The organism is Enterococcus canis NBRC 100695, from assembly GCF_001544375.1.
GTDB classification, from domain to species: domain Bacteria; phylum Bacillota; class Bacilli; order Lactobacillales; family Enterococcaceae; genus Enterococcus_H; species Enterococcus_H canis.
The window spans coordinates 1-57,120 of record NZ_BCQJ01000001.1 but is presented as its reverse complement, the minus strand read 5'-3'; the positions used below and the strand labels follow the sequence as shown (position 1 = coordinate 57,120).

General features: G+C 42.4%; 56 protein-coding genes, 11 tRNA genes, 1 other RNA gene and 1 pseudogene (1 of these 69 only partly in view). 11 read left to right on the top strand and 58 right to left on the bottom strand.

The window, feature by feature from the left end:
• From ECA01S_RS00340 to ECA01S_RS00255, 19 genes and pseudogenes are all read right to left on the bottom strand, one after another.
• Positions 1 to 462: the 5' portion of a YfbR-like 5'-deoxynucleotidase gene (locus ECA01S_RS00340; RefSeq protein ID WP_067389392.1), read on the bottom strand. The gene continues 171 nt to the left of window position 1, outside the view; 462 of the gene's 633 nt are visible here — the first part of the coding sequence; it begins with the start codon at positions 460 to 462; its stop codon lies off the left edge, out of view.
• A gap of 135 nt (positions 463 to 597) precedes the next feature.
• Positions 598 to 1,230 (bottom strand): orotate phosphoribosyltransferase, encoded by a 633-nt coding sequence (pyrE, locus tag ECA01S_RS00335; RefSeq protein ID WP_067389389.1) that lies wholly within the window; start codon positions 1,228 to 1,230, stop codon positions 598 to 600.
• Positions 1,223 to 1,942, bottom strand: coding sequence for an orotidine-5'-phosphate decarboxylase (gene pyrF / locus ECA01S_RS00330; RefSeq protein ID WP_067389386.1), 720 nt, complete (start codon positions 1,940 to 1,942; stop codon positions 1,223 to 1,225). Before pyrF ends, pyrE begins: the two co-directional genes overlap by 8 nt.
• Positions 1,939 to 2,862, bottom strand: coding sequence for a dihydroorotate dehydrogenase (locus ECA01S_RS00325; RefSeq protein WP_067389382.1), 924 nt, complete (start codon positions 2,860 to 2,862; stop codon positions 1,939 to 1,941). Before ECA01S_RS00325 ends, pyrF begins: the two co-directional genes overlap by 4 nt.
• Positions 2,862 to 3,644, bottom strand: a complete 783-nt coding sequence (locus ECA01S_RS00320) for a dihydroorotate dehydrogenase electron transfer subunit (RefSeq protein WP_067389379.1) — start codon at positions 3,642 to 3,644, stop codon at positions 2,862 to 2,864. The genes ECA01S_RS00325 and ECA01S_RS00320 overlap by 1 nt, the downstream gene beginning before the upstream one ends.
• Positions 3,645 to 3,667: 23 nt before the next feature.
• A complete protein-coding gene (gene carB / locus ECA01S_RS00315) occupies positions 3,668 to 6,850 on the bottom strand; it encodes a carbamoyl-phosphate synthase large subunit (RefSeq protein WP_067389376.1) in 3,183 nt (1,060 codons plus the stop codon).
• The gene (locus tag ECA01S_RS00310; RefSeq protein WP_067389370.1) at positions 6,829 to 7,929 is read right to left on the bottom strand and encodes a carbamoyl phosphate synthase small subunit; all 1,101 of its coding nucleotides are present in this window, start codon (positions 7,927 to 7,929) and stop codon (positions 6,829 to 6,831) included. Before ECA01S_RS00310 ends, carB begins: the two co-directional genes overlap by 22 nt.
• On the bottom strand, positions 7,929 to 9,209 hold the full coding sequence (pyrC, locus tag ECA01S_RS00305) for a dihydroorotase (protein WP_067389368.1): 1,281 nt from the start codon (positions 9,207 to 9,209) through the stop codon (positions 7,929 to 7,931). The genes ECA01S_RS00310 and pyrC overlap by 1 nt, the downstream gene beginning before the upstream one ends.
• 3 nt (positions 9,210 to 9,212) lie before the next feature.
• Positions 9,213 to 10,136, bottom strand: a complete 924-nt coding sequence (locus tag ECA01S_RS00300; protein WP_067389365.1) for an aspartate carbamoyltransferase catalytic subunit — start codon at positions 10,134 to 10,136, stop codon at positions 9,213 to 9,215.
• A 12-nt stretch (positions 10,137 to 10,148) separates the two neighbouring features.
• Positions 10,149 to 11,427: pseudogene (locus ECA01S_RS00295) on the bottom strand (solute carrier family 23 protein).
• 30 nt (positions 11,428 to 11,457) lie between these two features.
• Complete coding sequence (pyrR, locus tag ECA01S_RS00290; RefSeq protein ID WP_067391045.1) at positions 11,458 to 11,991, bottom strand: bifunctional pyr operon transcriptional regulator/uracil phosphoribosyltransferase PyrR; 534 nt, start codon at positions 11,989 to 11,991, stop codon at positions 11,458 to 11,460.
• 193 nt (positions 11,992 to 12,184) lie between these two features.
• The gene (locus ECA01S_RS00285; RefSeq protein WP_067389362.1) at positions 12,185 to 13,099 is read right to left on the bottom strand and encodes an RluA family pseudouridine synthase; all 915 of its coding nucleotides are present in this window, start codon (positions 13,097 to 13,099) and stop codon (positions 12,185 to 12,187) included.
• Positions 13,096 to 13,548 (bottom strand): signal peptidase II, encoded by a 453-nt coding sequence (lspA, locus tag ECA01S_RS00280; RefSeq protein ID WP_067389359.1) that lies wholly within the window; start codon positions 13,546 to 13,548, stop codon positions 13,096 to 13,098. The genes ECA01S_RS00285 and lspA overlap by 4 nt, the downstream gene beginning before the upstream one ends.
• A 6-nt stretch (positions 13,549 to 13,554) precedes the next feature.
• Positions 13,555 to 14,253: a CBS domain-containing protein gene (locus tag ECA01S_RS00275; RefSeq protein WP_067389356.1), complete on the bottom strand. Its 699-nt coding sequence runs from the start codon at positions 14,251 to 14,253 to the stop codon at positions 13,555 to 13,557.
• Complete coding sequence (locus ECA01S_RS00270; RefSeq protein WP_067389354.1) at positions 14,237 to 14,635, bottom strand: hypothetical protein; 399 nt, start codon at positions 14,633 to 14,635, stop codon at positions 14,237 to 14,239. Before ECA01S_RS00270 ends, ECA01S_RS00275 begins: the two co-directional genes overlap by 17 nt.
• Positions 14,636 to 14,947: 312 nt before the next feature.
• Entirely contained in the window at positions 14,948 to 15,223 is a 276-nt protein-coding gene (locus tag ECA01S_RS00265) for a DUF4368 domain-containing protein (protein ID WP_067389352.1), read from the bottom strand.
• A 401-nt stretch (positions 15,224 to 15,624) separates the two neighbouring features.
• Entirely contained in the window at positions 15,625 to 15,762 is a 138-nt protein-coding gene (locus ECA01S_RS14090) for a hypothetical protein (RefSeq protein ID WP_157490278.1), read from the bottom strand.
• Positions 15,763 to 15,867: 105 nt separating this feature from the next.
• A complete protein-coding gene (locus ECA01S_RS00260) occupies positions 15,868 to 18,000 on the bottom strand; it encodes a hypothetical protein (RefSeq protein WP_067389350.1) in 2,133 nt (710 codons plus the stop codon).
• 347 nt (positions 18,001 to 18,347) lie between these two features.
• A complete protein-coding gene (locus ECA01S_RS00255) occupies positions 18,348 to 20,018 on the bottom strand; it encodes a formate--tetrahydrofolate ligase (protein WP_067389348.1) in 1,671 nt (556 codons plus the stop codon).
• Positions 20,019 to 20,187: 169 nt separating this feature from the next.
• On the opposite strand from ECA01S_RS00255, the gene ECA01S_RS00250 reads away from it, so the two are divergent.
• Positions 20,188 to 20,391, top strand: a complete 204-nt coding sequence (locus ECA01S_RS00250; protein WP_067389346.1) for a cold-shock protein — start codon at positions 20,188 to 20,190, stop codon at positions 20,389 to 20,391.
• Between the two features lie 51 nt (positions 20,392 to 20,442).
• On the opposite strand, the gene ECA01S_RS00245 is transcribed toward ECA01S_RS00250, so the two are convergent.
• On the bottom strand, positions 20,443 to 20,853 hold the full coding sequence (locus ECA01S_RS00245) for an EbsA family protein (protein ID WP_067389344.1): 411 nt from the start codon (positions 20,851 to 20,853) through the stop codon (positions 20,443 to 20,445).
• A gap of 79 nt (positions 20,854 to 20,932) precedes the next feature.
• On the opposite strand from ECA01S_RS00245, the gene ECA01S_RS00240 reads away from it, so the two are divergent.
• The 3 genes from ECA01S_RS00240 to ECA01S_RS00230 are packed head-to-tail and all read left to right on the top strand — an operon-like array spanning position 20,933 to position 23,027.
• Complete coding sequence (locus ECA01S_RS00240) at positions 20,933 to 21,322, top strand: ribonuclease HI family protein (protein ID WP_067389331.1); 390 nt, start codon at positions 20,933 to 20,935, stop codon at positions 21,320 to 21,322.
• 55 nt (positions 21,323 to 21,377) lie between these two features.
• On the top strand, positions 21,378 to 22,343 hold the full coding sequence (locus ECA01S_RS00235) for a YeiH family protein (RefSeq protein ID WP_067389323.1): 966 nt from the start codon (positions 21,378 to 21,380) through the stop codon (positions 22,341 to 22,343).
• Positions 22,344 to 22,394: 51 nt separating this feature from the next.
• Positions 22,395 to 23,027 (top strand): DUF998 domain-containing protein, encoded by a 633-nt coding sequence (locus ECA01S_RS00230; RefSeq protein ID WP_067389320.1) that lies wholly within the window; start codon positions 22,395 to 22,397, stop codon positions 23,025 to 23,027.
• A gap of 100 nt (positions 23,028 to 23,127) precedes the next feature.
• Here ECA01S_RS00230 and ECA01S_RS00225 read toward each other — a convergent pair whose 3' ends face one another.
• From ECA01S_RS00225 to ECA01S_RS00205, 5 genes are all read right to left on the bottom strand, one after another.
• Positions 23,128 to 24,618, bottom strand: a complete 1,491-nt coding sequence (locus ECA01S_RS00225; protein WP_067389317.1) for a carboxypeptidase M32 — start codon at positions 24,616 to 24,618, stop codon at positions 23,128 to 23,130.
• 108 nt (positions 24,619 to 24,726) lie between these two features.
• Entirely contained in the window at positions 24,727 to 25,884 is a 1,158-nt protein-coding gene (locus ECA01S_RS00220) for a THUMP domain-containing class I SAM-dependent RNA methyltransferase (protein ID WP_067389314.1), read from the bottom strand.
• Positions 25,885 to 25,988: 104 nt separating this feature from the next.
• Positions 25,989 to 26,356: RNase P RNA component class B (rnpB, locus tag ECA01S_RS00215), an RNA gene on the bottom strand.
• A gap of 16 nt (positions 26,357 to 26,372) precedes the next feature.
• Positions 26,373 to 26,786: a cell division regulator GpsB gene (gene gpsB / locus ECA01S_RS00210; protein WP_067389311.1), complete on the bottom strand. Its 414-nt coding sequence runs from the start codon at positions 26,784 to 26,786 to the stop codon at positions 26,373 to 26,375.
• An 89-nt stretch (positions 26,787 to 26,875) separates the two neighbouring features.
• On the bottom strand, positions 26,876 to 27,418 hold the full coding sequence (locus ECA01S_RS00205) for an SLOG family protein (RefSeq protein ID WP_067389308.1): 543 nt from the start codon (positions 27,416 to 27,418) through the stop codon (positions 26,876 to 26,878).
• Between the two features lie 60 nt (positions 27,419 to 27,478).
• Between ECA01S_RS00205 and recU the strand changes: the two genes are divergently transcribed.
• Complete coding sequence (gene recU / locus ECA01S_RS00200) at positions 27,479 to 28,096, top strand: Holliday junction resolvase RecU (RefSeq protein ID WP_067389305.1); 618 nt, start codon at positions 27,479 to 27,481, stop codon at positions 28,094 to 28,096.
• Positions 28,086 to 30,365 (top strand): PBP1A family penicillin-binding protein, encoded by a 2,280-nt coding sequence (locus ECA01S_RS00195; RefSeq protein WP_067389302.1) that lies wholly within the window; start codon positions 28,086 to 28,088, stop codon positions 30,363 to 30,365. The genes recU and ECA01S_RS00195 overlap by 11 nt, the downstream gene beginning before the upstream one ends.
• Before the next feature lie 144 nt (positions 30,366 to 30,509).
• On the opposite strand, the gene nth is transcribed toward ECA01S_RS00195, so the two are convergent.
• The 9 genes from nth to ECA01S_RS00150 all read right to left on the bottom strand — a co-directional run bounded on the left by nth (position 30,510) and on the right by ECA01S_RS00150 (position 36,338).
• Positions 30,510 to 31,166 (bottom strand): endonuclease III, encoded by a 657-nt coding sequence (gene nth / locus ECA01S_RS00190; protein ID WP_067389299.1) that lies wholly within the window; start codon positions 31,164 to 31,166, stop codon positions 30,510 to 30,512.
• Positions 31,167 to 31,880, bottom strand: coding sequence for a DnaD domain protein (locus ECA01S_RS00185; RefSeq protein WP_067389296.1), 714 nt, complete (start codon positions 31,878 to 31,880; stop codon positions 31,167 to 31,169).
• 116 nt (positions 31,881 to 31,996) lie between these two features.
• Positions 31,997 to 32,287, bottom strand: a complete 291-nt coding sequence (locus ECA01S_RS00180; protein ID WP_067389293.1) for a DUF5960 family protein — start codon at positions 32,285 to 32,287, stop codon at positions 31,997 to 31,999.
• Positions 32,288 to 32,349: 62 nt separating this feature from the next.
• A complete protein-coding gene (locus ECA01S_RS00175) occupies positions 32,350 to 32,910 on the bottom strand; it encodes a UbiX family flavin prenyltransferase (RefSeq protein ID WP_067389290.1) in 561 nt (186 codons plus the stop codon).
• Complete coding sequence (gene lpdD / locus ECA01S_RS00170) at positions 32,889 to 33,239, bottom strand: prenylated flavin chaperone LpdD (RefSeq protein ID WP_067389288.1); 351 nt, start codon at positions 33,237 to 33,239, stop codon at positions 32,889 to 32,891. Before lpdD ends, ECA01S_RS00175 begins: the two co-directional genes overlap by 22 nt.
• Before the next feature lies 1 nt (position 33,240).
• The gene (locus tag ECA01S_RS00165) at positions 33,241 to 33,867 is read right to left on the bottom strand and encodes a YczE/YyaS/YitT family protein (RefSeq protein ID WP_067389285.1); all 627 of its coding nucleotides are present in this window, start codon (positions 33,865 to 33,867) and stop codon (positions 33,241 to 33,243) included.
• Positions 33,868 to 33,960: 93 nt separating this feature from the next.
• On the bottom strand, positions 33,961 to 35,307 hold the full coding sequence (locus ECA01S_RS00160) for an NADH oxidase (RefSeq protein ID WP_067389283.1): 1,347 nt from the start codon (positions 35,305 to 35,307) through the stop codon (positions 33,961 to 33,963).
• 207 nt (positions 35,308 to 35,514) lie between these two features.
• Positions 35,515 to 35,892, bottom strand: coding sequence for a RidA family protein (locus ECA01S_RS00155; protein ID WP_067389279.1), 378 nt, complete (start codon positions 35,890 to 35,892; stop codon positions 35,515 to 35,517).
• Positions 35,889 to 36,338, bottom strand: coding sequence for a Fur family transcriptional regulator (locus ECA01S_RS00150; RefSeq protein ID WP_067389277.1), 450 nt, complete (start codon positions 36,336 to 36,338; stop codon positions 35,889 to 35,891). The genes ECA01S_RS00155 and ECA01S_RS00150 overlap by 4 nt, the downstream gene beginning before the upstream one ends.
• 153 nt (positions 36,339 to 36,491) lie before the next feature.
• Between ECA01S_RS00150 and ECA01S_RS00145 the strand changes: the two genes are divergently transcribed.
• Together ECA01S_RS00145 and mprF are read left to right on the top strand one after the other, a co-directional pair.
• The gene (locus tag ECA01S_RS00145) at positions 36,492 to 37,223 is read left to right on the top strand and encodes an alpha/beta fold hydrolase (RefSeq protein WP_067389275.1); all 732 of its coding nucleotides are present in this window, start codon (positions 36,492 to 36,494) and stop codon (positions 37,221 to 37,223) included.
• The gene (mprF, locus tag ECA01S_RS00140) at positions 37,220 to 39,808 is read left to right on the top strand and encodes a bifunctional lysylphosphatidylglycerol flippase/synthetase MprF (protein ID WP_067389273.1); all 2,589 of its coding nucleotides are present in this window, start codon (positions 37,220 to 37,222) and stop codon (positions 39,806 to 39,808) included. The genes ECA01S_RS00145 and mprF overlap by 4 nt, the downstream gene beginning before the upstream one ends.
• Positions 39,809 to 39,936: 128 nt before the next feature.
• On the opposite strand, the gene pcp is transcribed toward mprF, so the two are convergent.
• Entirely contained in the window at positions 39,937 to 40,569 is a 633-nt protein-coding gene (gene pcp, locus ECA01S_RS00135) for a pyroglutamyl-peptidase I (RefSeq protein WP_067389246.1), read from the bottom strand.
• A 68-nt stretch (positions 40,570 to 40,637) separates the two neighbouring features.
• Positions 40,638 to 41,825: an elongation factor Tu gene (gene tuf / locus ECA01S_RS00130; RefSeq protein WP_067389244.1), complete on the bottom strand. Its 1,188-nt coding sequence runs from the start codon at positions 41,823 to 41,825 to the stop codon at positions 40,638 to 40,640.
• A 197-nt stretch (positions 41,826 to 42,022) separates the two neighbouring features.
• Between tuf and ECA01S_RS00125 the strand changes: the two genes are divergently transcribed.
• Positions 42,023 to 42,670, top strand: coding sequence for a uracil-DNA glycosylase (locus ECA01S_RS00125; protein ID WP_067391042.1), 648 nt, complete (start codon positions 42,023 to 42,025; stop codon positions 42,668 to 42,670).
• A gap of 61 nt (positions 42,671 to 42,731) precedes the next feature.
• Here the strand turns inward: ECA01S_RS00125 and ECA01S_RS00120 are convergent, their stop codons facing one another.
• Entirely contained in the window at positions 42,732 to 43,727 is a 996-nt protein-coding gene (locus ECA01S_RS00120; RefSeq protein WP_067389241.1) for a nucleoid-associated protein, read from the bottom strand.
• A 139-nt stretch (positions 43,728 to 43,866) separates the two neighbouring features.
• Here ECA01S_RS00120 and cls point away from each other — a divergent pair, with 139 nt between their 5' ends.
• The gene (gene cls, locus ECA01S_RS00115) at positions 43,867 to 45,318 is read left to right on the top strand and encodes a cardiolipin synthase (RefSeq protein ID WP_067389238.1); all 1,452 of its coding nucleotides are present in this window, start codon (positions 43,867 to 43,869) and stop codon (positions 45,316 to 45,318) included.
• A gap of 38 nt (positions 45,319 to 45,356) precedes the next feature.
• Here the strand turns inward: cls and ECA01S_RS00110 are convergent, their stop codons facing one another.
• From ECA01S_RS00110 to ECA01S_RS00095, 4 genes are all read right to left on the bottom strand, one after another.
• Entirely contained in the window at positions 45,357 to 45,866 is a 510-nt protein-coding gene (locus tag ECA01S_RS00110) for a DUF1697 domain-containing protein (RefSeq protein WP_067389235.1), read from the bottom strand.
• A gap of 107 nt (positions 45,867 to 45,973) precedes the next feature.
• The gene (rpoD, locus tag ECA01S_RS00105) at positions 45,974 to 47,080 is read right to left on the bottom strand and encodes an RNA polymerase sigma factor RpoD (RefSeq protein ID WP_067389232.1); all 1,107 of its coding nucleotides are present in this window, start codon (positions 47,078 to 47,080) and stop codon (positions 45,974 to 45,976) included.
• A gap of 18 nt (positions 47,081 to 47,098) precedes the next feature.
• On the bottom strand, positions 47,099 to 48,919 hold the full coding sequence (dnaG, locus tag ECA01S_RS00100; RefSeq protein WP_067389229.1) for a DNA primase: 1,821 nt from the start codon (positions 48,917 to 48,919) through the stop codon (positions 47,099 to 47,101).
• Between the two features lie 161 nt (positions 48,920 to 49,080).
• Positions 49,081 to 49,686: a lysozyme family protein gene (locus ECA01S_RS00095; protein WP_067389226.1), complete on the bottom strand. Its 606-nt coding sequence runs from the start codon at positions 49,684 to 49,686 to the stop codon at positions 49,081 to 49,083.
• A 227-nt stretch (positions 49,687 to 49,913) separates the two neighbouring features.
• Here ECA01S_RS00095 and ECA01S_RS00090 point away from each other — a divergent pair, with 227 nt between their 5' ends.
• On the top strand, positions 49,914 to 50,324 hold the full coding sequence (locus ECA01S_RS00090; RefSeq protein WP_067389223.1) for a hypothetical protein: 411 nt from the start codon (positions 49,914 to 49,916) through the stop codon (positions 50,322 to 50,324).
• A gap of 59 nt (positions 50,325 to 50,383) precedes the next feature.
• Here ECA01S_RS00090 and thiD read toward each other — a convergent pair whose 3' ends face one another.
• The 17 genes from thiD to ECA01S_RS00005 form a co-directional block, all read right to left on the bottom strand.
• Positions 50,384 to 51,196, bottom strand: coding sequence for a bifunctional hydroxymethylpyrimidine kinase/phosphomethylpyrimidine kinase (gene thiD, locus ECA01S_RS00085; RefSeq protein WP_067389220.1), 813 nt, complete (start codon positions 51,194 to 51,196; stop codon positions 50,384 to 50,386).
• Between the two features lie 209 nt (positions 51,197 to 51,405).
• Complete coding sequence (locus ECA01S_RS00080; RefSeq protein ID WP_067389217.1) at positions 51,406 to 51,921, bottom strand: GNAT family N-acetyltransferase; 516 nt, start codon at positions 51,919 to 51,921, stop codon at positions 51,406 to 51,408.
• A 24-nt stretch (positions 51,922 to 51,945) separates the two neighbouring features.
• Complete coding sequence (locus ECA01S_RS00075; protein WP_067389214.1) at positions 51,946 to 52,317, bottom strand: hypothetical protein; 372 nt, start codon at positions 52,315 to 52,317, stop codon at positions 51,946 to 51,948.
• Between the two features lie 685 nt (positions 52,318 to 53,002).
• The gene (locus tag ECA01S_RS00070) at positions 53,003 to 53,440 is read right to left on the bottom strand and encodes a hypothetical protein (RefSeq protein WP_067389211.1); all 438 of its coding nucleotides are present in this window, start codon (positions 53,438 to 53,440) and stop codon (positions 53,003 to 53,005) included.
• A 96-nt stretch (positions 53,441 to 53,536) separates the two neighbouring features.
• Positions 53,537 to 54,862 (bottom strand): sensor histidine kinase, encoded by a 1,326-nt coding sequence (locus ECA01S_RS00065; RefSeq protein ID WP_067389208.1) that lies wholly within the window; start codon positions 54,860 to 54,862, stop codon positions 53,537 to 53,539.
• Positions 54,850 to 55,566 carry a LytR/AlgR family response regulator transcription factor gene (locus ECA01S_RS00060; protein WP_067389205.1) on the bottom strand — a complete coding sequence of 239 codons (717 nt, stop codon included), beginning with the start codon at positions 55,564 to 55,566 and terminating at the stop codon, positions 54,850 to 54,852. Before ECA01S_RS00060 ends, ECA01S_RS00065 begins: the two co-directional genes overlap by 13 nt.
• Positions 55,567 to 56,082: 516 nt before the next feature.
• A tRNA-Leu gene (locus ECA01S_RS00055) sits at positions 56,083 to 56,167 on the bottom strand.
• A 27-nt stretch (positions 56,168 to 56,194) separates the two neighbouring features.
• Positions 56,195 to 56,265 (bottom strand) — tRNA-Cys (locus tag ECA01S_RS00050).
• Positions 56,266 to 56,307: 42 nt separating this feature from the next.
• A tRNA-Gln gene (locus tag ECA01S_RS00045) sits at positions 56,308 to 56,379 on the bottom strand.
• Positions 56,380 to 56,387: 8 nt separating this feature from the next.
• Positions 56,388 to 56,460 (bottom strand) — tRNA-His (locus ECA01S_RS00040).
• A gap of 23 nt (positions 56,461 to 56,483) precedes the next feature.
• Positions 56,484 to 56,557 (bottom strand) — tRNA-Trp (locus tag ECA01S_RS00035).
• A 6-nt stretch (positions 56,558 to 56,563) separates the two neighbouring features.
• A tRNA-Tyr gene (locus tag ECA01S_RS00030) sits at positions 56,564 to 56,644 on the bottom strand.
• 1 nt (position 56,645) lies between these two features.
• Positions 56,646 to 56,721: transfer RNA gene (locus tag ECA01S_RS00025), tRNA-Phe, on the bottom strand.
• A gap of 24 nt (positions 56,722 to 56,745) precedes the next feature.
• Positions 56,746 to 56,821, bottom strand: a tRNA-Asp gene (locus tag ECA01S_RS00020).
• An 8-nt stretch (positions 56,822 to 56,829) separates the two neighbouring features.
• Positions 56,830 to 56,902 (bottom strand) — tRNA-Val (locus ECA01S_RS00015).
• A gap of 13 nt (positions 56,903 to 56,915) precedes the next feature.
• A tRNA-Glu gene (locus tag ECA01S_RS00010) sits at positions 56,916 to 56,987 on the bottom strand.
• 13 nt (positions 56,988 to 57,000) lie between these two features.
• Positions 57,001 to 57,089, bottom strand: a tRNA-Ser gene (locus ECA01S_RS00005).
• Between the last annotated feature and the right edge of the window lie 31 nt (positions 57,090 to 57,120).

Here is a 57,120-nt window from a genome sequence, read left to right as displayed (position 1 = left end):
AGGATTATTTTTGACGATTTCCTCGTAAGACTCATACAGTAGATCAACTTTATCCGCAATCGCTAAGATTTGCCCTTCAACGGTTTGGTCTTTTCCTTCAAATAAACGCCGCCGATAAGCCGCTTGAAACTCTTCAGGAATTTCTTGATGAATAAACTCATCGGTCATTTTTTCTTCCACCGTTTGTAGCATACCGCGTAGCTCAGCATTGGCATATTTAACAGGCGTCTTGATGTCACCAATAAAACGTTCGGTATAGTCATGATTCAATGCCTTTTCATACAACAATTGCCAATCAATTGTATTTCCGGCAGCTTCCTCAATATCCCCTAAGACTTGAGCAATCGAAGTCACGCGATAAGAGTGTGCCGCAACTGTATGCTCAGTAAATTTGAAAAAGCCCGGTGCCCGGTTGATTTTTTCTAGATTTGTCAATCCTACTATATATTCATTTAAGCCCATCTCGTCCCCTCCAGTTTTCTTTTTAGCCTACCACGTTTCCTATGAAGACGCAAAAATAAACAGATACTGGATTACACAAAAGCGCCTGAGCCAAAGTCTTTTTAAAAACTCCAGCTCAAGCGCCTCACTATCGGTTTATTTACCCCAGTTTTCTGGATCTTGTTTCCAGTCTTTTAAAAGTTTCAATTCGTCTTCATTGATATAATCCATCTTCAACGCTGCTTCGATCAAAGTTGAGTAATTCGTCAATGTAACTAGTGGTACGTTTGCGGCCTCAAAATTAGCAACGCCTTTTGGTAGTTCATAGGTAAAGATTGCGGCTACCCCTAAGACATTGGCGCCTTCCCGTTCAGCGGCGGTGGCTGCTTCTAGCACGCTACCACCGGTTGAAATTAGATCTTCAATGACCACCATCTTTTGACCTTTTTCAATGCGTCCTTCAATTTGATTGCCCTTCCCATGGTCTTTTGCTTTGCTGCGGATATAGACCATCGGTAAATCCAATATTTCTGCAACCCAAGCAGCGTGGGGAATTCCTGCTGTTGCGGTTCCCGCAATGACTTCTACCTCGGGAAAATTGGCTTTGATTTTTTCTGCCAAACCTTTAGCAATTTCACGACGAACTTTCGGGTAACTCATGGTGATGCGATTATCACAATAAATTGGGCTCTTGATGCCGCTTGCCCAAGTAAAAGGTTCATTAGGACTTAAAAAAACTGCTTCGATTTCTAAAAGATCCTTTGCGATCGTTGTTTCAATATTAGACATTCACTTCACCGTTCCATTCTGCTTTAATTGCTTGATACGTTTCAAAAGGTGTTGCTGATTGAGTGATTGGCCGCCCGACTACGATAAAGGTCGAGCCAATTTTCTTCGCATCACCTGGGGTCACCACGCGTTTTTGATCGCCAATTTCACTTCCGTTTGGACGAATACCTGGAGATAGGCAAACGAAGTCTGGATTGGTTGCCGCTTTAATTTCCGCCACTTCTAAAGCAGAAGAAACCACACCATCTAAGCCAGCTTTTTCAGCACATTGTGCATAATGAATCACACTTTCCGCCAATGGTACTTCAATCAATTGATCACGATGCATTTCTGCCTCGCTGGTTGAAGTAAGCTGGGTGATAGCCAGTAGTAGTGGCCGTTCTTTCCCCATTGGTGTCCCTTCCGTTAGCCCTCTCATGGCCGCTTCCATCATGCGCACGCCACCTGCAGCATGGACACAGGTCAAATCAACTCCTAAGCGTGCCAGACCGCGCATCGCTTTTTCAACTGTATTAGGAATATCATGTAGTTTCAAATCGAGAAACACATCATGGCCGCTTTCTTTTAGCCAACGGACGATATCCGGGCCTTCTTGATAAAACAGTTCCATACCGATTTTGACAAATAACGCCTCATTCGGAAATTGTGCTAGGAACTCCTCTACTTCTTTTCTAGAAGAAAAATCTAATGCGATAATTGGTCGTGTGTTCATGAAATACGTGCCTCTCTTACTTCTTTAATTAGTTGTTCTAATGTATCAATGCCTAATTCGGACATCCGACTAGGTAGTTCTTCAATCAATTTAGGACAGATATAAGGATCGCTGAAATTTGCGGTTCCTACTGCCACAGCGCTAGCTCCGGCCATAAACATTTCCAAAACATCGTCCACTGTTTGAACCCCACCCATGCCAATAATTGGCAATTTAGAGATATTAGCGACTTCGTTGATTAGCTTGATAGCCACTGGCTTAATGGCTGGACCAGATAAGCCCCCTGTTTGATTCGCTAATATTGGACGGCGTGTTTTTAAGTCAATCCGCATGCCCAGCAGTGTGTTAATCATAGTAAAGCCATCTGCTCCACCGGCTTCAATCGCTTGGGCAATTGGTTTGATATCCGTGACATTAGGTGACAGCTTCACATAAACTGGAACCTTCGCAACCTTCATCACCTCTTGCGTCAAACGGAATGCAACATCAGGCTCTGTTCCGAAAGTGATACCCCCATGTTTGACATTAGGACAAGAGATATTCAACTCGATTGCTTTGACATTAGGCGCATCCCCGATTTTAGCGCAGACTGCGACATAATCCTCTTCACAGGCCCCGGCAACATTGGCAATGATGGGCAGGTCATATTTCTCCAAGGCTGGTAATTTTTTGTTCATTACCACATCCAGACCAGGATTTTGGAGACCGATAGCATTCAGCATGCCGCTAGGTGTTTCCGCGACCCGCGGCGTCCCGTTACCAAAACGTTCCTCTGGGGTCGTTGCTTTAATCATAATCGAACCTAACTGGCTGATATCATAATACTTCGCATACTCTTCGCCAAAGCCGAAACAGCCACTGGCTGGAATAATGGGGTTTTTTAAGTCTAAACCGGGAATTGAGATTGCTAAACGATTCATTAGAGAACCACCTTTCCAGTTGGGAATACAGGACCTTCGTCACAGACTTTGACACTCTTTGAACCAGTTTCGTCATCTTGCAAGTGTTTCACGCAAGCGTAGCAAGCCCCCATCCCGCAGGCCATCCGTGATTCTAAGGAAAGATACGCATTGGGATGATCTGGGAATAGTTGGTCGACCATTTTCAGCATGCCATTAGCACCACAGGCATAAACTGCGTCAGGCGCAATCTCCTGCACTGCGTCTAACAACAAATTGCCGACATTGCCGTGAATACCGTATGTACCGTCATCGGTAGAGAAACGACATTCCCCTTGAGCCATGAATTCTTCTTGATAGTACATCACTTCTTTAGAAGCGTAGCCTAAAAAGTGAATCACTTTAACCCCTTGGGCAGTCAATCGTTTGGATAACTCCATCATTGGCGGGATACCAATCCCGCCGCCGATGACAAATGCCACTTGATCCTTTTCTAAAAAGTCATAAGAGAATCCGTTCCCTAAAGGTCCCATTACATCCAACAGTTCCCCTGGGCTCATCTCTGAGAAGACTTTCGTACCATCGCCCTCTACTCGGTAGATAATGGTACATTCTCCCTTCTCTTGATTAATTTGGGATAAACTGATTGGACGACGCAGCAGTAGGTCTGCTCTAGGAACTTTGATATGGAGAAATTGTCCTGGTGTCTTCATTTCCTGCACCAGTTGTCCGCTTAAGACGAGCTCAAAGATACGCGGCGCTAATTGTTTTTGGGACACGATGGTCATCATTTCTTGTTTCATACGGATTCTCCTTTAATCAATTTTTAGATCGCTTCAGTTGAGAATGAACGCGATTCAAGGACTTTCAAGATAGCGTTAGCTGTATCTAATGAGGTAAATAATGGAATCCCATGTTCTACTGACTCACGACGGATCAAGAAGCCGTCTTCTGTGGTAGCTGTGCGGTTTTTATCCATTGTATTGACTACCACTTGCGCTTCACCGGAGCGAATCAGATCCAGAACGGTTTCTTCTTGTTCATTCTGAATTTTGCTGACGGTTTTAACAGTCAAGCCACGCTCCTGCAAGTAACGAGCAGTGCCTTCTGTGGCAATTAAGCTGTAACCAATATTTGCGAAGCGGCGAGCCAAGTCCACAGCCTCTTCTTTGCCTTCGTCGGCAATCGTGAACAGGACTGCGCCGTAACTTGGCAAATGTAAGCCTGAAGCTTCAAATGCTTTGTAAAGTGCTTTTTCTAAGTTCGTATCAGAGCCCATGACTTCACCAGTTGATTTCATTTCAGGGCCTAAATAAGTATCCACCTTTTGCAGTTTGGTGAAGGAGAATACCGGCGCTTTTACATGCACTTGCTGGCTCTCTGGGTAAAGTCCATCTTGGTAACCTAGCTCTGCTAAAGTTTTGCCAAGAATCACTTGTGTCGCAACTTGCGCCATTGGGATACCGGTGATTTTGCTTAAGAATGGGACAGTTCGGCTAGCCCGTGGGTTAACTTCGATTACATAGACTTTTTCTTCATGGATGACGAACTGAATATTCATCATGCCGATACAGTTCAAACCTAACGCCAGTTTCCGTGTATAGTCTTCAATGGTTGCTTTGATTTCATCCGAAAGTGTTTGTGGCGGATAAACGGCCATGGAGTCCCCTGAGTGGACGCCGGCGCGTTCAATATGCTCCATGATTCCTGGAATCAAGACATCTTTTCCGTCGCAGATTGCATCAACTTCACACTCACGTCCCACCAAGTAGCTATCGACTAAAACTGGATGTTCAGGCGAGGCTTTGACGGCATTCGCCATATAGTCCTCTAAGTCTGTTTGGTTTTCCACGATTTCCATCGCCCGGCCGCCTAACACATAGCTAGGGCGAACTAAGACAGGATACCCAATACGGTTGGCAATCGCTACGGCTTCACTAGCACTGGTTGCGGTGTCGCCTGGCGGTTGGGGAATGGCCAGTTCATTTAGTGCTGCCTCGAATAGGTCACGACTTTCTGCGCGATCCAAATCTTCAATGCTAGTCCCTAGAATTTTCACGCCGCTCTTCGATAAAGGTTCCGCCAAGTTGATGGCTGTTTGACCACCAAACTGTACGATTACGCCGATTGGTTGTTCTAGTTCGACAACATTCATGACATCTTCATACGTTAATGGTTCAAAGTATAATTTGTCAGAAATCGAGAAGTCTGTTGAGACTGTTTCAGGATTACTGTTCATAATGATTGCTTCATAGCCAGCTGCTTGTATGGCTTTCACCGAATGGACAGTCGCGTAGTCAAATTCTACCCCTTGACCAATGCGGATGGGACCAGAGCCTAAAACTAATACAGAAGGTTTTTCTGAACGCAGACTCTCATTTTCTTCTTCATAGGTGCTGTAGAAGTATGGCGTTTGTGATTCAAACTCAGCCGCACAGGTATCCACCATTTTATAAACTGGTAGAATATTGGCCTCTTGACGTAGATTTTTCACTTCTGCTGCTGTTTGATTCCAACAGTCCGCAATTTTGCGATCGGCAAAGCCGTTTTGCTTCGCTTCTTTTAATAGCTCTACGTCACCATTATTTGCGGCTAAAGCTTGCTCTAGCTCAATGATGTGCAGCAGTTTATCCAGAAAGAATAAATCGATTTTCGTTAGTTCTGCGATTTCTTCAATGGTATAACCGCGGCGTAGCGCCTCAGATAGATAGAATAAGCGGTCATCTTGAGCTTTGACCATTTTTTCAGTCAAAGCGTCATCGCTGACATCCTGCAATTCTTTCAATTCGTTATGATAAACCCCTATTTCTAAGGAACGTACGGCTTTCAGCAAGGATTCTTCAATGTTACGACCAATCGCCATCACTTCGCCGGTGGCCTTCATCTGAGTCCCTAAACAGCGTTCGCCTTTTTCGAATTTATCAAACGGCCAGCGAGGAATTTTAGCGACTACATAGTCTAAAGCTGGTTCAAATTCAGCATAAGTGGTGCCGGTAACTGGATTTTTCATTTCGTCCAAGGTCAGACCTACGGCGATTTTAGCGGCTAACTTAGCAATCGGATAACCCGTTGCTTTACTTGCCAAAGCGGATGAGCGAGAAACCCGCGGATTTACCTCAATGACATAGTAGTTGAAGCTGTGGGGATCTAAGGCTAGCTGAACGTTACAGCCACCCTCGATTTTCAATGCCCGGATAATCGATAACGAGGCATCCCGCAGCATTTGATACTCGTGATCGGACAAAGTTTGACTTGGTGCGAAAACGATGGAATCCCCCGTATGAATCCCAACTGGGTCAAAGTTTTCCATGTTACATACCACAATGGCATTGTCGGCTGAGTCGCGCATGACTTCGTATTCGATTTCTTTAAAGCCTGCGATACTTTTTTCAATTAGACATTGAGTTACGGGTGACAGCTTCAATCCATTTTCGGCGACAATTTTTAGCTCTTCTTCGTTATCACACATCCCGCCGCCCGTGCCGCCTAAGGTAAAGGCTGGTCGCACAATCACTGGATAGCCGATGCGATTGGCGAAGGCTAGCGCTTCTTCTACGGTATGCACGATATCTGATTCAGGGATTGGTTGCGAAAGGTCTTCCATCAACTGTTTGAATAAGTCCCGGTCTTCGGCTTGGTCAATGGCGCTAAGTTTCGTTCCAAGGAGTTCAACTTGCAACTCATCTAGAATACCTGAGCTGGCTAGTTCCATCGCCATGTTTAAACCCGTCTGACCACCTAAAGTTGGTAGTAACGCATCCGGACGCTCTTTCCGCAGAATGCGGGAAACAAATTCTAAGGTGATAGGTTCAATATAAACGCGGTCCGCAATTTCACGGTCCGTCATAATAGTTGCTGGATTGGAGTTTACCAAGACTACTTCATAGCCTTCTTCTTTCAAAGCTAAGCAGGCTTGTGTGCCGGCGTAGTCAAACTCAGCGGCTTGTCCGATAATAATGGGACCGGAACCGATCACCATGATTTTCTTTATATCTGTTCGTTTTGGCATTTTGCTTGCTCCTTCCATGCATCCATCAATTCCATGAACTCATCAAATAAATGGATTGCGTCATGCGGACCTGGTGCCGCATCTGGGTGGTACTGAACGGTAAAGGCTGGGTAGTTACGGTGCCGTACGCCTTCCACCGTGCCATCGTTAACCTCAACGTGGGTCACCATCAATACATCTGGATCGATGGTTTTTTCATCCACTGCATAGCCGTGGTTTTGTGAGGTAAAGTCAATACGTCCGGTGGCAATCTCCCGCACTGGATGATTCAAGCCGCGGTGGCCAAACTTCATTTTATACGTGTCCGCACCATTCGCTAACGAGAACAACTGATGACCCAGACAAATACCGAAGATTGGCACTTTCCCTTGAATCTCTTTGATCATTTCAATGGCTTCTGGCACATCTTTAGGATCTCCAGGGCCGTTAGTCAGCATCACACCATCTGGATGTAAATCCAGAATTGTTTCAGCGTCGGTATTATATGGTAAAACAGTCAAGTTACATTGGCGTTTTGATAATTCACGTAAGATACTGTGCTTCAAGCCAAAGTCGATCACCACTACATTGCGGCCGATGCCGGGGCTTGGGTAAGGTTTAGTTGTTGAAACTTGTTCCACTTGGTTACGAGGCATGACTGTCGCCTTCAATTGATCAAAGGCGTGGGTCAAATCGTCTCCCGCATCAATCAAGCTGCCTTTCATGGTTCCAACTGAACGTAGTTTGCGGGTCAACTTACGAGTATCAACCCCTGAGATACCGGGAATGCCTTTGCGTTTCAGAAACTCATCAAGTGTCATTTGATTCCGCCAGTTGGAAGCTAGGCGAGCATGCTCTTTGACGATTACCCCCTTACAGGTTGGTGAAATGGACTCATAATCGTCTCGGTTGACACCGTAATTTCCCACCATTGGATAGGTAAAGGTAATGATTTGCCCGTTGAAACTTTGGTCGGTAATAGTTTCTTGATAACCTGTCATACTGGTAGTAAAGACTACCTCACCGACTACATCTATATCTGCTCCAAAGGCTTTGCCTTCAAAAACCGTGCCGTCTTCTAATATCAATAAACGTTTCACTATGCTTGCTCCTTCCAAACCAATGTCCCATCAACGAAGGTCATACTGGTTTGTCCTTTGATGGTCCAACCCGTAAATGGGGTGTTGCTTGCTTGTGATTCAAAATCTTCGTCGTTGATTACTGTTTCATGGTCAATGTCGAAAACCGCGATGTCAGCAGGGGCCCCCACTGTTAAAGTGCCCGCATTCAAACCGAAGATTGCGGCTGGCTTGACCGCCATCCAGTCAATGACTTGTTCTAAAGTAAAGCGACCTGTTTCAACAAAGTGTGTATAAATCAGTTGGAAAGCTGTCTCACTACCCACGATGCCAAAAGGTGCCTTCAAGAACGTTTGATTTTTTTCTTCTAGACCGTGAGGCGCATGGTCTGTGGCGATACAATCAATCGTGCCATCTAGAAGCCCAGCAATCAGTGCCTCGCGGTCTTCTTTACCGCGTAATGGTGGGTTCATTTTCCAAAAGCCGTTATCTTCAGGAATATCTTCGTCGATTAAAATCAAGTGGTGTGGCGATACTTCGGCTGTCACATGGATTCCCGCTTTTTTCGCGTCGCGGATTACTCGGACACTTTCTTTTGTAGAAACGTGACAAACATGGTAATGAACGCCGGTTTCTTCTGCTAAGATTACGTCACGGGCAATTTGTGAAGCCTCTGTGGCACTTAAAATACCCGGTAAGCCTAACTTTTCGGCTACTTTTCCTGCGTGCATCACGCCTCCAAACAATAGCGACTCATCTTCCGTGTGGGCCACTAACGCCATGTTCAGTTCCGCGGCTTGTTTCATGGCAAGATACATCGTGCCTGCTGTCTGTACACCGACGCCGTCATTGGTGAAGGCAAAGGCGCCTACTTCTTTCAAGCCTTGTTGATCCGTCAAGGTTTCGCTCCGCAATTCTTCCGTGATGGGGGCGTATTGTAACACCTTTACAATGGCATCTTTTTGGATAATGTCGTAAACTGCTTGGAGTTTTTCCGGCGTATCCGGCACTGGGTTCAGGTTAGGCATGGCACAGACGGTGGTAAATCCGCCCCGCGCTGCCGCCCGACTGCCAGAAGCAATTGTTTCTTTATAAGTAAAACCTGGTTCTCGTAAATGGACATGGACATCCACCAAACCTGGCGTGACTAGCTGACCTTGTGCATCGTAGACTTGTTCAAACCCGCTCTCGTCAAAAGCTTCACCGATTGCGTGAATGCGTCCTTCTTCGATCCAAATCGCAGCCTCCACCAGCTGATTTTCTTTTGTTACCATTTTCCCGTTTTTGATCAATGTCCCCATAATTTACGCCTTCCCTTCTAAAATTGCTTCTAAAATCGCCATTCGCATATGAACACCGTTGCTCATTTGAGCCACGATTCGTGATTGCAGTCCTTCAACCAGCTTATCCGCTAGTTCTACATCGCGATTCACTGGCGCCGGGTGCATGATGATTCCTGTTTGTTTCATCTGAGCTGCCCGCGCTTCCGTCAATCCGTATTCCTGATGATAGGCTTCTTTCGAGAAGCTTTCACCTGCCTCATGGCGTTCATGCTGCACCCGCAACATCATCATCACATCTACCTGTGGGACTACCTCATCAATCGGTAAGTAGGTCCCATACACATCAAACTGTTTATCATACCAAGCTTCCGGTCCAGAGAAGTACAACGTCGCTCCCAGTCTTTTTAGCATTTGCATGTTGGACTTAGCTACACGCGAGTGCGTCAAGTCCCCCACAATCGCCACTTTCAAGCCTTCAAAGTGACCAAACTCTTCATAAATCGTCATCAAGTCTAGTAAGCACTGGGTCGGATGCTGTCCGCTGCCATCGCCACCGTTGATAATCGAACACTGGATTGTCTTGCTTTGAATAAGCTCGTCATAGTAATTTTCTTGGCCATGGCGAATGACTGCTACATCTACGCCAATGGCTGACATAGTCAAAACAGTGTCGTACAGTGTTTCACCTTTTTGGACAGAACTGTGACCCGCCTCAAATTCTATGACTTCCAGTCCAAGTTTCTTTTCAGCCACCTCAAAGCTTTTGTGCGTTCGAGTACTATTTTCAAAAAAGAGGTTGGTGGCAAAATACTGTTTGAAGGGCCGCCAACTAGCACCGCGCTTAAACTGCTGTGCCCGGTGGATCAAACCCATTACTTCCTGATCGGATAATGCCTCGGCTGTCAGTAAATGTTTCAAACTGATGCGTTCTGATGTGATGATCATGTGAGGACCTCCCTAATTTTCTTCGCTGCGTGCTTTTTCCGGTAAAATCAAGTTCAAGATGATGCCAAAGACAGTGGCCAGCGCCATAGCTGATAACTCGAAGGCACCCACTTTCAAGACCAGACCGCCGATTCCCACTACCAAGACAACCGAAGCTATCAGCAAGTTGCGTTTCCGGTCAAAGTCGATTTGATTGTCGATCAAAATCTTCAATCCGCTAGCGGCAATTACACCAAACAGCACAAAGCTGATGCCGGAGATAACTGGTCCGGGGATGCTTAAGATAATGGCGCTTAGTTTGCCGACAAAGCCTAGTAAGATGGCTAGCACCGCTGCCCCACCGATTACAAACACACTGTGGACGCGTGTAATAGCTAGCACACCGATATTTTCACCATAGCTTGTTACGGGAGGGCCCCCTAAAAGACCAGCCACGATTTGCGCGACACCATCCCCTGTTAAGGTCTTAGATAACCCTGGATCTTGGAAGAAATTCCGTTTTGTTAATTTGTTTAAAACCATCAAATGACCGATATGCTCTGTCATGGTTACAAAGGCGATGGGTGCCATGGTCAAAATCGCACCGATATAAAGTTTTGGTTGGTAATTCACGAATGGAATCTCAAAGTTAGGCATCGCTAGCCAAGCAGCATCCGCAATCAGCTTCGTGTCAACAATCCCGCAAGCTAGTGCAATTAGATAACCGCTAATAATTCCTAGTAAGATGGGAATCAAGCCTAGAAAACCTTTAAAGTACATGTTGAAGAATAAAGTCGCTGCTAAGGTGGCCAACGCTACTGCGATATATTTAAAGTCATAATTGCCGTTAACGTTGAACATAGCATTGTTAGCGGCATTGGCTGCCAAGCCGAGCCCAATGACCATAACGACAGGTCCAACAACGATGGGAGGTAAAATTTTATCTAGCCAAGCCGAACCGATTTTTTTTGATTATCAGTGCGACAATCAAGTACACGACCCCAGCGGTGATGGCACCTTGCGCAATGGCTGGATACCCTTCCGAACCCATCAGCATTTTCATTGCAGTGATAAACGCAAAGCTGCTGCCAAGATAGGCGGGAATTTTTCCTTTTGTGACGGTTAGGTAGGCCAGTGTGCCAACCCCTGAGCTTAGTAAGGCAATCCCTGGGTCTAAACCGACGAGCCTAGGTACCAGCACTGTGGCACCGAACATCGTGAATAAGTGCTGTAAGCTAAGACCAAACCAAGCGGCTGGTTTTGGTTTGTCGTGAATATCTAAAACTGCATCATCGTTGTGAAACTCTGCCATGTTATTTCCTTCTTTCTAACTGATTGGGTTTTAGTCTTTACGGATCAAAATCCGATCTTGTCCGTCTAATTCTTCCATTTCGACGATGATTTCTTCTTTTGTCGAGGTGGGGATGTTTTTACCAACATAATCGGCGCGAATTGGTAGTTCCCGGTGCCCCCGGTCAACTAAAACCGCTAAGGAAATTTTTTGCGGACGACCAAAGTCCATCACCGCATCCAAGGCTGCGCGAATTGTCCGCCCGGTAAAGAGCACATCATCGACTAAAATTACTTGCTTGCCTTCCACTGAGAAAGGAATATCAGATGAATGTAATTCTGCTTCTTCTTGCTGATGATCCACATCGTCACGGTACAAAGTGATATCTAACTCTCCAACTGGTACGTCAATTTGTTCTAACTGCTTCAAGCGTTCCGCGATGCGTTGCGCTAAGTAAATCCCGCGGGTTTTGATTCCGACTAAGGCGATGTCTTGGATTCCTTTGTTCCGCTCGATGATTTCATAGGTAATCCGGGTAATTGCTCGTTTCATTGTCACTGCGTCGATAACTTCTTTTTCCATGATGATCCCTCCATTTGGTTGATGACACAAAAAAACTCCTGCCCGAGATGGACAGGAGGAATGATCGTCTAGTATCAGCGGGTACAAAATCTCCATATGGCGCACCATAGGCTTTTGTACTCATTCCTTCTTAGCCTCACGGGACTAATTTAAAGGATAATATTCTTTTTTCATTAGAGTTAGTGTACCGTTTTTGTTATGAAAAAGCAACGCCTTTTCGTAATTTTTCTAAAGTTTTTTCAAAAATTGCTGGCAGTGGTGCTTCAAAGACCATAGACTCTCCTGTTCGCGGATGCGTGAAGCCTAATAATTTAGCGTGTAGAAATTGCCCATTGCCGGCTAAGGTTTTTTTCGGTCCATAAACTGGGTCACCGGCAACCGGATAACCAATATATTGCATGTGGACGCGTATTTGATGGGTCCGACCGGTTTCTAGCTGCAGCTCAATCAAGGTGAAATCATCAAAACGTTCCAAGACGGTAAAATGAGTCACTGCCGGTTTGCCGCCTTCAATGACCGCTTGTTTCTTGCGGTCGACTTTGGAACGACCAATCGGCGCTTCAATCGTCCCCTTATCATGAGGAATCACGCCATGCACTAAGGCCACATATTTCCGTAGTGAGGTTTTGTTTTTTAATTGTTCCGCTAAAGATTCATGGGCTTGATCATTTTTTGCCACCATTAATAGCCCTGAGGTATCTTTATCAATGCGATGGACGATACCCGGACGGACCACATCATTGATACTCGATAGGTCCTTCACATGATAAAGCAGTGCATTGACCAAGGTGCCATTAGGATGCCCCGCTGATGGATGAACCACCATGCCTTGGGGTTTATTCACCACCACTACATCTTCGTCTTCATAGACGATTGTCAACGGCAGATCTTCTGCCACCACATCTAAACTTTCCGGCGCTGGTACTTGGATCAAAATCGTTTCTTGACCCTTTGTTTTATAGTTCGCCTTGACTGGCTTGCCCGCGATGGAAACATAGCCTTCCTTCAACCATTGTTGAATTTGAGAACGGGAATAATCCGTTAGCTGTTGGCTAAGCCATTTATCTAAGCGCACGCCGCCTTCATGGACGATTACTTCAATTTCGTTCATTTTTTTGCCTCGTCTTTCAAGATATAAATAAAGATACAAATAACACCGATCACTAAGGACATATCGGCAACATTAAAGATTGGGAAGTTGATAAAATCTAGTCTGAACATGTCCACCACATAACCTAAGCGCATCCGATCTACAAAATTACCTAACGCACCGGCTAATACTAAACTAAGCCCAATCGTAAACCAACGGCTATCATGTAGATGCTTCCATAATAAGTAGCAGATAACTACGACAGCAACGGTAGTAATAACAAAGAAAAACCACATTTTGCCTTCTAAAATACTCCAAGCGGCCCCTGTATTTTGGATATAAGTGAAGGAAAATAAGCCGTGAACAACTTCATGACTTTCGCCTAATGCCAAATTGGCAACGGTCAGATATTTTACCCACTGATCGAGACCAACAATCAGGGCACTGATAATCAAATAAACTGCTAACAAAGTACGTCATTCCTTTTCAATATGATAAATGTCACGGGGACGAATGATTCCTAAAAGATTCCCATTAGGATCCCCATCTTTTGTGATTAGAATTGCTTCAAGGGTTGGTGCATTACGGAACATCTCTTCTACTTGAAAGACGGTCGTCTCGCCATTAACAAAGTGATAATTGATTTTTTTAAATTCCGGCAAGAGCAATTCTTCAGCTTTACGGCCCTTTAATTGGATTTCACCGGCACGGCTTTCTTTTGCCAGCCATAAACCCAGCGCACGAATCGTAATCAAGCCTAGAAAGGTGCCCTTATCGTATAACGGAAACTGCGAGTAGCGCTTTTCATCCACTGTTTTAAGAATTTCTTGCAAAGGGATATCCCGCTCAAATCCGGTAACTCGTTTGGCAAACTTTGGTAAAACCTTTTCGGGTCGTAATAGCTCTTTTTCAATCGTTTCAATTCGTGCTACTGCCCATTCGTTGGGCTCCGCAATCACGAAATCACTAGAAATTCGTTCATGCACGATCGCGTTACGCAATTGTGCCATTTGCAAAAGATCATCTTCGTAGGCTGCAATATTCCATTCCTTGCGTTTCGCCAAACGACGCACCATCTCACTAAAACCCATACTAGCCGGATTATTCATTGCTTCCCGCAACCATTTTTCAATTCGGTTAAAGCTGGCTAAAAATTGTTCAGCTCTCTGACCCATATGTTGTCTCCTTTATGATATAAGCTTGTTTGGACAGGTTCCATAATAACACGAAATAGCCGATCAAAAACGCCAAAAGGACAAAAAGATTGAAAAGTATCACCGGTAGCAAAAACATCCCGATAAACAAGCCCCCGTAAGTCCATAACAATTGTGGGTTCATCATAACTTCAAATGTGGCGCCATCCGCAGTTTTTGTCAGACGCATGGGTTTAGACCGTAATAATGAAAAACTGGCTTGGAGCGTGACTGTTTCCGCCTCTGTCTCAAACCATTTCCCTTCGTCCTGATGGAGCAAGCCCCATTTTTCACCATTCTGCTTAATCGTCAAGGGACTTCCCATCCCATAAAACCCCGTCTTGCGTTTTAGATAAATTCGCATCCTCTCTCACCCGCCTTTTTACCTAGTATACCCTATCTCCAGCTTCTGCGTATGTCGAAATGAATCGAAGCTAGTTTTAAGGCCAGCAGTATAAAGACGGACAAAATGAAAAGTGCCCAAAAACTGATTAAATAGTCTTTGGGCACTTTCTATTGACCACTTTAAAAGGAAACACATCCATTAGCTAGGTATCCATAACCTACTAAATTGAGGTACTGTCCGACAAGTGAGAGCTTGTCGGTTTTTTTGTCGCCTTTAAATTTCATCTAATTTCCCAACAAATCGGTAGTAAATATCTATTTGTTGGGTTCGCTAGCCTGTGCTTTTGTCTGGTTTATGAATGTCAATTCGGTCAATGAGTTCATTCACAATTCTAGGCGTTAAGCTTTCGAGCGCGGTATATTTTCGGACAATCTCAAGAAATTCATTAGAATCTTGTGTTTCAGAATCTACGTCGTCGTTTACTGCAATAAAGCGAATATCTAATTTTGGAAATAGAATTTCCGTATAAAGTGCTGCTTCTGCATAGTTACACCCAAACCTTGAAAAGTCTTTTACAATAAAGTTCTTTACCACGCCATTGTTCACTAGTTCTAAAGCTTCTTAAAAGCCAGGGCGATTAAAGTTTGTTCCTGTGTAGCCATCATTTACAAAAAGCGGGTGTTATAAAGTTTATTCTCACGAGCAATGTTTCTATTTGAATCATCTTCCAAAAACGAATTGATGATATATGTTTTTTTACCGCCCTTAATTACTTTGGTTGAGTGCTTTTTATAAGTTTTGTTCGACATCAGCCTCCTTATTAGTTTCTCCAGCAATGAGCGTTTCTAATTCATCTAAAGTTATCACACGAAATAGCATTTCAGCCTTTGGAATAGCTTCATGAATATATCTTAAAAGCTGTTCACGCCGTTTTCTAGCTCGACTGCTTTAGTTAGTTCTGGGCGGTTGTCGTTGTCTCCAGATTGTTTCTCACTGAAAATAATGTTTCAACTCTTTAACGCTTCTTTTTGAACTTCAAAGCCTAACTTCTGTCTGTCGTCTAAACTACTGACTCGTACATATCCGATTTTTACCTTGTCCAGCTTCTCTAAATTATTGGCTTGCTGTTTCTTTAGTCTCTCCATATTGAAAACCTCCTAATTGTATATTTATTGTTACATCTGTATAGTAAGGCTTAACGGCTAGGAAGACTAAGAAAGTGGCAAAGAACAAGCTTACAGCAGTTGTAGCTACAAGCTTTTTTCAACGTTCTTTTCTTGGAATTCTTTGAATTTCTTTTTCTTTCTATAGTCCTTATTCACTGTATGCTCATCGTTAGTTTCTTGAATCTCCTCATTAAGCGTAAGTTCATCATTAATCTTAATTACGTATACTACTAAAATTATTAATGAATACAGGTAGTCTCTATAGTTATCATCGACAACGGAACCATGAAGATACTCATTCCTCAAACCAAGCGCATTATCATATTCTGAATTATTAAGAATATAGTTAAAAAAATCAGCCTCTGGTTTTGATAATAGTGTATTTTCGAAAGTCAGTATGTCTTCTGTAATCATTTCATTGATTTCACTCTGTTGTATCTTCAATATCATTGAATTATCTAAAGCATGATAATAATGAATAACTCCAAATTTATATATGTTAGAGAGAATTGCTACTCTTGCTAGTTGCTTAGTAGTTACAGACAAGAATCCATTTTCATCAATAGAAATTACATCTTTATCAATTAACAAATCGATATCTTGGTGATGAAAGTTAATAATATCACTCTTATTAATTCTATTTTTTAGCATAAGCATAACAAAGTTTTCTTCTGATAGACTCTCGTTGATATATGTTATTCCTGATTGGTCTGAAAACAATAAGTTTAAAATTGTTTGAATATCTGAATTATGCTGGTTTGCGTAAATATATTTTTTATCTAAAAAACTTTTCAGCGCATTGATTCTGGGAGTATTTTCTAGCATAAATAAATCTTTATCAACTTCTTTTTCCTCAACTAACAAGTTCCATTGCTTTCTTATATGTTCTTCTACTGTAAATAAATTTTTGGTTTGAATATTTATTTTTTCATCTTGTTTTGTAAAATCTAAACTTAACCAGTTAACCTGAAAATTTTCTTCACTATATTTTGTAAAAAAATAGTTTATCAAGTCTTCAATTCGTGTATTAAGTTCTTTTTTTAAAAAATTTTCAAACGCCTGAAAGCTCAATAGTAATAAGCTATTTTTAATCGAAAATGAATAGCTTGTTTCATAATGCTTTTGCGATTTTACTCCAAGAAATCTTTCTAGTACTGAAGCTTCATAATTGGGGAAACTGCATAAATTTGAAATCCAATTACTCGTAAAAAAACCTTCTAGGTGCATTAAATAATTCAATAAAGTTTCAGGCTCGTTGTTTTCTATAAGCCAATCCGTCTCAATCAGAGACTTAACTTTTGAGATTTCATTATCATAATCTTTTTTCTGTGTATGAACAACAATTTTTTGGCTAAAGCCACTATTTATAAAAGTTCCATCTTCACTATAAAACAGCTTTTTTTCAATCTCTTCATTTTTCTTTTTTGCTTTTAATTTTAACTTACCATCAATATTAAGTTCCTTTATACCTTGAATTCCTTGTTCAATAAGCTTAGGATAATTACCGTTAGAAAAGTCGTTATCAATATAATCTAAACAAAGTTGATACATTTCACCCTTAGTAATATTTTCGGGGATATAATATTTTCTTTTATTTCCAGTAAAATCGCTAGTATAGTTATTTAGTAATAATTCGATATTATTTGGATTTTTTAGAAATAATTTTTCCATCAATTGAGGGTAATTTTTAATAAAATAGTTTGTTTCTAATAATATATGGATTGGTAGCTCTATATCTTGAAATACTTCCCCTAAACTATCTTCATCAAGCCTTTCAGCTAAATTATATTTTTCAAAACATTCTAGGTAATCTTCTCTATATTGTAATATATAATTTTTTTCACTATCGTGGTTCAGAGACCCACCCTTTATTTTTTTGTCTATTTCCTCTAAGCTCTCTATATTTTTTGGATCAAGTATATATTTAAAATCATTGATAATATCTTCTTTTGTTTCATTCTTAAAAAAAGGAGGAACTATCTGACATATTTTGGCCTTTGCGTCTTTTACTTGTTGTTCAGAAAGCTCTTGAGGGTAGTTCTTATTGATAAAAAACTTCAATATATTATGGAATTCAAGAATATCTATCAAATTATAATCTGTTTCTAAATTAATGCTATCGGCTAACTCTATAAGCCTCTCCATATTCAAAAAATAAGGGTATTTTAGTTTTCTCATTTCTCCACCTCTAAGATATTTACATTTTTCATCTTTCATTGATTAATCTTTCAAACTAATTATATCAGGTTATATCAATAAAAAGAAAACAGGACTTGCTTTTTGAACAAGTCCTGTAAATTTAGCCGTAGAGTTCTCAATTTTTCTATTTAATAGTTTTATAATAATAGCGTTTTATGGAACCCTAGCTTTCGTAGACTTGCTTAACCCAAAAGCGCTAGAGCAGCGAAGTTACGACTGGATGAACCATCTACTTATACATTAAGTATAGCATTATTAAATCTTATCTCTATGCCAGTTAAACACATTTCTTTTCGTATAACTGGCTCTTGCAGTGTGAATATGGCAACAAAAAAGGCGATGACTTATGCCATCGCCTTAATCTTTTAAAACAAACCAACTGCTGTGCCGTCGGGCATCACATCCATATTCAAAGCGGCTGGGTGCTTCGGTAAGCCCGGCATCGTCATGACGTCCCCTGTCAGCGCAACAATGAAGCCTGCTCCTAATTTTGGTACAAACTCACGGATTGTAACCGTGAAATCTTCTGGTCGTCCCAAAAGGGCTGGATTGTCAGACAAGGAATATTGCGTCTTTGCCATACAAACTGGTAAACGGTTCCAGCCATATTTGTGGAATGTCTTTAATTGATTCAACGCCTTCGGACTAAAGCTGACGTCCTTGCCCCCATAGATTTCTGTCACGATAGTCGTGATTTTTTCTTCTAAGCTAACACCAGAAGCATAAATCGTATGGAAATTAGGCGTTTCAGCTTCAATAACTTGCACGACCCGTTCTGCCAAGGCTTTGCCGCCAACAGGTCCTGCGCCCCAGACACTAGTTAATTCAACGGGGACTTGAATCGCTTCACAGAGCTCTTTCAAGGCTTGGATTTCGTCAGCAGTATCCGTGACAAATTCATTGATTGCTACCACTACCGGCAGCCCATAAGCCTTCATGTTCTCAATATGTTTTTGCAGATTGGCGAAACCTTTTACCAAAGCCGCAACATTTTCTAAGCCTAAAGCGTCTTTTGACACGCCGCCGTGCATTTTAAGTGCGCGAATCGTTGCAACAACGACTACTGCATCGGGTGCTTTGCCTAAGTTTGGTACCTTGATATCCAAGAATTTTTCAGCGCCTAAATCAGCCCCGAAGCCAGCCTCCGTTACCGTATACTCGCCTAAGCGCAGGGCCGTTTGTGTCGCTAAAATACTGTTACAGCCATGGGCAATGTTGGCAAAAGGTCCGCCATGAACTAACGCGGGGGTATGATAGATCGTTTGCACGAGATTTGGTTTGATAGCATCCTTTAATAGTAAAGCAATCGCACCTTCGACTTTTAAGTCGGCCACCGTTACCGGTTCCCGTTCATACGTATAGCCCACGATAATATTAGAAATCCGCTGTTTCAAATCTTCAATGTCCGTTGCTAAACACAAAATTGCCATAATTTCACTGGCAACGGTGATGTCAAAGCCATCTTCTCGCGGCACACCTTGAATAGGACCCCCAAGCCCCACCATTACATGCCGTAAAGCGCGGTCGTTCAAATCAACCACTCGTTTCCAAATAATTCGCCGTGGGTCAATGCTTAGTTGATTTCCTTGTTGAAGATGGTTATCTAATAAAGCTGCTAAAGCGTTGTTGGCGGTCGTAATAGCATGCATGTCGCCAGTGAAATGCAAGTTGATATCTTCCATTGGTAAAACTTGTGCATAGCCGCCGCCCGTTGCGCCACCCTTGATGCCCATAACAGGTCCTAAGGAAGGTTCTCGCAAAGCAATTACTGTTGGCTTGCCGATTGCATTCAAAGCATCGCCTAGGCCAATTGTTACGGTGGATTTTCCTTCACCCGCTGGCGTGGGATTGATGGATGTCACTAGAATCAATTTACCTGCTGGCTTTTCGGCTAAGCGTCGCAAAGTGTCGAACTCGATTTTAGCCTTGTATTTCCCAAAAGCTTCCAAATCATCCTCTGTTAGGCCTACCTGTTCTGCAACGGCTTTAATCGGCAATAGCTCTGCTTCTTGTGAAATTTCAATATCTGTTTTCATCTGAACCCTCTTTTCCCGAACTTTTTAAAGACGAACACCAAATAATGTTCATAAAACTATTATACATAAAAATGGCTGACTTTCATCTATTTCTTCGCAAAATTTGACGCTCTCGCCGAACTTCTTTATAATGGGAACAACCTACAATCGAAGAAATGGAGTGTTGAATGTGGAGACAGGTATTGTGAAATGGTTCGACAGCAAAAAAGGCTATGGCTTCATTTTGTATAACGAAGAAGAGGAAATTTTTGTTCACTTCACGGCGATTGAAGGCGACGGTTTTAAAACCTTGGAAGAAAATCAACAAGTATCGTTTCAAGTCATGGAAGGCACTCGCGGTCTGCAAGCGGCTCATGTCACGATTATTGAATAGAAAAAGGCTGGTCAGGCCGCTGCTTTTACAGTGGCTCCTCGACCAGTCTTTTTAATTTTCCGGTAATTCCGTCACAATCGTCAACACATCCCGAAAAGGCGAATTTTGAACAGCTGCTACAAATTCCTGCCATGTTTTTTTACGCATCATGAGTTGAAAATTGCGGTCAGCGCGAATCAATATATGATTTTGTGCCACTATGATTTCTTGTACCTGTGCCGGCCGCCACGTGTGGGAATGAAACCACAACAAAGATTTAATCCGCAAGGTATCCCCTACCACCAAATAACGATTCCATCCTAGATAAGCAAACAGGAAAAAGAAGGCCAAAATAATATAGGAAGTAGTATATAAATGCGTCTTCTCCAATGTAAAGATCATGGCTACGAAAAAGATGCCTAATGTAAAGGACCAGTAAATCATGGTAACTGCCGTTTCCGGCTGCCATCGTAATTTCTTCATTTCCTTAACGCCCTCCATCCATATGGTATAATACTATCACAGCCCCGAAAAAAAACAAAAGCAAAATGAGGCGATTAATGTGCTGAAAATTTATACTGATGCTTCCACCAAAGGCGACACTGGGCTATCCGGCGGCGGTGTGTTGATTGTTGGACCTAATATCCATGAACAATTAAGTTTTCCTTTAGGTAAAATGGATAACCATGAAGCGGAATTCGCGACACTGATTACCGCCCTAGAATATTTACAAGATACAACAGAAACGCTCTTTTTTCATACGGATAGCAAAGTGGTCAGCGAAACGCTAGATCGCAATCATACAAAAAATCCAGTATTTGCACCTTACTTAGTGCGCTTTAATCAGCTGAGTCAGCAGTTTCCCTTAGTAATCGTTAAATGGATTCCCGAATCCGAAAATAAAGGGGCCGATCATCTAGCGAGACAAGGTCTCAAAAAAAATAAGTCGTAAGGTTTACCTTCTTTCCCCTCTTCGCTATACTTTGGAGTGGAAAGAAGGTTTTTTCATGAAAAAAGTGTTACCTGGGTTAGGGTTATCCGTAGCAGTGGCCATCGTAGCAAAAGGCTTGGCAGTCTTTTTACCAACTTTAGGCGCGGCAACCTTGGCTATTCTTTGCGGTATTTTATTAGGCAATACCGTTTTTCGCCAGTCCTTATGGGAAAAAGGCACAAAATTTTCGGAAAGCAAGCTTTTGGAAATCTCAGTGGTCCTGTTGGGTTTAACCGTCACCTTCCAGACGATTCAAACAATCGGCTGGCGCGGCGTGCTTTTCATTCTTTTGCAAATGTCGTTGACCATTCTCTGGACCTGGTGGTTAGGCAAGAAACTTAACTTTTCCCGGACCATGACGTTACTAATGGCAGGTGGAAACGCAGTCTGTGGTTCTTCCGCCATCGCTTCTATCGCCCCCGTGATTGGCGCCGAGGAAGAGGAAAAAGGGCAGATCATCACCTTAGTCAACTTGTTAGGAACTGTCATGATGCTCTTATTACCTTTGATTGCCGTTCAGGTTTTCGACAACGTTTTGGCTCAAAGCGCCTTGATTGGCGGGACGCTGCAATCAGTAGGGCAAGTTGTCTCTAGCGCTAGCATGGTCAATAGCCAAGTTTTACAATACGCTACCTTATTTAAAATTATGCGTATCATGTTGTTAGTTGTAGTGGTACTTGTTTTTGGGCGAATCCAACCAGCACCTGCGGCAGCGACGACAAAACGTCGCTTATTACCTTGGTATGTGGCAGGTTTCTTAGTCTGTTGTGTCCTTAATAGTTTTATTCAATTACCGACTATTATTGATACCAGCGCTCATTTCATTAGTTCTTGGTTTGAAACTATCGCCTTAGCCGCGATTGGTTTGCGACTAGATTTTCGTAAATTCCTAAAAGAAGGCCCTAAATTTTTAGCCTTCGCTGGTGGTGTCGGCCTCGTTCAAATCGCAGCAGCCCTCCTCTTTATTAGCTTATTGTTATAAGATCCTTTTGGTGACTGGTATAATTAGAGAAAACGGATTGGAGGAAAGCCTATGATGCTCTTTGGTTATAGTTGTCTGATTTTAGCCGTCTTGGGTGATTTGGCAACGCCGTATCTTTTGGGGCGTTTCTATCCAAATTTTGATCAGACTCGCACATTGATTAGTGCCTTAGGTGAGCCGGGCAGCCCGACACATTTGGTATTTAATATCTGGTCAGTTGTGACAGGAACCTTGTTTTTATTGGCAATCCCTGCACTATACCGAACCTTTTCAGAGACTTCTCCCTTTTGGGCAAAGGTAATTGCGCTTGGGGTCGCTGCTTTTGGCATCGGTGACTGTATCATCACGGGCCTGTTCAGTATCGATTCCAGCGGTAGCGTCCATCCTATTATTACCTTTATTCATGATGCCGGTTCAGGGATTGGCTTTGTGGGCTTATTATTGATTCCGCTAGCTTTTGCGGCCGTTGCTTATCAGCAACAACGGATTGGTGAAGTTTGTTTATTCTTAGTACTTTTCTGTATCTCGGCCTTATTTTCACTGCTCTTCGCTTGGCCGCGAATTCCTGTGTTAAATCAATTTCAACTTCCTTACCGGGGCTTGTGGCAGCGAATTAGTTTAGTTTTCCTTTACCTGCCGCTCTTAGTTGTAGCGGTTGAACAGTTACGCCAACGCCTCCGTTAGTCACAGTAACTCAAAGAATCTGATTGATTACCACATTCTATAAAAAAGTGCCGCCTCTCAACAATTACTGTTGGTAGGCGGCACTTTTCATAATGAATTACTAGTCATTGATTTGATAAGCTGTGTAATAGACCTTTTTCAAGTAATCTAACAAGTATTGTGGGTTCAACGCTTCTCCAGTTGCTTCTTGAATCAACCAATTTGGCTTTTTAGAAGCGCCATAGCGGTGAATGTGCTCCGTCAGCCAATTTTTGATGGGGCTGTAATCTTGGGAAGCCAGAACTGCATCAACATCCACTGTTTCCTCCATAGCATGCAACAGTTGCGCTGCATACATATAGCCTAAGGCATAAGATGGGAAGTAGCCGAAGCTACCGCCAGACCAGTGAACATCTTGCAAGATACCTTCCAAATCATTCTCTGGTCGGATTCCTAGATACTCTTCATATTTATCGTTCCAACGTGTTGGCAATTCTTCTACCGTCACGTCTCCGTTAAAGATTTCTTTCTCTAATTCATACCGAATAATAATATGCAGTGGGTAGGTTAGACTGTCCGCTTCAATCCGAATCAAGCTAGCCCGTGTTTGTTTCAAGCCACGGTAGAAGGTATCAAAATCAATATCATCAAAGGTTCCTTCCGTGCATTCTTGGAAAAATGGGTATTGTTTGCGCCAAAAAGCTTGGTTGCTGCCAATGATAATCTCATTGAACAAAGATTGTGACTCATGAATCCCCATAGAAGTCCCTGTTGAGAGTGGCGTGTGGTCATATTTTGGGTCGATGTTTTGTTCATACATCCCGTGACCGGCCTCGTGCATGATACCAAAAATGGCCATTGAAAAATCATGTTCATTCCAACGTGTCGTAATCCGCGCATCATTCCGATTTAAATCCAACATAAATGGATGGATGGTATCGTCTAAACGGCCTCGTTCAAAGTCATAGCCTAACTCTTTTACGACTGTTTCAGCAAAGCGTTTTTGCTGCGCCTTGGTAACTTTACGGCTTAAGAAGTCAGTTTGCGGAGCTGTTCCTTCAGCAAGTCTGGCTCTTAGTGCCATGATGCCGTCCTTCACTTCCCCAAAGATCGCGTCTAATTTCTCAACGGTCATACCAGGTTCATATTGATTCAACAATACATCATAGGCTGTGGCTTCATCCTTTTGCCAAAGTGGAATAAACTCTTTCAAATAGCTAATAATCGCACTTAGAGAGCCTTTAAAATCATCAAAGTTTTGTGAAGCACGGGCCTTAGCCCAAGCAGTATGCGCTTTTGACGTTTCCTTCATAAACGCTTCATAACGATCTGCCGGAATGGCTTTATTCAAGTCATATTCCTCTTTAACGAAGGTTAAGACCTCTTGACCAACCTCAGATAAGTTTTCAGGCTTCAAGGTTGTAATGGCCTCTTTGATCTTAGGACCAATCGAGCGGCTGAAGGCTTGACCTGCTAGGTAACCCGATACTTCGCCGCGAAAATCGCTAGCCGCCTCCGGCATACCTGTTTGGGCATCCCATTCCAGTAAGCCAAGCGCTTCTTTAATCATTTCAATCTCTTTGATTTCCTGTAAAAAATCCTTTTCTTCCATCCAAATTCCTCCTTTTGCTACCCGTTCAGTGTACCTCACTTTCGCCGATTTTTGTAGTGGCAGATTTAGCAAAAAAAGACCCACGAGTTTCGCTCGCAGGTTGCTTTCTTATTCTTCCATTTTTTTCCGTGGTGGTCGCGTGCCCCAGTATTGGAACAAGTCCGTCCGCAAGGCACCATTGTAAAGCTTACGTTTTTTCGTTGCTTTTTCTCCATAATATTCTTCAAACGCCAAGTCGCTGGTCAAGATATACTTGCTCCAAGTCTTCATAGGACGATAGACTTCGCCCATTTGCTTATACAGCGCCCGAACCTTTTCTTCATCGCCTAAACGCTCCCCATAAGGTGGATTGGAAACGATAACGCCATATTCCTTATCTGTACGGAAGTCCTTCAAAGCTAACTGTTTAAAGGTAATGCTATCCCCTAAACCGATTTCTTCAGCGTTCGCTTTGGCGATTTCAATCATGCGACCATCAATATCTGTTCCCATAATATCCAACTCGATATCATAATCAGCTGCTTGGTCAGCCTCAGTGCGAGCTGTTTCAAAAACAGATTGGTCAAACCAGGACCACTCTTCACAGGCAAATGAACGATTGAAACCAGGGGCAATATTATGTCCAATCAAAGCCGCTTCAATACAAATCGTGCCTGAACCACAAGTTGGATCATAAAATGGCCGATCTTTGCGCCAATTTGTTAAAGTGACTAAAGCCGCTGCCATATTTTCTTTAAGTGGCGCGCCACCTTTTTCCAAACGATAGCCGCGTTTAAACAGACTTGGGCCTGTGGTATCTAATGTTAATGTCACTTTGTCTTTCAGCAGCGCCACTTCTAACTGATATAAAGCCCCGGTTTCTGGAAAAGGCACACTGCTAGGACGATGATACACTTGACGTAAACGCTCGACAATTGCCTTTTTCGTAATAGCCTGTACATCGGGCACACTATAAAGCTTAGACTTGATGGATTTTCCGGCAACAGGAAAATTGCCGTCCAAAGGAATCACGTCTTCCCAAGGCAACGCTTTAACTTTCTCGAATAGTTCGTCAAAACTATAAGCGTTGAATTCGCCGACAATGATTTTCACCCGGTCCGCCGTGCGTAGCCAAAGATTCGTTTCAGCAATCGTCTTCATATCCCCGTGGAACAAGGCTTTTCCGTTTTCTACCTGGCAATCAATGCCGCGGTCACGCAGCTCTTTCCCTACAAGGGCTTCAATCCCCGAAGCCGCGGTCGCCACTAATTTAAATTGTTTCGTCATGTTTTATCTCCCTGTGTCTATGTCATTGCGGCAGCTGCCGCAGGTTTGATACAAAAAAGGAGCTGGGACATTAGGATGTCACAACCCCACCTGATGATGCAATTTTCTGTAAGCCATGTTCTGTCCATGGTTTTTTTCAGGCAAAAAACCACTGGGCAATCATCTATCTGCAGAAGAATCTGCCTCTTCCATTCGTTCAATTCCTTGGGAAGAGCGCCCCTACCATAAGTTTGGGTTGCTCGCTCGAGGGGTTTACCGCGTTCCACCATTTTGGTTTCCCAAAATGCTTCGTCACTGTGGCACTTTCAGGGATACTAAAGCATAGCCGAAGCCTTAGCTCTTTTTCCCGCCGTTACTCCAAAGAGTACCTTAGCTTATTGTTTCGCTAAGCACGAACACTACAAGCATCGCAGCTTGTGCGAGCATGGACTTTCCTCAGCCTGCACAAGTCAGACCGCGATCACCCAAAAATTGCAAAAGTATGTCAATTAAAATTGACGTGTTTCTTGGTTATCATCATAAGATGAGTAGTTTTGAGAACTACGAGTAGAAGTTGGTGTCGGCGCTGGTGCAGCCTCTTCGTCATCGCTCAATTTTTTCCCGAATACTTCACGTTCCAAGTTTGACAAACGTTTCAAAATGTCAAAATTCGTCACTGCTGCACTCTTAGGCGCTTCTGTTTGCACACGAGCAGCTACTTGTTGCGATTTTGATAGTTGGTCGATTTTTGCTTGCAAACGGTCGTTTTCTTCTTTTAACGCTAATAACTCTTTGTTGTAGTTTTCGTAGTCTTTGATGACATTGTCTAAAAATTCGTCCACTTCAACTGGGTCATAGCCGCGCATTTTCGTTTTGAATTCTTTTTGTAAGATATCTTTTGGAGTATAAATCAAGTTTGCCATTTTCTGCACCTCATTTATTATAGTATGATTTCAATTGGCATAATCTATCAGGATAATTGTATATGAAAAATTACAGAAAATCAAACAGATTATTCGATAATCGTATTTTGCAGGTCATCCATCGTGATAAAATCCAGCAAATAGTCCGTTTGCTCTTGATACGTTCGCGCATCTCGTAGGAACCACTGAGTCTTCCCAGGAAACTCTTCATCATAGACTAACACCGCTCCACCAGTGTGTTGTAATAAAAATTGTGTATGAGCAACTAATTGATTCTTCCCTTCATACGGTCGATGGGATGTACTTTCAACAAAATCCGTTTGGGCACTGATTTCTTGCAAATAAGTTTGGTTGGCCTCATTCCATTTTTCACCAAACCCTTGGTAAGGAAAAATCAAAGCCGTCTTTAATTCCGGATATTCCGGTTGTAAAGCAAACGCCGCCTCCAACGCCCATAATTCTGTTCCGAGATTGCCACTAGTGATCACCCACTCCAAGCCAAGATCGAGATATTCCCGTAGCTTATCCGTCAGTGCGTGTTTGATTACCGTAATTTTGGGGTCTTCTTTTTGAAAAACACCAAATTCAAAGCTGCGATAGCCGCTAAAATATAAAGTTTTCTTTGTTTCCATTCAGAAACTTTCCTTTCTCTTGGTCTTTTTGCTATAATTCAGAACAGGAGTGTGATTAAAATGACATTCCATTATCCTAATGGAACCCCTTATCAACATGATGACCCAAACAAAATAAAAAGACAAGCCCCAACGAAGTCTAAGATCGAGTTTGGCAAACGTGGGATGGATTTCGAAGAAGAGATCAACCGCAGCAACCAGTATTACCTGAATCACGGTACTGCAGTTATTCACAAAAAGCCCACGCCGATCCAAATCGTGAAAGTCGATTACCCGCGTAGAAGTGCTGCTGTGATCAAAGAGGCCTATTTTCGTCATGCCTCCACCACTGATTACAATGGTGTTTACCGCGGTTTTTATCTGGATTTTGAGGCGAAAGAGACCAAAAATAAGACCTCTTTTCCCTTGAAGAACTTTCACCAGCATCAAATCGATCACATGGCGCAATGTCTTGCGCAAGAAGGGGTTTGTTTTGTTCTCATGTGGTTTTCAAGTTTGAATCGCTGTTTCTTCTATCCAGCTGAGACGTTGATCCAGCAGTGGCAAACACTGAAATCAATTACCCTTAGCGAGATTGAATCTTCCGGAATTGAAATCACCATGGGCATCGCCCCACGTATTCCTTATTTAGAAGCAGTGGAACTTTATTTACAAAGGAGACAACAAGATGGCAAATGAGCAATCTCGGGCAACCCGTAGTAGTCGCTCGCAACAATCGAACAAAGCACCTAAGCCTAAAGGTACTGGCAAAAAAAGTGTTGGTAAAATTATTCTCAATATTTTTCTAGGCTTGGTTGCTTTAGGCTGTGTCGCTTTTCTTGCAGGCGTTGGACTTTTCTGGTTTTACGCCAAGGACGCCCCTAAAATCAGCGACAAAGAATTAGAATCACCAGCCTCTGCACAACTTTACTTTGCGGACAATTCACTGATGATGGATCTCGGCACCGAGACTCGCGTAGTTGTAGAGCCTAGTGAGGTACCTCAACAATTGGAAGACGCAATCGTCTCTGTGGAAGACCGCCGTTTTTACAAGCATATTGGCGTTGACCCTATCCGGATCATCGGTTCAGCACTATCCAACTTTACTTCTGGCGGCTTACAAGGGGGGAGTACCCTAACCCAGCAGTTGATCAAATTGTCATACTTCTCTACCAAAGAAGAAGATCAAACTCTGAAACGGAAAGCGCAAGAAGCTTGGATGGCGATCCAATTGGAGAAAGAAAAATCCAAACAAGAAATTCTGACGTACTATATTAATAAAGTTTACATGGCAAATGGCTATTACGGTATGGAAACTGCTTCGGAGCATTACTTTGGTAAAAAGCTCTCTGAACTTGACCTACCACAGACCGCCCTCTTAGCAGGGATGCCGCAAGCACCTAATTCCTATGACCCATACGCCTATCCTGATCAAGCCAAAGAACGACGGGATATCGTGTTATTGACCATGAAGGAAAATGATAAGATTTCTGAAGATGAGTATAAGAAAGCTGTGGCTACACCGATTACTGATGGCTTGAAAAAACAATCCAATAGCGCTTCAGATGATCGCATCTACGACAATCCAGTCAAAGAAGTAATCGCTGAAGTCCAAGCAGCTGGACACGATCCTTATACTGAGGGTCTTAAAATCTATACTACCATTGATAAAGATGCGCAAAATCATTTGTATGATGTCGTCAACAGTGATAAGTACGTTAATTATCCAGATGATGACCTCCAAATTGCCTCTACGATCGTAGACGTGGACACAGGTGCCGTAGTCGCACAAATCGGGGGACGTAAAATCCCCGAGGATGTTCGCTTCGGTCAAAACTTGGCCACAAACACCTTGCGTGACGTAGGTTCTACGATGAAACCAATGGCGGACTATGGACCGGCGTTTGAATACTTACACTTGTCTACCGCTTACCGTCTCGATGATGCACCATTTAAATACCCAGATGGCACCCCACTATATAACTGGGATCGCCAATACTATGGCAATATGACCTTACGAACGGCTCTTGAACTATCACGGAATATTCCAGCCGCTAAGTTATTAGAAGAAGTTGGCTTAGATGACTCCGCGAAATTCATGAAAGGCTTAGGCATCGAATTTCCGACTATGCAGTATTCCAATGCTATTTCCAGTCGTTATACCGGTGGCGATTCTGACAAGAAATATGGTGTTTCTACTGAACGTTTAGCTGGCGCCTATTCTGCCTTTGCTAACGGCGGTACCTATCATAAACCTTATTACGTGAAGAAAATCGTCTTCCAGGATGATACCGAACAATCCTTTGAATCTAAGGGCGAACGCGCCATGACAGATGTCACAGCTTACATGATTACAGACATTCTAAAAGGCGTTATCACGTCAGGAACTGGGAATAATGCGGCGATTGATGGCTTGATTCAAGCCGGTAAAACCGGAACATCCGACTATGGTGAGGATCAAGAAGTTGATGGCGAAGGCGTTCCTGATGTAAGCTTCGTCGGCTATACACGCCATTACAGTGTCGCCGTTTGGGCTGGTTACAATAAGGAATCGCGACCAATCACGGAAGCTTATCAGCAAATTGCCTCTGATGTTTACCGGGAAGCGATGACTGAAATGGCAAGTAAAGTGTCCAATGATGATTGGGAAATGCCTAATGGCGTAACCCGAATTGGCGGTGAGCTTTACCAAGATGGCTATAACCAAATACCACAAAGTTCTGTTTCAACACCGCCATCTTCGACAACTGAATCAACAACAGAGTCGACGGAATCAACAGAATCCTCTGAAGAATCTAGCGAGTCTTCCAGCTCAACTGAAGAATCAAAAGAGCCGGAATCCTCAACACCACCGTCTAGTTCTTCCGAGCCTGAACCTTCTAGCAGCAGTGCGCCGCCAGAAAGTTCTACCACCCCGCCAAGCAGCTCGCAACCAACTGAAGAAACACAACAGTCCTCGGCGGCTTGATGCCTCTTTAAACAATTTATTAAGCTGTAAACATACTCTAGTGGAGTTGTTTACAGCTTTTTTTGATCGATTAAAGTAGTGGCGTAGCAGAGACAAAAAAACGTGTTGAATTGCCTATACGGCTGTTCAACACGTTTTTTAAATTTATTTTGCTTGTTTAATACCCAAGCGTTTTTGTCCATCCTGACACATATACAGGAGTGGGCAGCCTTCACACTTAGGGGCACGAGCCAAGCAATAATAGCGTCCGAAAAAAATCATTCGGTGATGAGCGTCGACCCAGATAGACTCTGGCAGCTTCTTCATGAGCGTCTCTTCTACTTCCAAAACAGAGGCGCTCTGTTTGCAGATACGCAGGCGTTTAGAGACACGTTCTACGTGAGTGTCTACTGCAATCGCCGGCACGCCAAACGCATCGCCCAACACCACGTTTGCTGTTTTACGGCCAACGCCAGGTAACCGCATCAGTTCCTCTCGCGTATGAGGTACTGTGCCGCCAAAATCATCTAACAGCATTTGGGCACAATTTTTAATGTTTTTTGCTTTGTTCCGATAGAGTCCAATTGTCTTGATCTTAGCCATAACATCTTCTAATGGAGCTTGAGCTAAGGCTTCCGGTGTAGGATAAGCAGCAAACAGCGCTGGGGTTGCTTTGTTAACGCCGACATCCGTCGCTTGAGCACTAAGAATCACGGCAATCAATAGTTCAAAGCTATTGCGGTGGACTAATTCCCCATGAGCATCGGGAAACATTTCACCCATGATGCGAATTGCTTCTTGCGTTTTCGCTTTTGACAGCACTTAGTCCCCTCCCTTTTTAGGATCTAGCCAGTTGTACAAAGGCACTTTAGGCACATCACTCTGCTTAGTGGTGTCCTCCCCATTGCGTAGTTGGCCCCGTTTACGTAATTGTTGCTCCCGCTCTACCTGATCTTTCGTGCGGATATTTTTCCGTTCCCATGACAATAAGATGCGATCCATATATTTTAACGAATAAGCTTGATTTAAAACGGCTTCCTTCAATGCTAGCTGGATTAACTCCGGTGCATATTGGTCCGTTTTGATCCATTCGTCTACTGTTTGCATCTCAATTGGCGAAAGTGTTCGCCCAAATTCTTGTTGAATATTTTGATAAACCTTATCCACGGCAACCTCTTGCTCGTCTAAGACTTCCTTCTGCTGGCGTTTGTCTAAATATTCGCCAATTCGGTCAAAAAGCAGTGTCAAATCATAACGGTCGATGAGCTGGCCTTGGGCTGTTTGTTGTGTATCAATCGCTAACATGTTCTTTTTAGAAAGTTGTTCTAAGCTGCCATATAGCGAATCGACTGCGATGCCTAATTGTTGCGCAATTTTGGCGACATCTGGGAAAGCTTCCCCGCGTTTTTGGGCTTTGTATAATTGCAGCCAGAGCAACAATTCCTCGGCTGTTAGTCCAATATGATGATAATGGTCGAATACTAGATCGGAAACAGCGGTCTCCCCCGCCGTCAAATAGTCTTTAATAGTTAACATGCTGATCCCTACTTTCCAATTCAGTATACTATAAAATCCTCACTCATTGGATAACTGACACTCATTTTAGACGACAAAAAAGACCAACGAAAGTTCGTTGGTCAAAAAAGTAATCCTTAAGCTTGTTCCTCGTCACGAAAATCTTCCAGCTCATACGGTTCCCCTGTATAGGTATAAACCGTGCTTAGGGTGCCATCGTTTTCGTCTGTTAAAATCGTCCGGTCAAAAGGAAACGCGTGGACTTTGCCATCAACCGTTTTGCTACCTGGTAGGCGGAAATGGTTGGCCTGCGTCCGATCCAACTGGGTTTTGACGGTTTCAGCGATTTCAGCTAGTGGCAACGGTGTTTTCGCCACTTTCTTATAATCTGTCATAAAAGCATCTTGTTCTTTAAAAAATTCCATCATGATCATCACCTCATTCTTATTTTATCATAGAAAAAGTTTTCTTGAGGCTTTTAAGCCTTTACTTATTTTTCACCGGTGTAGCGATGCTCATTACGAGTATGTAACCCCATTTGATCTAACAGCTTCATCACATGATGGTTGATTACATCATCTAAACTCGTTGGATGATTATAAAAGCCTGGCATGGGCGGCACAATCCGTGCGCCAGCTTGGGCTAATTTCAACAGATTCTCGAGATGGATCGTACTTAACGGTGTTTCTCTCGGTGACAGGATTAAAGGGCGACCTTCCTTTAGGCAAACGTCCGCAGCTCTAGCAATCAGATTGTCTGAAAAGCCATGAGCAATGCTCGCGCAAGTCTTCATACTGGCAGGCACGATAAACATACCATCGTATAGAAAGGAGCCACTAGCAATACTAGCCCCTAGCTGGTCCACATCATGCAATTCATCCGCTAAACTCGCTAAAGACGTTTCACCAAGTTCTAAGCGAATATTTTCCATGCCCCATTTAGACACGACTAAATGCGTATGAACTCCTTGCTTTTTCAATGCTTCCAGCAAGCGAACCCCATAAATGGCTCCTGATGCCCCACTGATACCTACGACATATTGTTTAGCCATTTGATTACTCCTTCAACAAGCAACTCTAATTCTTTCGTTGCTGCTTGTAATTCTGTTTTAGTTAGACCGTCAAAATGAACCCCACTGACAACGAAAAAGTTTCCCTTAAAGACTTGGCGAATCCGAACACTCCAAGACTCAGTAATGTAGAACTCTTTATGGGTTTGCAGCTGTACCGTTTGTAACGGTTCTAGGCGGGTACCCGCTGTGACAACACCCAAGTGTGGCTGATCGCCACCAGTGACGGTGATGAGGACATCTGGGCCAATTAAACTGGCCGTGACTTTTACCGGCCGTCCGTAAATTGCTACTTCTTCTTGATAATCCATCTTACTCTCCTGCTAATTGATTGATCCATTTAACACTGAACTTATTCCATAAGCCAATCAAAGGGCCCATGAAGAAAGCCGTAATGACGGTCCCAACACCGATTGGTCCACCGGCGAAAAAAGCCAATGTTACAAAGGCTAAGTCTTGAATGACCCGCACAACGCGGTAAGGCCAGTTTGTGTGATCCACAATTACTGGCGCCAAGGCATCATAAGGTGCGCTCCCTAAATCTGCCGACATATAAAAACTGGTTCCCAGTGAAAATAGAAAAATACCAATCACTAAAAAGACCGCTTGACTAGCAAGTGTAATAGAAAAATGGAAGCTTTCCAATAATGGCGTCATCAAGTCAATGAAAAAGCCAGCCAATACCATATTGATGACGGTACCTAAACCAATATACTTACGACCAAAGATAAAAATCCCCAAAGCCATAATCAGATTGACGCCTAATTGATACACACCTAGTGACAAGCCAAACTTGGCGCCCATCCCAATATTTGAAGCTGTAAAGGGATCCAGTCCCAGTAAACCTACCCGTAAGATTGTAGCTCCTAAGGCCAAAATCGCCACTCCCAAAAGAGCCGCTAAGGTACGAACGAGCCAGGCTCGACCGCTTTTTTTCATCTTGTTCCCTCTCTTCTTGAATCTCCCCTTTATTATACAAAACCCTTTTATAAAAGCAAAGAGGACAGTCTCCTGTCCTCTTACCGATATAAATTAAGCGTTAATTTCTGCCAGTGCGGCTTGCGCCAACAGATTCAAGTAGTTCCAAGGACGGTCAAAATGTGGTTGGAAGAAGAAGTCAGAAATCGCTAAATCTTCCACCGTCATTTTATTTTGTACCGCCAATGATAACGTGTTGGCAGATTGTGTCACATCATATTTCGACATCAACTGACCACCCACAATGCGGTTCGTTCCTTTTTCATAAACCAATTCCATTAAAACATTTTCCGTTGTTGGCATGAATTCTGGCCGGTAGTTATCTTCAAACAAGGTTGCTTCAACATCTAGACCGTTCAGTTTAGCACTTTCCAAGGTCACACCAGTCGAACCAATCGTCCAGCCAAACAAGTATAAGCCAGAAGTTCCTTGTGTTCCGCGGTAAGGCATTACTTGCTCGGTCAAGTTTTTCCCAACCAACAAGCCTTGACGGACGGCATTAGTTGCCAACGGAATATAGTTATTCGTGGCACTTGGGTTGTAGTGAACCACTGCACTGTCACCGGCTGCGAAAATTGCTGGATCACTTGTTTGCATATAATCATTCACGACAATGGCGCCATTTGGCAGCATGTCCACTTTATCTTTCAATAAGCCCGTGTTAGGACGGAAGCCAACACATAGAATAACCATGTCAGCATCAAATTTACCGCTCTTAGTTCTTACAGATTGAACGTTACCAGCTTCATCGGCTACAAACTCTTCCACATTTTCACCTAAAGCTAATGTTACACCACGATCAACTAAATCTTTTTCTAAAACATCTGTAAATGGTTTGTCTAGATATTTGTTTAAAATGCGGTCTAATCCGTCAATCAAGGTTACTTCCTTACCTGATTCTACAAAAGCTTCGACTAACTCAATCCCAATATAACCTCCACCTACGATGACGATTTTATTGGCATTTTCAGCCTTCGCAATGATTTCATTGGCTTGATTGTAGTTTTTACATAATTGGATATTTTTTGATTCAATGCCTTTGATTGGCGGCACGATTGGCCAGGAACCAGAAGTCATCACAAGTTTGTCATAAGAAACGGTTTCTTCAGCACCAGTTTTTAAATCTTTTGCGGTAACAGTTTTATTTTCAGTGTCGATATTGGTCACGTCATGTTCCATTTTGACATTGGCACCCAGTGATTTCAATTCTTCAGGGTTAGAGTAGAACAAGCCGGCTGGATCTTTAACAACGCCGCCTACATAAAGGGCGATCCCACAAGATAGAAATGAAACATTGTCATTTCGTTCATAAACTGTAACCTCTACATCTTTTTGGTTCGCTAAAATACTTTTAACAGCTGCTGTCCCAGCGTGGGTACATCCTACAACTACAACTTTCACGGAAAATCCCTTCTTTCTAAAAAATCGTCCTAATGACGTTTATTACTTTGTAATTATAGCAAACTAATAACGCCTTCAAAAACAATATACTTGTGAAGTCGCCTGCTATTTTTTCACAATATCTCAATAATTTCCCGTAATTCAACCAAAAAAAGCCGAGAATATCTCTATTCTCAGCTTGTGAATCAAATTCTCAATTAGAAAACTTTAATTTACAGAAGCAATGACTTCGATCTCAATCAGCACATCTTTGGGTAAGCGGGCTACTTCCACCGCAGAACGAGAAGGCAGATGATCCTTGAAGGCTGTTGCATAGACTTCGTTAAAAGCCGCAAAATCATTCATATCTTTCATGAAGCAGGTTGTTTTAACCACTCGGTCAAAATCAGAACCGGCGGCCGTCAAAATACCTTCAATATTTTTCAAGACTTGGCGTGTTTGCTCTTCGATCGTTGTACCCACCACCTCACCTGTTGCAGGATCTAATGGTACTTGACCGGAGGCGAAAAGCAGTCCGCCAATCACATTTCCTTGAGCGTATGGCCCGATAGCTTTTGGTGCTTGATCTGTTTGGATCGTCTTCATTCTGTTACCTCCTTATTATGTACAGCTTGACACTCTGGACAAAGTCCGTAAAGTTCCAAACGATGTTCATTGATGGTAAAGCCTGTCAGCTGGCTGGCTGCAGATTCCACATCATCAAGTCCCGGATAATGGAAGTCGACGATCTTGCCACAATTTTGACAAATTGCGTGATAATGCCGATGTGAACTAAAGTCAAAACGACTAGAGGCATCGCCATATGACATTTCTTGCACAAAACCGATTTCAGTAAATAAGCGCAGATTGTTATAAACAGTTGCCACACTCATACTTGGAAAACGCTCCTCAAGGGCCCGATAAATTTCATCGGCAGTTGGATGGCTATGATTTTCAATCAAATATTCTAAAATAGCATAACGCTGTGGAGTAATGCGAATATTGGCGGATTTCAGTTGTTGGACGGCATTTTCGACCATTTGAGTACTCATTGTTGTTCCTCCTCTCCACCTTTTTCTTAAATAATACTATTTCTAAATAAGATTGTCTAGCATCTGTCTATACCAGACTTGATTTTCTGGCCTTTGCGCCCCTAATATTGGGCATCTTTTCAAAAACACGTTATACTTAAAGTAGGTGATGTTATGAAAGTACGAAATAAATATGCGACGATGACCGATGGCACGCGCATTCATTATCAAACGCTAGGCCACGGCGAACCCTTGATTCTGCTACATGGCAACGGCGGCAGTCTAAACTATTTCAAATATCAATTTGTCCCATTAGCCAAACACTTTCGGGTGATTGCACTGGATAGTCGCGGACATGGCAAGTCCAACAATTTAGCTTCTAGTCTCAGCTTTCAACTGATGGCAAGCGATTTAGCCACCGTCATGGCGCTGGAAAATATTCAACAGGCTGATATCTTAGGCTTTAGTGATGGTGCGAACTATGCGCTAGTCTTCACTAAAATGTATCCTGAAAAAGTCCGGAAACTGGTTTTGAATGCCGGTAATACGACTTTCTTTGGCCTACGCTTTACCGCCCGCATCGTATCTTACCTGGAATATGCGGCGGTCAAAATGGCCAGCATCTTCTCTAAAAAGGCGCAACAATTTTTACCGGTTGCCGGTCTGTTGCTCCATGATATCGGTGTCTCCACACAAGACCTTAAAAAGATCCAGCAACCCGCCTTAGTGATCGTGGGGAAACATGATTTAATCAAATTGTCGCATTCTTTGTATTTAACTGATACGCTACCTCATTCATCGCTGGTATTAGTACCTAAGCAAGGACATACCGTAGCGCGCAAAGACGCGGACAATTTTAATCAACTCGTCTTACAATTCTTAATGGAAAAGCAGGTGACCCAATGAAAAATATCGTTCAATGGATCAAAGACCGTTTAGGCTTGATCAAATCCGTCTTTGTCGTTTCGGTCGTTGTGATCGTTGTAGCTGAGCTATTCTCCATCAGTAAAAGTATCAACTTCCAGCAATTATCCAATATCTTCGCCGATTTGCCTTTATGGAAAATCTTATTGATGTTGGTGATTGGCTTAGTCGCCGTAGTGCCTATGGTAGGCTATGATGTGATTTTGAATCGCATCTTAAAGCAGAAACCGAAGCCGCAATACCTTTTTGAAACCTCTTGGTTAATCAATACCATCAACAATGTCGCCGGTTTTGGCGGTCTCATTAGTATTGGCTTGCGCTCCGAATTTTACGGGAAAGAGGCCGAGGGAAAAGATGTTGCCAAAGCACTTTCAAAGATTTTTCTCTTCTTAATGTCTGGTTTATCGATTTTCAGTTTGATTGGCTTTTTACTGCTGCGGCTGGATCACGTTCCTAGCTATGTTGACCAGTATTGGATCTGGCTTCTAGGCGGCTCTCTTTATTTCCCAGTTGTTTTCATTATTTCTGTTGTGAAAAAAGAGGGTTATGTGGGCGGACTAGCTGCTAGTGACCGTCTAGGCCTGGTTCTGACCTCATTTCTAGAATGGGCTGGCGTGTTAGGCAGCTTTTTAGCAATCGGACAGTTAATGGGCATTTCCGTTCGTCCAACTGTGGTTATTCTCCTTTTCATCGCAGCTTCCGTGATTGGGATTGTCTCGATGATTCCCGGCGAACTAGGAAGTTTCGATCTGATGATGATTATTGGCTTATCAGCTGTTGGCGTCAATCGTGAACAAGTCGTTGCCTGGATTTTGCTTTATCGTCTTTTCTACTATATTATTCCATTTTTCATTGGCTGCGTCTTTTTCGCCAAAAACCTCAGTGGCAGTCTAAATGATCGTTACAACGGATTACCGAAGGACTTAGCCACCGAAATGGCCCATAAAATCGTCGTATTCCTTTTATATTTCTCTGGGGTCATGATGGTGCTATCAGCCACTATTCCCCAAGCATTCCAAGAATTCAAATGGCTGGCGCGGCTAAATCCCCTCTCCTTCCATTTAGTTTCACAATTTCCAAGTATTCTATTGGGATTCTTGTTAATTATTATGGGGCGTGGAATTGCGGCTCGCGTTAAACGAGCCTATCTGCCAACTATCATTACCTTGGCTGTTGCACTGGGCTATACAATTTTCCTTGATTTTTCTTGGGGCGTGATTGGTTATCTTGGGATTCTATTGGTGATTGTAATCTTTTCTAAACCAGAACTCTTCCGCGAACAACTGGTTTACAGTTGGGAGATGCGCACCTTTGACGGCGTCATCTTCGCTGCTTTGACCTTACTCTATCTTGGAATCGGCGTTTACAATCTACCCCGGTTTCCGCACCATAATCATCGCTTTGTGTCCTTTTTATTTTTCCCATCAGAGAAGGTCTGGTTATCAGGATTCCTAGCGATTATCTTAATGACGCTATTTATCTATCTTTTCTTGCGCTACTTAGGTGGTGTCAAACATCAATTAGGTGAACCCGTCAATGATGCACGCGTCCTAAAATTACTCGACACTTACGGTGGTAACGGTGACTCGCAATTGATATTTTTGAAGGATAAAGTCATGTCTCTTTATAAAAATGACGAGGGAGAGGAAACGGTTCTCTTCCAATTTAAGACTTATAACGACAAAGTCGTCTTAATGGGAGATCCATCTGGTAAGAAGTCTGATTTTCCAGCAGCATTGGCTCAGCTAGTCAATGAAGCCGATCGTTGGGGTTATCATCTGGTACTCTATGAAGTGACCGAAGAATTCGTCCTAATGATGCACGACTTCGGCTATGACTTCATGAAGATGGGGGAAGAAGCCCATGTGGATCTACCAACATTTACTACCAGTGGCAAGAAAATGAAGAGCCAACGCGCCGTCTTGAATCGAATCGAACGGGAAAATTATCAATTTGAAGTGGTAAATCCACCCTTCAGTGATGATTTTATGAACGAACTGCAAGCTGTCTCAGACGAATGGTTAGCGGGACGTCGTGAAAAAGGCTTCTCCTTAGGTTATTTTTCACGTGATTACCTCAGTCATGCCCCCATTGCTGTCGTTAAGGATGAACAGGGTGCGATTGTCAGTTTTGCTAACTTTATGCCTACCTACTCAAAAGAAGAAGGCACGATCGACTTAATGCGCCACAGCAAGAGCGCCCCATCTGGCGTTATGGACTTCCTCTTCATCCATCTGTTTGATTATATGCGAGATGAAGGTGTGCAGTTTTTCAATCTAGGCATGGCACCATTAGCCAACGTGGGAACCTCTCGCAAGAGCTTTTTCCAAGAGCGCGTGGCTTCCTTGATTTATCAATTTGGTAGTCGCTTCTATTCCTTCCAAGGGTTGAAGGATTATAAAGAAAAATATGCTACCTCTTGGATTTCAAAATATACCTTGTACTCTCGTGACAGTTCCTTGATTTATGTCATGTTGGTATTACTAATCATTGACAACGCCCCTGTTGATCAACGCAAACCCATGCATGGGGTCAAACGAATCATTAAACACATCATTGAACGCTAAAAAATACAAAGAAGCTCCAGTCAGCAGCACTTTTTGAAGTGTCGTCATCCCGAAAGTTAGATTTCTGGTCTAACTTTCGGGGGTCGATACAAAGTGTTTTGCTAACTGGAGTTTTTTCTGCTCCGATTTTAATGAGTCGTACCTTCAATGGCGGTGATGTCAGACTCATGAATAATAGCCGCCTCAATGGCTGCCGTCAAGCCCTTGACGATATCAGTCAAGTTCATTGAAGGAGCTGTTTTGGCTACGGTTTGACTAGGGATAAACGGCACATGAATGAACCCCGCCCGCGCAGAAGTGCCATTCGTCGCGAATAGCGCTTGATACATCAAGTGGTTACACACAAAGGTACCAGCCGAATTCGACACACTGGCTGGTAATCCTGCTTGACGAATTGCCGCCACCATTGCTTTGATTGGTAATGAGCTGAAATAAGCAGCTTCACCCGTGGCTTGAATCACCTCATCCAACGGCTGATTCCCTGCATTATCGGGAATACGGGCATCGTCTAAGTTGATGGCAACTCGTTCAACGGTGATACCATTACGGCCTCCAGCTTGTCCTACCAGAATCACTAAGTCAGGCTGATGGGTCAAAATGGCTTCTTGTAAAACGGCACCTGATTCACCAAAAATAGTCGGAACCTCCAGCTTAATAACCGGTTGTTCCAGTAATACATCGGGAAGTCTTTTCACCGCTTCCCAGGCGGGATTGATGGACTCGCCACCAAAAGGATCGAATCCTGTTACTAAAATCGTCATAATGTCACCTCTTTTCAAAGTATAACAAAAAACCCATCCCTTTTGAAAGAGATGGGTTATAAAGTCGCTTACGCTTCGATTTCAGTAACGATACCTGAACCAACGGTACGTCCGCCTTCACGAATAGAGAACGTTGTTCCGTTTTCTACAGCGATTGGGTGGATCAAATCAACGTCGATAGTTACGTTATCGCCAGGCATTACCATTTCAACGCCTTCTGGTAACGTAATAGTACCTGTTACGTCAGTTGTACGGAAGTAGAATTGTGGACGATAGTTGTTAAAGAATGGTGTATGACGACCACCTTCTTCTTTCGTCAATACATAAACTTCTGCTTTGAATTTTGTATGTGGTGTGATTGAACCTGGTTTAGCTAATACTTGACCACGTTCGATTTCGTCACGTGTGATACCACGTAGCAAGACCCCAACGTTATCGCCGGCTTCACCGTAGTCTAATGTTTTACGGAACATTTCGACACCAGTTACAACGGCTTTTTGTGTTTCAGGTTTGATCCCTACGATTTCAACTTCTTCCCCAACGCGGATAGTCCCACGGTCGATACGACCAGAGGCAACAGTCCCACGTCCAGTAATTGAGAAAACATCTTCCACTGGCAACAATAATGGTTTGTCAGTGTCACGTTCTGGTGTTGGGATGTATTCGTCAACAGTATCCATCAATTCTAAGATAACTTCTTCTGCTGAAGGGTCGCCTTCTAGAGCTTTCAAAGCGGAACCTTTCAAGACAGGAATATCGTCACCTGGGAAATCATATTCAGAAAGTAATTCACGTACTTCCATTTCGACTAAGTCGATCAATTCTTCGTCGTCAACTAAGTCAACTTTGTTCAAGAAGACGATTAGGTTTTTAACCCCAACTTGACGAGATAATAGAATGTGTTCACGAGTTTGTGGCATAGGGCCGTCAGTTGCAGATACAACTAAGATGGCACCATCCATTTGGGCTGCCCCAGTGATCATGTTTTTAACGTAGTCCGCGTGCCCTGGTGCGTCGATATGCGCATAGTGGCGAGCTTCTGTTTCGTACTCAACGTGAGCGGTGTTGATAGTGATACCACGTTCACGTTCTTCAGGTGCGGCATCAATGCTGGCATAATCCTGAGGGTTTGCCAGGCCTTTTTTACCTAGAACGGTAGTGATAGCGGCTGTCAGGGTTGTTTTCCCGTGGTCGACATGGCCGATGGTACCGATATTTACGTGTGGTTTACTTCTGTCATAATGTTCTTTTGCCATTTTACAAACCTCCTAAAATCTTTAGAAAAATCAGGATGCCATAATTGATGTTCCCTGACCTTCATGAACTTATTATATACGTTTTTTGAAAACACGCAACGATTTTGACTTGCGGGCCTTGAAAATGGTTTATCGTGTTCAAAAAATCAGCTCCATGTTATCTTAAAGACGAGGTGAAAATCATGACTAGTCAAGAAATGCAGTATCCAAAATCACTAGTAGCTTCCGTAGCAAAACAGTTAACCGATTTTCAATTGGAAGGATTTGTCCCTGGTTATGGTCAAATACCGGCCCAGCTGATGCTGGTGGGTGAAGCCCCCGGTCGAACAGAACTAGATACTCACAAGCCTTTCACAGGTGCCGCTGGCCGCGAATTAGATCGTTGGCTTGGAGAAAATCAACTAAGCCGTGAGCAGCTTTATATCACGAGTGCCGTGCGTAACCGTCCCTTCTCTGTCAAACCTCAGCCTAATGGCGAAATGAAATACCCTAACCGAACGCCATCTAAAAAAGAGGTTGCCTTCTCAGCCCCGTTACTGGACTACGAGATCCAGCAAGTAAAGCCTTTGATTATCGCTACTTTAGGTAATATTGGCCTGCAACGACTTTTAGGGAAAGACTACACGGTTTCTCATTACCACGGTCAACTCTTAACACAGCCAATCCAACAAGCCGATCCCAATCATCCTGGCAGCTATTTGCTTACCGAACGTAGTTACCACATCGTTCCACTGTATCATCCGGCAGCCGTTCTCTACGCCCGCCGTCTAGAGCCAGACATTGTTGAGGATTGGCACAAACTAAGCGGCTACTTAAAAGAGCTTCAAGAAGAATCAGGGACATAACTCAAAAAGTTATGTCCCTGATTTTTCATATCCGAATAAACGCTTCTGTCTCAATATTTTTTTAAAACTTATTAATAATTTTCTCAACATTTTTGATGGTAATGGAGACCGTGCCATCTGGATTATTGATAAATTCGATCATATTGGGATCGTGATAAATCTCTAATGGCACAATCAATTCGATACCATTATCCATTTTCAATTTTTGCTTACTAAATTTCTTTTCCGCCACTAGCTTAGGTACTGGGGCCTCTTCCACAAAACTCGTATCCTTCAACTCTTCTTGATACGCTAAACGGGCCGAAACATTATCTTGAAAGACTTTTTCTGCCACGTATTGACTTGAAACGGTCCCAGATTCTTCCACTGATTCAGCAATCGCCTCTTGGACAGCTGCCAAAGTAGCGTATTCTTCTTGGTTGAATTGCTTACTGATTTTTTTGGCCACTTTTTTCACTTCGCGAATGTTTTCTTCCATTGAAGGCAACGGTTCCGATTCAATCACCTGTTCAGAAAAGTACGCCTTTTTTTCGCCTGAAAATTGGTACTTCTTCTCAATTAACTGATAGCTTAAATCATTCAAGCCTACTAGCAATGCCTCATCAGGCTTTTGCGACTTACTTGGTAAGATCGCTCGGTTAACAATCAGCTTATTCGCCACTTGGTCGGCCTCGTATTCCACAAAATGGGTATAGCTTTCCTTGTAGTTTAACTTCATTAAGGCGCCATATAAACGCGTATCTTCTTCATAAAGGGCCACGATAACATCGCCACCAGGTGCGTCTTCACTGCCATTTAATAGTTGGAACCAATGCTCCGTTAATTGTTGGCTAGCGCCGGTAAAATCTGTCTCTAACGCCTTGATTTGTTCCGCAACAAAACTATCACTTTTTAATTGCCCTGTTTTGGTCTGCGCCGAAGCGACTTTTTGAATCTTTGTCTGAACATAGGTTCTAACGGCCTCATTAGCAAGATCTAGCGGGATCTGTGAGTAGACAGGTACTCCGGATTCCCGGTCCATCAAATGTATGATTGCTGATTTTAAGTAAATATCCATTCTATTCATCCTTTCACAACCTCTCTATTTTATCAAATTTCGCTCAATTTGCACGAAACTTTAAAAAACTTCCCGAGGATTTTACTAGGGCGTTACTACCCTTTTCTGCTATACTTAAACAGTTGAAAGGAGTTACCCTATGCAGTATTTAGTAGATATTATTATTGTTTTATTAGTCGTCAATACGCTTCTAGCTATCTATACCGTTTTCCATAAGCAGCGGAGTATCACCAGTGTTCTGGCCTGGATCTTGACTCTTGTCTTTTTACCAGGTATCGGCTTTATTCTTTATAGCTTTCTCGGACGTGGATTAGCGAAAGAGAACCTTTTCCAGCTGGGACAAAAAGACTTTGTAGGGATGGAAATGCAACGGGGGCGAATGCTGAAGTTAGATCTAAAAGCTACTGCTCCACCCATTGATCCTTTTGGTGAACAGGTTATCGACTACTTTGATTACATGAAACAGCCGCCATTGACCCATTGTAACAAAATCAGCTTTTATACCGATGGTGAGGCAAAATTCAAAGCACTCTTTGCCGATATTGAAAAAGCAACTGAATCAGTTCACGTGGAATATTATTCTTTTTTTAACGATGCTATCGGCAACGAATTCCTGGATTTGCTAACAAAAAAAGCCAAGGAAGGCGTACAAACTCGTTTGATTTATGACCCTTGGGGCTCGCCTGGTGCCAATAAGAAATGGTTTCAGCCGTTTGTGGCAGCTGGTGGCGAAGTTGCGCCCTTCATCACGTCACGGGATATGATCCGCAAAACCCGCTTAAACTATCATTTGCACCGTAAAATCGTTGTGCTGGATGGACAGGTCGCCTGGACGGGTGGTTTTAATGTTGGCGATCAATATTTAGGACGTAAAAAGAAATTTGGTTATTGGCGGGATACGCATATCCGCGTGACTGGCCCTAGTATCTGGTCACTGCAAGAGGTCTTTTTGATGGACTGGAATGCCTCTGTTCGGCATAAATCAGAAAAATTGTCCTTTGACGACCAGTACTTCCAACTGTTCAAGCCGGAACAATTAGGTGTGACCCCGATCCAAATCGCCTATGACGGCCCCGATTCTCAATCGGAAATGATCAAAGCTGGCTTTATTCGCATGATCATGAGTGCCAAGGAAAGCATTTTGATTCAGTCACCTTATTTGATTCCCGATGAAAGTGTCATATCAGCCTTAGTCATTGCGGCCCGTTCTAACGTGAATATCAAAATCATGATTCCCTGCATGCCTGATCATCCATTTATTTACCGGGCGACCCAATACTATGCCAATTACCTTCACAGCCGTGGTATTGAAATCTATATGTATCAAAATGGGTTTCTTCACGCCAAAACAATGGTAATTGACGGTAAAATTGCCACCGTTGGAACAGCAAATCAGGATATTCGCAGTTATGCCCTGAATTTTGAAACCAATGCCTTCATCTATGATAAGATGATCGCCCAAGAAATGGCGGCCATTTTTGAAAGTGATCTACCTCAATGTGAACGTTTGACGGATGAAACCATCAACGGCTATTCCCATTGGCTACGTTTTAAGCAATATTTTTCGCGATTACTATCGCCCATTTTATAGCAAAAAGACGCCAGTTTTTTAAACGACTGGCGTCTTTTTTAATCTATCTGCATCTGTTTTAAAACCTTTTCTACCGTGCGGCAATTGCGAGATGTCAACAAAGCTTGATATTTCTTCTTAGCTAAAATTCGGCCAAAACCTTCAGTAGTCTTCCCTTTTTTTACCGTCCAAAGCAAATCATGGCCTGTGAGAGGCTGTAACGCTGGTGAATCTGCTTCATCTAATAAGGCTTCATATAGTGGTACGTCAGTAAATAGGACCATCTGGTTAAAGCCTGCTGTTTCCATCGGTAATGTGGTCAAAAGGTCCGCTAATTCTGTTTCAGTCCGAATCACGCCCGTCTGTTCACTTTGGAAGTACGTCCCAATCTCCCGTAAAACTTTTTGCAGTACCACTTCAGCTGGCGCTTTCGCTGTTAAGACGAGATTTCCAGTCGCCAGCACTGCTTTGCCTGCGAAGCCAGCTTGCTGTAGCAACGCCTCCAGTTGCTGGCTAGAAATCCTTCTAGCGCCTGTATTAATGCCCCGTAAAAAAATACCATAGCGCATGGCTCTTCCTCCTATTTGCTAAAAAAGAATCTGAAACATAACTCAAACAGTCATGTTCCAGATTCTTCCTATCCGAATAAACGCTTGTTCCTACCTCTTCAATATGTTTACTCTAAAAAGTCTTTTAATTGTTTAGAACGAGAAGGGTGACGTAATTTACGCAACGCTTTCGCTTCAATCTGACGAATACGTTCACGCGTCACGCCAAATACCTTGCCGACCTCTTCCAAGGTCCGTGTACGGCCATCATCTAAGCCGAAACGCAAACGTAACACATTTTCTTCACGGTCAGTTAATGTGTCTAACACATCTTCTAACTGTTCTTTTAATAGCTCGTAAGCTGCATGCTCAGCAGGACTAGTTGCTTCTTGGTCCTCGATGAAATCGCCAAGGTGAGAATCGTCTTCTTCCCCGATTGGCGTTTCCAAGGAAACTGGCTCTTGCGCGATTTTCAAGATTTCACGAACCTTTTCAGTCGGCAAGTCCATTTCGGCTCCAATTTCTTCCGGTGTTGGTTCCCGTCCAAGGTCTTGTAGTAATTGACGTTGGATGCGAATCAGTTTATTGATTGTTTCCACCATGTGTACTGGAATCCGAATCGTACGTGCTTGGTCAGCAATCGCCCGCGTGATCGCTTGGCGAATCCACCAAGTCGCATAGGTAGAGAATTTGAACCCTTTGCGGTAATCAAATTTTTCGACAGCTTTCATCAAGCCCATATTTCCTTCTTGGATTAAATCCAAGAACTGCATTCCACGACCAACATAGCGTTTCGCAATACTTACCACCAAACGCAAGTTAGCTTCTGCTAAGCGTTGTTTAGCTTCTTGGTCGCCTTCTTCAATTTTTAAGGCTAACTCAACTTCTTCTGCCGCTGTCAGCAATTGAACGCGACCGATTTCTTTAAGATACATACGCACAGGATCGTTGATTTTTACACCTGTAGGCGCAGATAAGTCTTCTAATTCTTGTTTTGCAACAGGCTTTTCAGCTTTCAAACTATGGGAACTAGGCTCTCCATTTTCATCTACAACACTGACCCCAGCGTCTTCGACTTTTTGGATCAATTTGTCCATCTGATCCGCGGTCAGTGAAAATGGCGTAGCCAACGTGTTCGTCAACTCGTCATATTGGACGTTGCCTTTTGGTTTGTTCTCCCGAATAAATTTTGCCACGGCTTCGTCATATTGTTTGTTCTTTACTTCATTCGCCATGAAAGCGGGCCTCCTTCATTATTGACCGGCATGTTTCAATTGCTTGGTCAAATTTATTATATCAATGGTAAGTTGCAGTTCTAACGCTTTATTGCCGGCTCGTCCAGCTTCTTGCTGCTGGATTCGTTTTTGAGTGATTTCTTCAGCGATACTTGAACGAGCAATGGCAGCTAAGAGATCTGTGATCTCGCGTTCCGAACTCTCCTCACCAAGATTTAGCAAGCTAATATCAACAACCAATTGTTTTAACTGATTGCTTTGGAGAAAATCGATAAACTCGGCTTCCTCAAAATTACCTTTTAACCCAATATAACTATCTAACAAGAGATACAACTCTTGATAGCTATCATGGATAAAGTGGAAATCTGGTTGATTCCGCACAAAATTACGAACACTTTGTTGATGAAACATGCGGTGTAACAGCATTTGTTCAGCCTTTTCTGACTGATTCAATACACGCCGCTTCGGTCTCTGCGGCTGAGTAGGTTCTACATAAGCTTGTTGTCGATCTTGACGGGCGGTCTGCTGATAACTCTGGAATTGCTCCTGCAAACTTTCGACAGATAGCTGAAACTCATGCGCCAATTGATTCAGGTACATATCCCGTTCAACTGGTGAGCGAACCTCAGTCAAGGCTTGTAAAACATCTTGCAAATAAGCTAATTGTTCTCGCTCATTCTTCAAATTGCGGTCACGACGAAAATAGCGCATTTTAAACGCAAAAGGCGTCATTTTACCATGAATTACCGTTTCTCGAAAGGATTCGGTTCCATATTTGCGTACATACTCATCAGGATCTAGCTTTTCGGGCAGATTGACGACGCTCACGGTCAGTCGCGGATGTTCCCGCAATAGTTGTAGCGCACGATACGTTGCTTCGGTACCGGCATTATCACCGTCATATAAGACAACGACTTCTTTGACTGTTCGCTCAATCATCGTCAGCTGCTCATTCGTTAAACTCGTCCCCATCGAAGCAATGCCATTTTGAAAACCAGCCTGCCAAGCAGCAATCACGTCCATAAAACCTTCAAAAAGCAACACTTGGCTTTCTTTGCGGATCATTTGACGACCACGGGCAAAATTGTACAGGGTAAAGCGCTTATTGAAAATTTCTGTTTCCGGACTATTGAGATACTTAGGCATGTCATCGCCAGGAAATTTTTCCGTCTTCAGCAAGCGACCCGAAAAGGCCACAACTTTTCCTTGAGCATTTTCAATTGGGAACATAATTCGTTGGTAAAAGCGGTCCAAACGGTCACCGTTTTCTCTTTCCACGAACAAACCACTTTCTCGCAGACGTTCTTCTGAAAAGCCTTCTTTTACCATGACCTGAGACAAAATCGTTCGCTCAGCTGGTGCGAACCCCAGCTTAAACGTTTCAATAATGTCCTTGGTCAAACCACGTTCTTCCAAATAAGCCAAGGCTTCTTCACCAGCCTTTGTATTCATCAAAATATGATGATACAAATCCGCCGTTTTTTCATGAAGATTGATTAGCTCACGCTCAGTGCTGTTGGTTACAGTCTCCGTCCGTGCGACTTCAATAGTGACTGGAATCTGCTCAATCTCAGCCACCTTCTGGACAGCTTCTGGAAAACTGATTCCTTCCAAATCCTGCAAAAAGGTAAAAACGTTCCCGCCTTTTCCGCAGCCAAAACAATGATAGATTTGCTTGTCCTCAGCAACGGAAAAAGATGGAGAACGCTCTTCATGAAAAGGGCAAAGCCCCATATAATTCTTACCAGACTTCTTCAATTGGACGTATTGTCCAATCACGTCTACGATATTACTTCTGCTGCGAACCTCATCAATAACTTGTTGAGGAATCTGTGCCATCGACTCACCTCCACTACCGTTGTAGTCGGTAAAAAATCGCACCAATAAGCATCAGCGCGACCTTAAAGACACAATTACACTACTGTAATTATAACACGAAATCATTTAGTTTCAAGTGCTTTGCTTCGAGTTACTCGCAGAAAAAACACCTTACCAAATGACTAGCCTAGCCATTGGATAAAGTGTTGATTCATCTTAACCAACTCTGAATAAAAGAAGTTCCCACCGTTTTGATACAAGAAACCACCATTATAAAAAATTGATTGTGGACGTACATATTGATACGTTTCTTCTGAGTCATTGCCTAAAGCTTTTGATAACACGTTTTTAGAATAGTTTTCCGCGATTTTGACCGAATTTTTGCCACCTTTTTCAGCAACAAAGGGAATATAATCGACGCCAAAGTTATAGGCTTGAATAGCCGTCCAGAGATCGCAGTCCTGAGCCTCGCTTTTTTGCAAAGTCTCTGCAAAATAGGCAACGCCCGCTTCAATACTTTCTTTTTGACTAGAGATTTGATGCTGCGCGCCATAGCGGCTCTCACTAGCTTGCATTAAATCAGTCCCGCGTCCCTTACTTTCAGTATAAATAATCGCCAACATCAGATCCTTATATTGGGGAATCTCTTGTTTATCCACCTCGGCTGCCACCAAAGGCTCATATTGCATCACTCGCTGAACATTTTGATAAATCTGCCAACCAAAATAAAGTCCTGTTAAAGGTAAGCCAATTAAAATCAGCTGTATGATTCGTTTTAAAATTTTCATATCTATCCACTCATTTCCAAGAGTCAGATTTCATCTTACTATTCTTTCTGACGTTTGTCCCTCTAATGGTATCATTTTTTGATTTTCTTAACAAAATAAAGAAAGAATCCCCATCATAAAACAAATGTTTTTTAATTATATAAATAACCTATGTTTTACAAGCCTTTTTATTCGCATTTTTATCTCGAAATAGTTATAATATGGCAAACAAGAAAGGAGTATGACCAATGGAAAAACAAGTGCTAACTTCTTATATGGCTCATTTGACCCCTGAGGATCTTGCCATTATTGAACAGCTTGATCAGTTGATTCGCACCACTGCCAAAGTTGAAAGTTACATTTTGACCGGAATGCGCAATGGGTCGACGGAGCCAATGATTGGCTATCATAAGAACAAAAGTCAGCTCGATCATGCCCCTGAAGAGCGAACCTTTCTCATCGGACTTGCCAAAGATAGCGAAGAATTCAAAGTCTATGTCAATGCCGTCAAACACAATCGTTTTCTAGTCAACCATTACCGCGACCAGCTTGGCGAAGTCAATGTTTATAGCAACACGCTTGCCTTTCGCCATTTGGATCAAGTCGACCGAGTTGTCTTTACCGAAATGATCCGCGAAGCGTGTTCCTTATATTCATAATAGACTTTCCAGTAAAAAACAGCAGGACCTCTCAAGTATGCTTGAAAGATCCTGCTTTTTTATTCTATTAACTCTGCGCCGGCCCAGTGGTTGATAGGGCCATATTTATGGCCGATTGTCAGCTCTGCCCCGATTGCTTCATTCACAAACCGTTTGGCAATCTGAACCGCAGTTAATACATCCGTACCCTTTGCTAATTCAGCAGCAATGCAGGCCGATAACGAGTCCCCCGTCCCGTTAATGCGATCTGTCTCGTGATAAGGCGCACTTAACCAATGGCTTTCACCAGAAGCTAGTAAAAGATAATCACGAACCTCCGTTTGTTCAGAAGAACGATGGGCGCCTTTAATCACAACATTTTTTGCGCCCATTTTTTGTAGCTTATGAGCCGCCGACTCAAAATCAGAATTGGTTGCCAGTTGGATTCCCGTCAGCTTCTCTGCTTCGTAAAAATTCGGGGTTAAAACCGTTGCCAAAGGAATCAATTCCTCCTTCAGGGTACTCAACGCTTCTTCTTCAATTAGCATATTCCCATGCTTCGTCATAATCACCGGATCCACTACCAGAGGACCAAAATCATACAATTGATAGTTCTTTACGATGGTTTTAATTAATTCTGAATTGGCAATCATCCCAGTTTTACTGGCACGGATTTGATAATCTTCCGCCAACAATTGAAACTCCTTGTCGATAAATTCTGTTGGCAAAGTCACACTCGCCTGAATACCATATGAGTTGCCGGCGACACAAGCTGTCATTACTGACGCACCATATACTTTTCTGGCAAAGAAAGTATGCAAGTCAGCTTGCATGCCAGCTGAGCCATCACTATCTGAACCCGCAATTGTCAATGCTTGAGGATACTGTTCCATCCAATCATTCTCCTTTATTCTGCTATTTTTTTATTATACCTTTTCGTAGCAAAATAGCGTAATAAAGAGTTTTCTAGAAGTTTTATTTACAAAAAGCGTAGTGCTTGAATATCGCCACCCATAGACTGTCGAGACGACAAATTAAAAACAAAACTGCCATTCGGTTATCACCAGTTGCTCACAAAACCAAGCTGGCCTTCGTGCCTTGGCTAACGCTCTAATTCTTTTGATAAATAGAGAACTAGTTCATCATCATTTCGACAAAGTGCATTCATTTTTAACGGTTCATTTTTATACCAAACGCCCGAACCATCCGGTACGTAACCTCTTTTGCTATAAAGACGTTGCGCGGGACCATAGCCCGCATGTAGCCCCACTCCCAAAGTCACGATAGCCGCCATTTCTTTAGCCCGCTCCTCCACGCTAGCTATCAATAAGCTGCCATAGCCATGTTTTTGAAATCGTTCAAAAATATTGAAGTCGACAATTTCTGGATAACGATCCTTGAACGGTCCCTCAGTGGCTACCGGTTTTAACGTTACATACCCTACAAGTTCCGTCACTTCGGCAACAAAGACTACCCGTTCCCCTGCCTCTTGTTCCCGGTAATACTGGGTAAGAACAGTCTCACGACCATCCCATCCCTGTGCCCGAAAACTCGTGGCAATCAGGTTAATATCTTCCAGTACCATTTTACGAATCACTAGACTCTGTGAAGGCAACATTACCAACTCCCTTTTTTAAATTTCTCAAGTAAACAAGGAAAAACGTGGATCCAACGCCGTATCAGAAATCATAAAGTCTGTTCCTTCTTGTAGATTGAAACTCGCCGTTAAAAGGCGCGAAAGTTCTTCCTTAGATTCCAAGGTATCAATGCGATAACTTTTACTGCTATAACTTATCCATAAAGCACTTTGTAAAAGATCCCGATGTCCGCGCACATCGGGTTTTGCTTGTTCAAATAAGACAAAATAATCGTGAATAACTCGCCCTTCTGGCGTCCTTCTCAAATTCTTAGCGGATCTCGGAATAGTCAGACCCACTTTTTCGTAAATTTGTAGTGGTAAACGACCCCAAATATCCCGCTCCTCAAGTTCTTTAGCTTTTTTCTTAAAAAACATAACCTTCGCCTCTTATCTTGATGTTGCACTAAGTATAGTCATTTGAAAGCCTTTACGCAATAGCATTTTTTATGAAATTGAAGGATGTTTCGATGCTTTGCAAGTTGAGTAAGCAAATGAAATGAAAATTTTTAGTGTATCCAATTATTTATAATGATACGCTAATGTCATTATCACTTTAGGAGGTCAATTATGAAGCGAAAATATCTTTATATTTTTATTCTACTAGCAATCAATTCTACTATCACCTTGGTTGGGAAAAAGGACTTCCTCCCTAGGCCCTTGATTCTCGTATTTTTGGCCATTTCTCTTAGTTTACTAGTATATGTAGCCTTTTTCAAAAAGTTTCCGGAAGAATAAATAGTTGCCTTTAATAATTCCTCCTATGACGAGTAATTAAATCTGCTAATGACTATCCTGGAAACTGAACTCCTTCGAAAGTTTCCATAAAACGATTTTGACTAGCTCAAAAAATATTAAAAAGTTCAAAACATTAGATTATCAATGTCTTGAACTTTTCAACTAGTAGCACGCTACTTATTTTAAATTTCATGATAGTTATTTATTACTATTGGGTAATGAATAACTTCTTTTCACTATACTGTTTACTCAATACTTCTAGTAATATAAAAGACATACGTTGCATAGATTTCCGTTTCTGTTTACCCATAGAGATGAAAAATTATCAAAGACTGAATTTACCTTGTAACAGATTATGCCAAATTCGGAAAAATGCATTTGCTTTATAAGTGTTAGTATTTGCGACATTCATTTTTGAATGATTTGAGCTACTCTTCTTTGTTTCTGTTTCCTTTAACGTTAGTGTTTTTTTCTCACCAGCAGCAGCCTTATTGGCAGTATGTATGATTTCCTCCGTCAACTGGTCAGTATGCAACCGGTCTTTTTCTTCTTCAATGGTATCCAAAAAGATTTTTGATTCTGCTTTTGTCATTTCTCGGCCCAAAACATCATTATGGATCACTAGCTCATCATTTATGATCCTCTTCAAGTCACGTTGGTAATCAATCGTTGCTGCTTGTCCTGTTTCTGAAGAGAATGCAACTCCTGCTGTCACCCCTGCTAAAACAATTGCCGATAATAGAAATTTCTTTGTCTTTGTCATGACCTCCAATAGTTTATTTTTACAATCATTAGTATAATTCACTGATTATAAAAATTACGCAGATGTCATGAATAGCCGTTAACCTGTATTAAATAACTAGATATTAAAAAATATGATGGTTGTGATGTATTGATCCTCTATGATTTTAGTTTCATAAATACCTTTGAAATCTGCCACGACCCTTTGGATGTTTCTTATTCCAAAACCGTCTGTTTTCCTAGATTTTCTTGTCCTCAATTCTTCAACAGCAAATCTATTTTTAATATCAATAAAGAGATTTTTCTCAAAAAATTTTATCGTTAATTGAATCTCGTTATTTGGTATTTTCGCCCGACATGCTGCCTCAATGGCATTATCCAATAAATTCCCAATAACGATGCCAATAATCTCAGGAGGTATCTGAAAAGTGTCTGGTAAAAAAACTCGAGCATCCATGGTTATATCTTTTGAGGCAGCTTCTTTTGATTTCTCCACAAGAATATAGTTCAAAACTGAATGATTTGTGAAAAACAAGCGTTTAGTATCATTGATTTTTCTTTTTTCTAGCAAGTTTAGCGCGGCATCATATTCACCAGATTCAATTAAACCTGCTAATACTATTGTTTGATTATTGATATCATGCTTGAATCGCGAAAGCTCTTGGGTATTTTTCATTTGAAGTTCTAAAGTTTCTATCTGTGAAGAAAACAAATGGTTTTCGAGTTCTGTTTTTCTCGCCGTTTCATAAAAATTTCGCTGTGATTCAAACAATAGCAACACAAAAAAATTAATTAAAGTAAGAACCCCCACTATGAGCCACAATCTTAGATAAGACACGCGATCCACAAAATAAACCTCTCTCATAAAATAAATCAGCATGCTCATAGAAGTAACAGAGATTCCAATAAAACAACCCAGAACGATTCGACTTTGGATTTGATTTTTTATTGGCTTAGCAATCTTGTTTAATAAAAAGAATAGTATACCTAAACAAAATACCTGAATTATTGTACTAAATAATGGACCAAATCGAGCAACTTTAAGATAGACAATAAGTTGGCTTGTCAACAATGTGGCCATTGAACTAGCTAGAATCGTACACAATAATAAGTTACTAATCCAGAAAAATGATGAATATTTATCTAATTGCCGTGGTTTCAATAGGATGGCTATTGTCAGAGTAACTAGTAAATAATTTAGTAGATCGGTGTATTGAACGCCTAAATGTTTTGAAAGTGTAACAAAGAAAGGATATAAATAGTCATTTTTACTAATTAGAATTGCAACTTCTAAGAAAAGATAGGTAGTAAAAAGAAAGAAAAGCTGAATATATACTTTATTCACTTTACCGTTAGCTAATAAGGGCTCTCTGAAAAAAAGACAAATGCCTACTGTCTCTGCTAGCGCTGGAATAAACCAAGTTATTTCATTTAAAAAATCCATCCCATCGTTTTCCTCATCATTTCTACTATGAAGCTTTTTACATCTTTCGAATACTTTCTACCAATAGGAATCACAATATCTTGTGACAGTTTCAAGTATTTACTGTTGAATTCCGTAATATGGACGGCGTTTATTATAAAAGAGTTATGTGCTCGAATGAAATTTTGATCTAGTCGACTAATAATCTCATCAGACGACAAGTTTACTTTATAAGTATCAGTTTTTGTATGAATCAACGCCTGTCGACTTTGTTTTTCAATATAGATGATTTCTGCATAAAGTAAGCTATATGTAGAGCGATTATACTCGAAAACAAATCGGTTACTACTCATATTCAAGTAACTCATCAATTTGTCTACAACATGCTGAACATCTTTTTCTGATACAGGTTTAAGCAAATAGTCAAACGTATGCAAATGGAAAACCTCTTCCATATATTCACTAAAACTAGTAACAAAAACAATAGGGCTGTGATTTCCTCTTTCTCTGATACTTCTAGCTAACTCAATTCCCATCATACTAGGCATCTCAATATCCAGAAAAAAGAACATGTAATCTTCCTTTTGACAAAAGGTCAGTAATTCGACTGCACTTGTAAATACATCCACCTCTAATTGACTTTTGTATTTATCGAAGTTCAAAATTGCCGACTCAATTTGTTGTGCCACAATTAAGTCATCATCACAAATAGCGACTTTTATCATATACCACACCTCATTCTCTTAAAAATCAGTTAAACAAATAACAAAAACGAAATCTAGCTCGTAGTAAATCATTCCAAATTCAAAAAATCACTTGTTCTATAAGATATAGTATCAGCGGTATTCATTTATGACATGCACCAAGTCGAGGTGGAATCAATCTGCGCCGCGTGCTCTGTTTCTGAAAAAACTATTGCTGCTGTCAAATCTGCTAAAACGATTATTGATAATAAAAACTTTTTTGTCATTAACTAGACCTCCACTATTTTATCTTACCAACATTAGTATAATTCAATGCTGGCAAAAATTTCGTAGGTGTCATGAATGGTCCTGCTGATGCACTACACAACTAATTATATATTTAAAATGTGACTGTAGTGATATGTATTAAGCTTAATTTCAAAGCTTCTGCTATAAGCGTAGTAAAATAAAATGTTCTATCTGTTGTTTTATAGTCCAACATACTCCGTTTTCATTCGCAAAAAAAGACTGATAAATCAACGATTTATCAGTCTTTAATACCGGCGGCCGGGGTCGAACCGGCACGCCCTCAACGGGCACTGGATTTTGAGTCCAGCGCGTCTGCCAATTCCGCCACGCCGGCATGTTAAGAGTAGTATTTTTAGTACTAAGGCGGTAACCGGATTTGAACCGGTGATGAAGGTTTTGCAGACCTCTGCCTTACCACTTGGCTATACCGCCATTATACTATTTTTATTCAACAATAACAAACTATTATTGAAACTGGGGTAGCTGGATTCGAACCAACGCATGAGGGAGTCAAAGTCCCTTGCCTTACCGCTTGGCTATACCCCAATGAAAAGGGCGAGTGATGGGAATCGAACCCACGAATGCCGGAGCCACAATCCGGTGCGTTAACCACTTCGCCACACCCGCCGTGATAAGAACAAAATATTAAATGGCAGGGGTAGCAGGAATTGAACCCACACTAACGGTTTTGGAGACCGCTGTTCTACCTTTAAACTATACCCCTATAAAATGGAGGAGAGTGGATTCGAACCACTGAACCCTAAGGAACGGATTTACAGTCCGTCGCGTTTAGCCACTTCGCTACTCCTCCATGGTGGCGCGGGACAGAATCGAACTGCCGACACACGGAGCTTCAATCCGTTGCTCTACCAACTGAGCTACCGCGCCATATTTAAGCTGTTTAAAATATAATGGCGGTCCCGACGGGAATCGAACCCGCGATCTCCTGCGTGACAGGCAGGCATGTTAACCCCTACACCACGGAACCAGCATATATGGAGGTTAACGGGATCGAACCGCTGACCCTCTGCTTGTAAGGCAGATGCTCTCCCAGCTGAGCTAAACCTCCAAATTATATTTTATGACCCGTACGGGATTCGAACCCGTGTTACCGCCGTGAAAGGGCGGTGTCTTAACCGCTTGACCAACGGGCCAGATTTGTTGTAACGGAGAGTAAGGGATTCGAACCCTTGAGACAGGGTTACCCGTCTACATGATTTCCAATCATGCTCCTTCGGCCTCTCGGACAACTCTCCAAAGCTTCAGGAAGTACTCTTCCGTGAAGAT

Bases quoted from the DNA above. Each gene is read 5' to 3' on its own strand.
- ECA01S_RS00150 (WP_067389277.1), bottom strand. From the start codon at position 36,338: ATGAGTACTCAAATGGTCGAAAATGCCGTCCAACAACTGAAATCCGCC.
- ECA01S_RS00285 (WP_067389362.1), bottom strand. From the start codon at position 13,099: ATGAACGAAATTGAAGTAATCGTCCATGAAGGCGGCGTGCGCTTAGAT.
- ECA01S_RS00060 (WP_067389205.1), bottom strand. From the start codon at position 55,566: ATGATAAAAGTCGCTATTTGTGATGATGACTTAATTGTGGCACAACAA.
- ECA01S_RS00165 (WP_067389285.1), bottom strand. From the start codon at position 33,867: ATGAAAAAAAGCGGTCGAGCCTGGCTCGTTCGTACCTTAGCGGCTCTT.
- lpdD (WP_067389288.1), bottom strand. From the start codon at position 33,239: ATGGATTATCAAGAAGAAGTAGCAATTTACGGACGGCCGGTAAAAGTC.
- ECA01S_RS00090 (WP_067389223.1), top strand. From the start codon at position 49,914: ATGGAAAAACAAGTGCTAACTTCTTATATGGCTCATTTGACCCCTGAG.
- ECA01S_RS00065 (WP_067389208.1), bottom strand. From the start codon at position 54,862: ATGGATTTTTTAAATGAAATAACTTGGTTTATTCCAGCGCTAGCAGAG.
- ECA01S_RS00145 (WP_067389275.1), top strand. From the start codon at position 36,492: ATGAAAGTACGAAATAAATATGCGACGATGACCGATGGCACGCGCATT.
- tuf (WP_067389244.1), bottom strand. From the start codon at position 41,825: ATGGCAAAAGAACATTATGACAGAAGTAAACCACACGTAAATATCGGT.
- pyrC (WP_067389368.1), bottom strand. From the start codon at position 9,209: ATGGGGACATTGATCAAAAACGGGAAAATGGTAACAAAAGAAAATCAG.
- ECA01S_RS00245 (WP_067389344.1), bottom strand. From the start codon at position 20,853: ATGAAGAAATTACGATGGCAGCCGGAAACGGCAGTTACCATGATTTAC.
- ECA01S_RS00205 (WP_067389308.1), bottom strand. From the start codon at position 27,418: ATGGAAACAAAGAAAACTTTATATTTTAGCGGCTATCGCAGCTTTGAA.
- ECA01S_RS00175 (WP_067389290.1), bottom strand. From the start codon at position 32,910: ATGGCTAAACAATATGTCGTAGGTATCAGTGGGGCATCAGGAGCCATT.
- ECA01S_RS00125 (WP_067391042.1), top strand. From the start codon at position 42,023: ATGCAGTATCCAAAATCACTAGTAGCTTCCGTAGCAAAACAGTTAACC.
- ECA01S_RS00300 (WP_067389365.1), bottom strand. From the start codon at position 10,136: ATGATCATCACATCAGAACGCATCAGTTTGAAACATTTACTGACAGCC.
- ECA01S_RS00195 (WP_067389302.1), top strand. From the start codon at position 28,086: ATGGCAAATGAGCAATCTCGGGCAACCCGTAGTAGTCGCTCGCAACAA.
- ECA01S_RS00260 (WP_067389350.1), bottom strand. From the start codon at position 18,000: ATGAAAGATGAAAAATGTAAATATCTTAGAGGTGGAGAAATGAGAAAA.
- mprF (WP_067389273.1), top strand. From the start codon at position 37,220: ATGAAAAATATCGTTCAATGGATCAAAGACCGTTTAGGCTTGATCAAA.
- ECA01S_RS00185 (WP_067389296.1), bottom strand. From the start codon at position 31,880: ATGTTAACTATTAAAGACTATTTGACGGCGGGGGAGACCGCTGTTTCC.
- ECA01S_RS00220 (WP_067389314.1), bottom strand. From the start codon at position 25,884: ATGACGAAACAATTTAAATTAGTGGCGACCGCGGCTTCGGGGATTGAA.
- ECA01S_RS00255 (WP_067389348.1), bottom strand. From the start codon at position 20,018: ATGAAAACAGATATTGAAATTTCACAAGAAGCAGAGCTATTGCCGATT.
- cls (WP_067389238.1), top strand. From the start codon at position 43,867: ATGCAGTATTTAGTAGATATTATTATTGTTTTATTAGTCGTCAATACG.
- ECA01S_RS00270 (WP_067389354.1), bottom strand. From the start codon at position 14,635: ATGCGAATTTATCTAAAACGCAAGACGGGGTTTTATGGGATGGGAAGT.
- recU (WP_067389305.1), top strand. From the start codon at position 27,479: ATGACATTCCATTATCCTAATGGAACCCCTTATCAACATGATGACCCA.
- ECA01S_RS00120 (WP_067389241.1), bottom strand. From the start codon at position 43,727: ATGGATATTTACTTAAAATCAGCAATCATACATTTGATGGACCGGGAA.
- ECA01S_RS00095 (WP_067389226.1), bottom strand. From the start codon at position 49,686: ATGAAAATTTTAAAACGAATCATACAGCTGATTTTAATTGGCTTACCT.
- ECA01S_RS00235 (WP_067389323.1), top strand. From the start codon at position 21,378: ATGAAAAAAGTGTTACCTGGGTTAGGGTTATCCGTAGCAGTGGCCATC.
- thiD (WP_067389220.1), bottom strand. From the start codon at position 51,196: ATGGAACAGTATCCTCAAGCATTGACAATTGCGGGTTCAGATAGTGAT.
- ECA01S_RS00320 (WP_067389379.1), bottom strand. From the start codon at position 3,644: ATGAAACAAGAAATGATGACCATCGTGTCCCAAAAACAATTAGCGCCG.
- ECA01S_RS00070 (WP_067389211.1), bottom strand. From the start codon at position 53,440: ATGACAAAGACAAAGAAATTTCTATTATCGGCAATTGTTTTAGCAGGG.
- gpsB (WP_067389311.1), bottom strand. From the start codon at position 26,786: ATGGCAAACTTGATTTATACTCCAAAAGATATCTTACAAAAAGAATTC.
- carB (WP_067389376.1), bottom strand. From the start codon at position 6,850: ATGCCAAAACGAACAGATATAAAGAAAATCATGGTGATCGGTTCCGGT.
- ECA01S_RS00075 (WP_067389214.1), bottom strand. From the start codon at position 52,317: ATGTTTTTTAAGAAAAAAGCTAAAGAACTTGAGGAGCGGGATATTTGG.
- ECA01S_RS00180 (WP_067389293.1), bottom strand. From the start codon at position 32,287: ATGATGGAATTTTTTAAAGAACAAGATGCTTTTATGACAGATTATAAG.
- pyrE (WP_067389389.1), bottom strand. From the start codon at position 1,230: ATGTCTAATATTGAAACAACGATCGCAAAGGATCTTTTAGAAATCGAA.
- dnaG (WP_067389229.1), bottom strand. From the start codon at position 48,919: ATGGCACAGATTCCTCAACAAGTTATTGATGAGGTTCGCAGCAGAAGT.
- pcp (WP_067389246.1), bottom strand. From the start codon at position 40,569: ATGACGATTTTAGTAACAGGATTCGATCCTTTTGGTGGCGAGTCCATC.
- ECA01S_RS00325 (WP_067389382.1), bottom strand. From the start codon at position 2,862: ATGAATCGTTTAGCAATCTCAATTCCCGGTTTAGACTTAAAAAACCCC.
- ECA01S_RS00080 (WP_067389217.1), bottom strand. From the start codon at position 51,921: ATGTTGCCTTCACAGAGTCTAGTGATTCGTAAAATGGTACTGGAAGAT.
- ECA01S_RS00155 (WP_067389279.1), bottom strand. From the start codon at position 35,892: ATGAAGACGATCCAAACAGATCAAGCACCAAAAGCTATCGGGCCATAC.
- ECA01S_RS00225 (WP_067389317.1), bottom strand. From the start codon at position 24,618: ATGGAAGAAAAGGATTTTTTACAGGAAATCAAAGAGATTGAAATGATT.
- ECA01S_RS00110 (WP_067389235.1), bottom strand. From the start codon at position 45,866: ATGCGCTATGGTATTTTTTTACGGGGCATTAATACAGGCGCTAGAAGG.
- ECA01S_RS14090 (WP_157490278.1), bottom strand. From the start codon at position 15,762: ATGGAGAGACTAAAGAAACAGCAAGCCAATAATTTAGAGAAGCTGGAC.
- ECA01S_RS00230 (WP_067389320.1), top strand. From the start codon at position 22,395: ATGATGCTCTTTGGTTATAGTTGTCTGATTTTAGCCGTCTTGGGTGAT.
- ECA01S_RS00275 (WP_067389356.1), bottom strand. From the start codon at position 14,253: ATGGGTCAGAGAGCTGAACAATTTTTAGCCAGCTTTAACCGAATTGAA.
- pyrF (WP_067389386.1), bottom strand. From the start codon at position 1,942: ATGAACACACGACCAATTATCGCATTAGATTTTTCTTCTAGAAAAGAA.
- rpoD (WP_067389232.1), bottom strand. From the start codon at position 47,080: ATGGCGAATGAAGTAAAGAACAAACAATATGACGAAGCCGTGGCAAAA.